This is a genomic window from Cellulosimicrobium marinum (assembly GCF_020551945.1).
GTDB classification, from domain to species: Bacteria; Actinomycetota; Actinomycetes; order Actinomycetales; family Cellulomonadaceae; genus Cellulosimicrobium; species Cellulosimicrobium marinum.
In genome coordinates this window covers 1-57671 of sequence record NZ_JAJBZH010000008.1, presented here as the reverse complement: position 1 = coordinate 57671, position 57671 = coordinate 1, and the positions used below count along the sequence as shown (strand labels likewise).

Annotated in this window: 36 protein-coding genes (1 of these 36 running past the window's edge); 28 read left to right on the top strand and 8 right to left on the bottom strand. The window is 73.3% G+C overall.

The features are described from left to right. A protein-coding gene (glgX, locus tag LGQ04_RS15860) for a glycogen debranching protein GlgX (RefSeq protein ID WP_443654133.1) crosses the window boundary here: on the bottom strand, positions 1-1685 show its 5' portion. The gene continues 652 nt to the left of window position 1, outside the view; only the first 1685 of its 2337 coding nucleotides appear in the window; its start codon is at positions 1683-1685; its stop codon lies off the left edge, out of view. A 127-nt stretch (positions 1686-1812) separates the two neighbouring features. Here glgX and LGQ04_RS15855 point away from each other — a divergent pair, with 127 nt between their 5' ends. The 3 genes from LGQ04_RS15855 to LGQ04_RS15845 all read left to right on the top strand — a co-directional run bounded on the left by LGQ04_RS15855 (position 1813) and on the right by LGQ04_RS15845 (position 5935). Beyond that, on the top strand, positions 1813-2628 hold the full coding sequence (locus LGQ04_RS15855) for an electron transfer flavoprotein subunit beta/FixA family protein (RefSeq protein WP_229244937.1): 816 nt from the start codon (positions 1813-1815) through the stop codon (positions 2626-2628). An 11-nt stretch (positions 2629-2639) separates the two neighbouring features. Beyond that, positions 2640-3674: an electron transfer flavoprotein subunit alpha/FixB family protein gene (locus LGQ04_RS15850; RefSeq protein WP_229244936.1), complete on the top strand. Its 1035-nt coding sequence runs from the start codon at positions 2640-2642 to the stop codon at positions 3672-3674. 131 nt (positions 3675-3805) lie between these two features. Beyond that, on the top strand, positions 3806-5935 hold the full coding sequence (locus LGQ04_RS15845) for a PhoX family protein (RefSeq protein WP_229244935.1): 2130 nt from the start codon (positions 3806-3808) through the stop codon (positions 5933-5935). A 45-nt stretch (positions 5936-5980) separates the two neighbouring features. Here the strand turns inward: LGQ04_RS15845 and LGQ04_RS15840 are convergent, their stop codons facing one another. Continuing rightward, on the bottom strand, positions 5981-7051 hold the full coding sequence (locus tag LGQ04_RS15840; protein WP_229244934.1) for a phosphotransferase: 1071 nt from the start codon (positions 7049-7051) through the stop codon (positions 5981-5983). A gap of 229 nt (positions 7052-7280) precedes the next feature. Here LGQ04_RS15840 and LGQ04_RS15835 point away from each other — a divergent pair, with 229 nt between their 5' ends. Next, positions 7281-8591, top strand: coding sequence for a cysteine desulfurase family protein (locus LGQ04_RS15835; protein WP_229244933.1), 1311 nt, complete (start codon positions 7281-7283; stop codon positions 8589-8591). Beyond that, a complete protein-coding gene (mnmA, locus tag LGQ04_RS15830) occupies positions 8588-9745 on the top strand; it encodes a tRNA 2-thiouridine(34) synthase MnmA (RefSeq protein WP_229244932.1) in 1158 nt (385 codons plus the stop codon). The genes LGQ04_RS15835 and mnmA overlap by 4 nt, the downstream gene beginning before the upstream one ends. On the opposite strand, the gene LGQ04_RS15825 is transcribed toward mnmA, so the two are convergent. Further along, positions 9712-10185, bottom strand: a complete 474-nt coding sequence (locus LGQ04_RS15825) for an ester cyclase (protein WP_229244931.1) — start codon at positions 10183-10185, stop codon at positions 9712-9714. The two genes, mnmA and LGQ04_RS15825, sit on opposite strands and share 34 nt — an antisense overlap. A gap of 143 nt (positions 10186-10328) precedes the next feature. Here LGQ04_RS15825 and LGQ04_RS15820 point away from each other — a divergent pair, with 143 nt between their 5' ends. From LGQ04_RS15820 to LGQ04_RS15810, 3 genes are all read left to right on the top strand, one after another. Beyond that, positions 10329-11366, top strand: coding sequence for a uroporphyrinogen decarboxylase/cobalamine-independent methonine synthase family protein (locus LGQ04_RS15820; RefSeq protein ID WP_308016421.1), 1038 nt, complete (start codon positions 10329-10331; stop codon positions 11364-11366). Positions 11367-11493: 127 nt separating this feature from the next. Next, the gene (locus LGQ04_RS15815; RefSeq protein ID WP_229244929.1) at positions 11494-12237 is read left to right on the top strand and encodes an HAD family hydrolase; all 744 of its coding nucleotides are present in this window, start codon (positions 11494-11496) and stop codon (positions 12235-12237) included. Next, positions 12234-14708: a glycoside hydrolase family 65 protein gene (locus LGQ04_RS15810; RefSeq protein ID WP_229244928.1), complete on the top strand. Its 2475-nt coding sequence runs from the start codon at positions 12234-12236 to the stop codon at positions 14706-14708. The genes LGQ04_RS15815 and LGQ04_RS15810 overlap by 4 nt, the downstream gene beginning before the upstream one ends. Before the next feature lie 639 nt (positions 14709-15347). Here LGQ04_RS15810 and LGQ04_RS15805 read toward each other — a convergent pair. After that, a complete protein-coding gene (locus tag LGQ04_RS15805; protein WP_229244927.1) occupies positions 15348-17543 on the bottom strand; it encodes a prolyl oligopeptidase family serine peptidase in 2196 nt (731 codons plus the stop codon). 195 nt (positions 17544-17738) lie between these two features. Here LGQ04_RS15805 and adhE point away from each other — a divergent pair, with 195 nt between their 5' ends. Beyond that, positions 17739-20444: a bifunctional acetaldehyde-CoA/alcohol dehydrogenase gene (gene adhE, locus LGQ04_RS15800; RefSeq protein WP_229244926.1), complete on the top strand. Its 2706-nt coding sequence runs from the start codon at positions 17739-17741 to the stop codon at positions 20442-20444. Positions 20445-20632: 188 nt separating this feature from the next. After that, complete coding sequence (ligA, locus tag LGQ04_RS15795; RefSeq protein WP_229244995.1) at positions 20633-23161, top strand: NAD-dependent DNA ligase LigA; 2529 nt, start codon at positions 20633-20635, stop codon at positions 23159-23161. A gap of 44 nt (positions 23162-23205) precedes the next feature. On the opposite strand, the gene LGQ04_RS15790 is transcribed toward ligA, so the two are convergent. From LGQ04_RS15790 to LGQ04_RS15780, 3 genes are all read right to left on the bottom strand, one after another. Further along, positions 23206-24144, bottom strand: coding sequence for a dihydrodipicolinate synthase family protein (locus tag LGQ04_RS15790; protein WP_229244925.1), 939 nt, complete (start codon positions 24142-24144; stop codon positions 23206-23208). 8 nt (positions 24145-24152) lie between these two features. Next, complete coding sequence (locus tag LGQ04_RS15785) at positions 24153-24818, bottom strand: ThuA domain-containing protein (RefSeq protein WP_229244924.1); 666 nt, start codon at positions 24816-24818, stop codon at positions 24153-24155. Positions 24819-24891: 73 nt separating this feature from the next. Then, positions 24892-26073 carry an ROK family transcriptional regulator gene (locus LGQ04_RS15780; protein WP_229244923.1) on the bottom strand — a complete coding sequence of 394 codons (1182 nt, stop codon included), beginning with the start codon at positions 26071-26073 and terminating at the stop codon, positions 24892-24894. Between the two features lie 413 nt (positions 26074-26486). Here LGQ04_RS15780 and LGQ04_RS15775 point away from each other — a divergent pair, with 413 nt between their 5' ends. The 15 genes from LGQ04_RS15775 (at position 26487) to LGQ04_RS15705 (ending at position 52959) form a co-directional block, all read left to right on the top strand. After that, complete coding sequence (locus LGQ04_RS15775) at positions 26487-28007, top strand: sugar ABC transporter ATP-binding protein (RefSeq protein WP_229244922.1); 1521 nt, start codon at positions 26487-26489, stop codon at positions 28005-28007. After that, complete coding sequence (locus tag LGQ04_RS15770; protein WP_229244921.1) at positions 28004-29056, top strand: ABC transporter permease; 1053 nt, start codon at positions 28004-28006, stop codon at positions 29054-29056. Before LGQ04_RS15775 ends, LGQ04_RS15770 begins: the two co-directional genes overlap by 4 nt. A gap of 66 nt (positions 29057-29122) precedes the next feature. Beyond that, a complete protein-coding gene (locus LGQ04_RS15765) occupies positions 29123-30187 on the top strand; it encodes a substrate-binding domain-containing protein (RefSeq protein ID WP_229244920.1) in 1065 nt (354 codons plus the stop codon). 105 nt (positions 30188-30292) lie between these two features. Continuing rightward, positions 30293-31465, top strand: a complete 1173-nt coding sequence (locus tag LGQ04_RS15760; protein ID WP_229244919.1) for a Gfo/Idh/MocA family protein — start codon at positions 30293-30295, stop codon at positions 31463-31465. A gap of 219 nt (positions 31466-31684) precedes the next feature. Beyond that, positions 31685-36688 carry a ThuA domain-containing protein gene (locus LGQ04_RS15755; protein ID WP_229244918.1) on the top strand — a complete coding sequence of 1668 codons (5004 nt, stop codon included), beginning with the start codon at positions 31685-31687 and terminating at the stop codon, positions 36686-36688. A gap of 296 nt (positions 36689-36984) precedes the next feature. Beyond that, positions 36985-37620, top strand: coding sequence for a hypothetical protein (locus LGQ04_RS15750; RefSeq protein ID WP_229244917.1), 636 nt, complete (start codon positions 36985-36987; stop codon positions 37618-37620). Positions 37621-37688: 68 nt separating this feature from the next. Continuing rightward, positions 37689-38690 (top strand): sugar phosphate isomerase/epimerase family protein, encoded by a 1002-nt coding sequence (locus tag LGQ04_RS15745; RefSeq protein ID WP_061268734.1) that lies wholly within the window; start codon positions 37689-37691, stop codon positions 38688-38690. Positions 38691-38858: 168 nt separating this feature from the next. Beyond that, positions 38859-40124 (top strand): Gfo/Idh/MocA family protein, encoded by a 1266-nt coding sequence (locus LGQ04_RS15740; RefSeq protein WP_229244916.1) that lies wholly within the window; start codon positions 38859-38861, stop codon positions 40122-40124. Beyond that, positions 40121-41761, top strand: a complete 1641-nt coding sequence (locus tag LGQ04_RS15735; RefSeq protein ID WP_229244915.1) for a sugar ABC transporter ATP-binding protein — start codon at positions 40121-40123, stop codon at positions 41759-41761. Before LGQ04_RS15740 ends, LGQ04_RS15735 begins: the two co-directional genes overlap by 4 nt. Further along, a complete protein-coding gene (locus LGQ04_RS15730) occupies positions 41758-42891 on the top strand; it encodes an ABC transporter permease (RefSeq protein ID WP_229244914.1) in 1134 nt (377 codons plus the stop codon). Before LGQ04_RS15735 ends, LGQ04_RS15730 begins: the two co-directional genes overlap by 4 nt. After that, complete coding sequence (locus LGQ04_RS15725) at positions 42888-43967, top strand: ABC transporter permease (RefSeq protein ID WP_229244913.1); 1080 nt, start codon at positions 42888-42890, stop codon at positions 43965-43967. Before LGQ04_RS15730 ends, LGQ04_RS15725 begins: the two co-directional genes overlap by 4 nt. 112 nt (positions 43968-44079) lie before the next feature. Beyond that, complete coding sequence (locus LGQ04_RS15720) at positions 44080-45309, top strand: substrate-binding domain-containing protein (protein ID WP_229244912.1); 1230 nt, start codon at positions 44080-44082, stop codon at positions 45307-45309. A gap of 100 nt (positions 45310-45409) precedes the next feature. After that, positions 45410-46312: a sugar phosphate isomerase/epimerase family protein gene (locus LGQ04_RS15715; RefSeq protein WP_229244911.1), complete on the top strand. Its 903-nt coding sequence runs from the start codon at positions 45410-45412 to the stop codon at positions 46310-46312. A 104-nt stretch (positions 46313-46416) separates the two neighbouring features. Then, positions 46417-52008: a ThuA domain-containing protein gene (locus LGQ04_RS15710; protein WP_229244910.1), complete on the top strand. Its 5592-nt coding sequence runs from the start codon at positions 46417-46419 to the stop codon at positions 52006-52008. Between the two features lie 243 nt (positions 52009-52251). Further along, on the top strand, positions 52252-52959 hold the full coding sequence (locus tag LGQ04_RS15705; RefSeq protein ID WP_229244909.1) for a hypothetical protein: 708 nt from the start codon (positions 52252-52254) through the stop codon (positions 52957-52959). Between the two features lie 17 nt (positions 52960-52976). Here the strand turns inward: LGQ04_RS15705 and LGQ04_RS15700 are convergent, their stop codons facing one another. Continuing rightward, positions 52977-53549 carry a GNAT family N-acetyltransferase gene (locus LGQ04_RS15700; RefSeq protein ID WP_229244908.1) on the bottom strand — a complete coding sequence of 191 codons (573 nt, stop codon included), beginning with the start codon at positions 53547-53549 and terminating at the stop codon, positions 52977-52979. A 79-nt stretch (positions 53550-53628) separates the two neighbouring features. Between LGQ04_RS15700 and LGQ04_RS15695 the strand changes: the two genes are divergently transcribed. From LGQ04_RS15695 to LGQ04_RS17855, 3 genes are read left to right on the top strand one after another with little or no spacing between them, the layout of a single operon-like run. Further along, positions 53629-54879, top strand: a complete 1251-nt coding sequence (locus tag LGQ04_RS15695) for an acyl-CoA thioesterase/bile acid-CoA:amino acid N-acyltransferase family protein (protein WP_229244907.1) — start codon at positions 53629-53631, stop codon at positions 54877-54879. 28 nt (positions 54880-54907) lie between these two features. After that, positions 54908-55690, top strand: coding sequence for a LamB/YcsF family protein (locus LGQ04_RS15690; RefSeq protein WP_229244906.1), 783 nt, complete (start codon positions 54908-54910; stop codon positions 55688-55690). Next, complete coding sequence (locus tag LGQ04_RS17855; protein ID WP_229244905.1) at positions 55687-57351, top strand: 5-oxoprolinase subunit B/C family protein; 1665 nt, start codon at positions 55687-55689, stop codon at positions 57349-57351. The genes LGQ04_RS15690 and LGQ04_RS17855 overlap by 4 nt, the downstream gene beginning before the upstream one ends. Positions 57352-57671: the final 320 nt, after the last annotated feature.

Below are 57671 nucleotides of genomic sequence, written 5' to 3'. Positions count from 1 at the left end.
GGCCCCAGGGCGCCGGCACCGGGGCCGTCCTCGGGGACGGTGCCCGTCCCGGCGGCTCGTCGCGGGTCGGTGGGGCCGCGTACGGCGTCGGGCGCCGCGACGGGACCTTCGAGGCCGTGGTTCCAGGACCGGTTGTCGTCCGTGCCGTCCCGGTTCCCCTCGCCGTTCGGGAGGTTGTGCTTGTGGTCGTAGGCGACGAGGTCGGCGAGGGTGAAGCCGTCGTGGGCGGTCACGTAGCTCACGGACGCGACGGGTCCGCGCAGGAGCGGCGGGTCGCTGTGCCCGAAGAGGTCGGCGGACCCGGCGAGCCGGGTCGCGAGGTCGCGCACGCCGTGGCCGGGGCGTCCATGGGACGCCTCGCGCGCGTCGGCGAGCCAGAACTGGCGTGCGGCGTCGCGGAACCGGTCGTTCCACTCGGCGAACGGGGGCGGGAACTGGCCGGTGCGCCAGCCCCCCGGACCGACGTCCCACGGCTCGGCGACCAGCTTGAGGCCGCTGAGGACGGGGTCGGTCTGGAGCGCGACGAGGAACGGGTGGTCGGCGTCGAACCCGCTCTCGCCCCGGCCGAGGGTGACGGCGAGGTCGAACCGGAACCCGTCGACGCCGACGACCTCGGCCCAGTACCGCAGCGAGTCGAGCGCGGCCCGCACGACGGCGGGACGCCGGAAGTCGAGCGAGTTGCCCGTCCCGGTGACGTCGGCGAGGCGGGCGGGGGTCGCGCCGTCGTGCAGGTAGTGGACGGCGTTGTCGAGGCCGCGCCAGGACAGGTGGTAGCCGTCGGCGCCGCCCTCGCAGGTGTGGTTGTGCACGACGTCGAGCAGCACCTCGATGCCGGCCTCGTGCAGCAGGTGGACCATGCCGCGGACCTCGTCGAGCACCGCGGCGGGTCCGGCCTCCTGCGCGGCGGCGGTGGCGTACGCGGCGTGCGGGGCGAAGAAGCCGAGCGTGGAGTAGCCCCAGTAGTTCGTGCGGCCGCTCGCGAGGAGGTGCGGCTCGGCGGAGTTGGCGTGGATCGGCAGCAGCTCCAGGGTGGTGACGCCGAGGCTGCGCAGGTGGTCGATCGTCACGGGGTGCGCGAGCCCGGCGTACGTGCCGCGCAGGTGCTCGGGGAGCGCGTCGAGCCGCTGGGTGAGGCCGCGCACGTGCGCCTCGTAGACGACGGTGTCGCGCCAGGGGACGCGCGGGCGCGGGGCGAGCGTGCCGCCCGGCTCGGCGACGACCACGGAGTGCGGGACGAACGGCAGCGAGTCCCGCTCGTCGGCGGGGCCGTCCGGGTCGTCGCCCGCGTGCCCGCGGATCTGCGGCCCGTCGACGAGGTCGCCGACGAGGCCGCGCGCGTACGGGTCGACGAGAAGCTTCGCCGGGTTGTACCGCAGTCCCGCGGCGGGGTCCCACGGTCCGTGCGCGCGGAAGCCGTAGCGCTGCCCGGGTCGCACGCCCGGCACGTGCGCGCGCCACACGCCGAACGCCGGCCCGTCGAGCGCGACGCGCCGCTCGCGCCACCGGGGCGCGCCGTCGGCACCGGTCCCGTCGGCGTCGACGAGGCACAGCTCGACCGCGGTCGCGTGCGAGGCGACGACGGCGACGTCGACGCCGTCGCCCGCGACGTGCACCCCCAGGGGCGGGAGCGGGGCGTGCCGGTCGACGTGGGGGGACGGGGCGGGGGCGCCGGTCGTCCGGGGCAGGGGTGTCGTGCGCACCCGTCCATTGTGGCGGGTGTCACCGACCCCCGTCCGTGCCCGCCGGTACGCTTCCGTTGCGGGGCGGGCGCCTGCCCGCCCGCCGCCCAGCACCTCAGGGAGTGAGCACCCGATGCGGATCGTCGTCGCCGTGAAGTACGTCCCGGACATCCACGCCGAACGCGGGTTCGACGGCGGGCGCGTCGTCCGCCGCGCGGACGAGGGGACGCTCAACGAGCTCGACGAGAACGCGCTGGAGGCCGCCCTGCGCGTCGTGGAGTCGCTGCCGGAGGGCGAGCGCGCGTCGAGCGAGGTCGTCGTCGTCACCGTCGCCGGCCCCGACGCCGACGCGGCCGTGAAGAAGGCGTTCCAGCTCGGCGTGGACCGGGGCGTGCGCGTGAGCGACGACGCGGTCGCCGGCTCCGACTACTTCGGCACGGCGCGCGTCCTCGCGGCGGCCGTGCGGCGTCTCGCCGACGAGGCGCCCGTCGACCTCGTCGTCACGGGGATGGCCGCGCTCGACGGCCTCGGGTCCGTCGTCCCGGCGCTGCTGTCCGCCGAGCTGGGCCTGCCGCAGCTCACGCTCGCCGGGAAGCTCGACCTCGGCGGCGACGCGGGGGCGCGCACCGCACGCGTCACGCGCGAGCTCGACGGGGTGGACGAGGTGCTCGAGGCGCCGCTGCCCGCCGTCGTGAGCGTGACGGACCACGCGAACGACCCGCGCTTCCCCAACTTCCAGCTCATCATGGCGGCCCGCACGAAGCAGGTGGAGGCGTGGAGCCTCGCCGACCTCGGCGTCGACCCGGCGGAGGTCGGCGACGCCGGCGCGCGCACCCGCGTGCTCGACGCGTCGCCGCGACCGCCCCGGCCGGAGGCCGAGATCGTCGTCGACAAGGGGGAGGGCGGCCGCGCGCTCGCCGAGTACCTCATCCGCAACGAGCTGGTCTGAGAGGACGCACCATGACCGAGACCCACACCCCCGCCGGGAACCGCACCGTCCTCGTCCTGCTCGACACCCCCGGCAGCGAGCTGCGCTCGCCCGTCCTCGAGCTGCTCACGCTCGCCCGCGGCGTCGGGCGCGTCGAGGCCGTCGCGCTCGAGTCGCCCAGCGTCGAGGTCCTCGCCCAGCTCGGGTCGTACGGCGTCGAGACCGTCCGCCAGGCCGAGCTCTCCGCCGACGGGCACGGGCTCGGCGGCGACGCCACGCACCTCACGCCGGTCGTCGCCGAGGCGCTCGCGGCCGCGGTGCGCGCGAGCGACGCCGACGCCGTGCTCCTCACGTCGTCCTTCCCGAACAAGGAGGCCGCGGCACGCCTCGCGTTCCTCACGGGCGCGGGCCTCGTGGTCGACGCCTCCGCGCTGTCCGTGGCGGGCGAGGGCGACGACGCCGGGCGCGTCGTCGCGGACAAGCGCGTCTTCGCGGGCGCGTGGGACGTGCGCAGCGTCGTCGCGACGGAGCTCGCCGTGCTCACCGTGCGCGCGAACTCCGTGGTGCCGGAGCCCTCCGCCGAGGCGGTCGCCACCGACGTCGTCGGGTTCGCCGTCCCGCTCACGGCCGCGGCCACCGCGGCGCGCGTCGTCGAGCGGACCGTGCACCCCACGTCGGGCGCGGGCCGCCCCGCGCTCGGCGAGGCGGCCGTCGTCGTCACGGGCGGTCGCGGCACGAACGGCGACTTCGCCCCCGTGGTCGAGCTCGCGGACGCGCTCGGCGCCGCCGTCGGCGCGACGCGCGACGCCGTGTACGAGGGGTGGCACGACCAGTTCGTCGGCCAGACGGGTGTGACCGTCGCGCCCCGCCTCTACATCGGGGCGGGCGTGTCGGGCGCACCGCACCACCGCGGCGGCATGCAGGCGGCGCAGGTGATCGTCGCGGTGAACAACGACCCGGAGTGCCCCCTGTTCGAGATCTCGGACTTCGCGGTCGTGGGCGACCTCGCGGACGTGCTGCCGCAGGCGGCCGAGGTCATCCGGGAGCACCGCGCCGCACAGGGCTGACCCGGGCCGCACCCGGACGGCACCCAGATTTCACCCGGTCGCCACCCGCGGGCACCGTGGTCGTCACGGACCGTTCCTAGCGTCGGGCCGACTCCTCGGCGCGAGGAGGCCCCCCGACCGTGGAGAACCCGATGACGATCACTCCCGCCCCCGAGCAGCGCCCGCTGCTCCCCGTCGCGCAGTACGCACGGGGCAAGCGCAGCCCGGTGACCTGCCGCCTGAAGTGCGCCGACGCCTGCTCGCACGCGGCGCCCAACACGAGCGAGAACGAGTACTTCCGCGACGTCGCGGGCCGGGCGCTGTCGCGCCGCGCCATGCTCGGCGGCCTCGCCGTCGGCGCGGCCGTCGTCGTGGTGGGCGCGCAGACCGCGACCGCGCCCGCCGCCGAGGCCGCCGCCCCCGCGCACGGCGGGTGGGGCGGCTGGGGCGCCCAGGGCAAGGGCCTGTCGTTCGGCCCGATCGCCCCGCAAGCCGCGGCGACGGACGCGTTCGTCGTCCCCGAGGGCTACGCGTGGCGCCCGATCATCCGCTGGGGCGACCCGATCCTGCGCGGCGGTCGCGCGTTCGACCCGGCGAACCAGTCGCCGGAGCAGCAGCTCCTGCAGTTCGGTTACAACAACGACTACCTCGACATCCTCCCGTACGAGCTCGACCGCGGGCTGTGGTGGTGGGGTCGGCGCAAGGACGACGGCCGGGGCACCCGCGGCCTGCTCGTGACGAACCACGAGTACACGAACCCGGGGATCATGTTCGACGCGTCGTACGACGCGCCGACCCGCCGGGCGATCGAGCGGGCCGCGCACGGGATGTCGGTCGTCGAGGTGCGCCGTCGTCGGTCCGGCCAGCCGTGGGAGTACGTGCCGGACAGCCGGTCCAACCGGCGCGTGCACATCGGCACCGAGTTCCGTGTCGACGGCCCGGCCGCGGGGTCGGACCTGCTGCGGACGGTCGCGGACCCGTCCGGGCGGCGCGTGCTCGGCACGCTGAACAACTGCGCGGGCGGCACGACCCCGTGGGGCACGGTGCTGTCCGGCGAGGAGAACTTCCACGGCTACTTCCGTGCCGCGGGCACGGGCCACGACGCGCGCTACGGCCTGCGCGACGCCGCGACGGGCTACGGCTGGGAGCTCGACGACCCGCGGTTCGACGCCCGCAACCCCGGGTACGAGAACGAGCCGAACCGGTTCGGCTGGGTCGTCGAGATCGACCCGTACTCGCCGGGTGAGGCGCCGGTGAAGCACACGGCCCTCGGCCGGTTCAAGCACGAGGGCGCGAACGTCATCCTCTCGCGGCGCGGGCACGCCGTCGCCTACATGGGGGACGACGAGCGCTTCGACTACGTGTACAAGTTCGTGTCCTCGCAGACGATGCGACCCGGCAACAGCAGCTGGGCGCGCCGGCACAACAAGACGCTGCTCGGCGAGGGCTCGCTCTACGTCGCGCGGTTCACGGGCGACTCGCCGGCGCACGAGATCGACGGTTCGGGCGCGCTGCCGTCCGACGGCGCGTTCGACGGCCGCGGCGAGTGGCTGCCGCTGGTCGTGGACGGGCGCAGCAAGGTCCCGGGGATGTCCGTCGAGGAGGTGCTCGTGTACACGCGCGTCGCCGCGGACAAGGTCGGCGCGACGAAGATGGACCGCCCCGAGGACGTCGAGCCGAACCCGGTGACGGGACGCGTCTACGTGGCCTGCACGAACAACACGTCGCGGGGGCCGTCCGGGACCGAGGCCGCGACGGAGCCGAACCCCCGCAACACCAACCGCGACGGCCACGTCGTGGAGATCGTCGAGGACCGGGACGACGCCGCCGCCCGCACCTTCCGCTGGAACCTCCTCCTCGTGGCGGGCGACCCGTCCACCAACGGCTCGACCTACTTCGCCGGGTACCCGAAGGACAAGGTCTCGCCCGTGTCGTGCCCCGACAACCTCGCGTTCGACGCCGAGGGGAACCTGTGGATCTCCACGGACGGGCAGCCCAGCACCATCCAGAAGTGCGACGGCCTGTTCAAGGTGCCGCTGACCGGTCGTGAGCGCGGCCGCGTCCAGCAGTTCCTGTCCGTCCCGGCCGGTGCGGAGACGTGCGGGCCGGTCGTGGACTCCGAGGACCGCATGGTCTACGTCGCGGTGCAGCACCCGGGGGAGGACGGGTCCTTCGCGAGCCCGCAGTCGTACTTCCCCGACTACGTCACCCCCGGTGCCCCCGTGCCGGGTGGGGCGTTCGCGGGTCCGCGCCCGTCGGTCGTGCAGGTCTGGCGCGACTGACGTGGCCCGCGAGTGACGTGACACCCGCCGGCGGCGCCGGTCACCTCAGGGGGCCGGCGCCGCCGTCGTCCGCAGGGGGCACAGCCCGATCTGCTCGAGCCACGCGACCGCGGCGACACCCTGCGCGCGCTGGAACGCGCGCAGGTTCGGGATGTCGGGCGGTGCCGGCTGCCGGGCGGAGTGCAGGAAGTACCCGGCCACGCCCGCGACGACGGCGCGCAGGTCGGCCGGGTGCACGTCGCGCCCGAGCGGGTGGGCGGCGAACGTCGCGGCGGCCCACGCCCCGCCGTGGGCACGCCGCGCGTCGTCGGCGGACGGGGTGACGGGCTCGACGACCCCGGTGACGCCCTGCATGACCACGCTCGGCAGGAACATGGCGAGGTCGAGCCACGGGGCGCCGCGGGACGCGTAGGGCCAGTCCACGAGGTAGGCGCGGTCGGGGGTGAGGAGCACGTTGTCGGCCCGCAGGTCGCCGTGCACGAACGCCTCGCCCTCGCACGCGACGAGCGTGCTGCGCTCGGCCTCGGCGAGCTCGGGCAGGTGGCGCGCCGCCCACGGCACGAGGTCGGCCAGGCCCGGGTCGGGGTCGTCGACGAGCGAGCGCCACCCCGTCGACATGTTCGCGAAGTCGGGTCCCGTGGGCGGGAGCCGGAGGCGGCGTGCGCCCGGCGCGGCGGCGAGCACGGAGAGCAGCGCGAGGACGCGGTCGAGCTCGTCCGGGTCCCAGGGGGTGGCGGGCACGTGGCCGTCCACCACCTCGAAGGCGAGGACGATCCAGTCGCCGTCGCCGTGCCCCCAGGCGAACCGCGGCGCGGGGATCTCGCGGGGGAGCCGCGTGGCGATCCGCGCCTCCGCACGGTGCAGGTCCGCGGCGAACGGGGCGTCGGCGCTGCGCGCAGCCTTGACGAACAGGCGCTGACCGTCGTCGAGCTCGACGACCGACGCGAGCCCCGGGCTGAAGCCGGAGGCCACCGACGTCGACTCGACGACCCGTGCGCCGGCCACCGCCTCGACCTCGCGCCGCAGCTCGACGGGCAGGTCCTCCCAGCGCAGGCGTCCGCCGCCGTAGGCGACCGGGACGTGCGTGTCCGCGGTGGGTGCGACGTCGTCGGGCATCGGTGTGCCACTTCCCCTGTCGTCCGGCTGCTGCGACCCGCGGCACGACGCGGCGCGAGGTCGGGCGGGGGCGCCATGACGTCACGTGTCGCGTGCGTCCCCGGTTCGAGGTCCGACGGCCCCGGCTCGGCCGCCGGGCGCAGACCCCTGCCAACCTAGCGCCTCGTGGGGGATTGTCCAGCGCCTGACCGCACCCTGGTACGGGCAGCCGTCGCGGTTCGTAGACTGGATGACCGTGACCTCCCTTCCCGGACCGCGCGCGCCCCGCGTCGCGTACCTCGACCACGCCGCGACGACACCCCTGTCGCCGCCGGCGCGCGAGGCGTTCGTCGACGAGCTGTCGCGCACCGGGAACCCGTCCTCGCTGCACGCCGCGGGGCGCAGCGCCCGACGCACGGTCGAGGAGGCGCGCGAGGCCGTCGCGGCGGCGCTCGGGGCGCGGCCGAGCGAGGTCGTGCTCACGGCGGGCGGCACCGAGGCCGACAACCTCGCGGTCAAGGGCCTGTTCTGGGGGCGCCGCACCACGGACCCGCGACGACGGCGCATCGTCGTCTCCGCGGTCGAGCACCACGCCGTCCTCGACCCGGCGTTCTGGATGGCCGAGCACGCCGGCGCCGAGATCGTCCTCCTGCCGGTCGACGCGCAGGGCCGCGTCGACCTCGACGCGCTGCGGGCCGAGCTCGACGAGCACGCGCCGGAGATCGCCCTGATCTCCGTCATGTGGGCCAACAACGAGGTGGGCACGCTGCAGCCCGTGCACGAGGTCGTCCAGCTCGCCCGTCCCCACGGCGTGCCCGTGCACTCGGACGCCGTCCAGGCGGTCGGACAGGTCCCGGTCGACTTCGCCGCGAGCGGGCTCGACGCGATGACGGTCTCGGGCCACAAGCTCGGCGGACCCCTCGGCGTCGGCGCGCTCGTCGCCCGCCGGGACGCCCCCCTGACCCCCGTCCTGCACGGCGGCGGGCAGGAGCGCGGCGTGCGCTCGGGCACGCTCGACACCCCGGCGATCCGTGCGTTCGGCGTGGCCGTGGCCGACGCGGTGGCGCGTCGGGACGAGCGCGCCGCGCACCTCGCGTCACTGCGGGACGCCCTCGTCGCAGGGGTGCGCCGCACCGTCCCCGACGCCGTGCTCAGCGGCCCCGACCCCGCCGACGGCGCGGCGGAACGGCTGCCCGGCAACGCCCACTTCACCGTCCCCGGCGCGGAAGGCGACTCGCTGCTCTACCTCCTGGACTCCGCCGGGGTCCAGGCCTCGACCGGGTCCGCGTGCCAGGCGGGCGTGCCGCAGCCGTCGCACGTGCTGCTCGCCATGGGCGTCGACGAGACCGACGCCCGCGGCGCCCTGCGCTTCACGCTCGGGGAGACCTCCACGCCCGACGACGTCGCGCAGCTCCTCGACGCGCTGCCCGCCGCGGTGGACCGTGCCCGGGCCGCGGGGCTCGCGTCCGCCCCCGCCCGTCCGCGCCACACCACGCGCGCGCCACGCCCCGCCGCCACGCCCGCACCCGGGCACCGCACCGCCGCCGAGGGGGTCGCATGAGGGTGCTCGCCGCCATGTCCGGCGGCGTCGACTCCGCGGTCGCCGCGGCGCTCGCGGTCGAGGCCGGGCACGACGTCGTCGGCGTGCACATGGCCCTGTCGCGCGACCGGAACCGGTTCCGCACGGGCTCGCGCGGGTGCTGCTCCATCGAGGACGCGGGCGACGCGCGGCGCGCCGCGGACGTACTCGGCATCCCCTACTACGTGTGGGACCTGTCGGAGCGGTTCGAGGACACGGTCGTCGCCGACTTCCTCGCCGAGTACGAGGCGGGGCGCACGCCCAACCCGTGCGTGCGGTGCAACGAGCACATCAAGTTCGAGGCCCTGCTCGACAAGGCGACCGCGCTGGGGTTCGACGCCGTCGCGACGGGCCACTACGCGCAGGTCGTGACCCGGGACGTCCCGGGCGCCGGCACGACGGTGCGCGAGCTGCACCGGTCGCCGAACACGGCGAAGGACCAGTCCTACGTGCTGGCGGTCATGGGCCCCGAGCGGCTCGCACGCGCGATGTTCCCGCTCGGGGGCTTCGCGTCGAAGGACGAGGTCCGCGCCGAGGCCGCGGCGCGCGGCCTGTCGGTCTCCGCGAAGCCGGACTCGTACGACATCTGCTTCGTCGCCGACGGCGACACGCAGGGGTTCCTGCGCGAGCGGCTCGGGTCGCGCCCGGGCGAGGTCGTGGACACCGAGGGGCGGGTGCTCGGCGAGCACGACGGCGCGTACGCGTACACCGTGGGCCAGCGCAAGGGGCTCGGCATCGACCGCCCTGCCGCCGACGGCCGCCCGCGCTACGTCCTCGACGTCCAGCCCGTCGCGAACCGGGTCGTCGTCGGGCCGGCGGAGCTGCTGAGCGTCGACCGTGTCGAGGCCGGGGGAGCGGTGTGGTTCGACGGCGTCCTCGACGGACCCGGCGCCCTCGCCCGTCCCGGCGACGCGTTCGACGCCGAGGTGCAGGTCCGCGCCCACGGCACCCCGGTGCCCGCGCGGGTCCGCGCGACGGAGCCCGGGGCGGCGGGGTCGGTCGTCGTCGAGCTGGGCGTCCCGCTGCGCGGCGTCGCCGCCGGGCAGTCGCTCGTCGTCTACGCAGGCACGCGCGTGCTCGGGCAGGCGACCGTGGACCGCGCCTACCGGGCGCCCGCCGCGACGGTGGCGCCCTGAGCGAGCGTGCGGGCGAGCGCGTCCTCGTCCCGGACGCACCAGTGGTCCACGACGCGCCCCGCGTCGAACCGCAGCAGGTGCATCTCGCGGACGCGGAACGGGAGGCCGGTCGGCGCGACCCCGCGGAAGAACCCCGTGTGCCGTCCGCTGAGCTCGACGTGCAGGGCCACGAGGTCGCCCTCGGCCACGGCGTGCAGCACGTCGACCCGCTGGTCGGAGAACGCGTCCGAGTAGCGGTGGGTCGCGGCGACGAGCGCCTCGGCGCCCCCCTCCCCGAGCACGGGGTCGTGGTCGTGGAAGCCGGGCGCGAGCAGGGTGGCCAGCGCGTCGGCGTGGTTGCCCGGGATGGCCTGCGTGTGCACGGCGATCGCCGCCGCCTTGTTGGCGCCCACGGCGGGGACGCCGGGCGTGGGCACGGGTGCGAACGGTCGAGCCCTCATGGGAGCGTGTCCTTCCGGCGGGGACCGTCGTGCGCCCCCGGGCCTCGGCGAGGTCACGGCACGGCTGGGTCCGTCCAGTACCCGAAGAGAGGTGGCAGGTCCGTGAATCGTGACGACCAGCAGGTTGGTGCACCGTGCCCGCGGTGAGCGGCCTCGGCCCGTGGCCCGGCGGCCCGGGGGACGTGCTCGACGCGCAGCTCACCGTGCTGGACGACCTCGCCGCGCTGCCGACGGGCGTGCGCGGCGTCCCGTTCCTCGTCCAGCTCACCGGTCGTGGCCCCGGCGCGGACGCGACGGGCCGCACCGCCGCGCTCCTGCCCGGCCTGCCCGCCGAGCTGGGGCCGCACGGGTGGAAGCTGGCCGACCACCCGGGGGCCGACGAGCGCCGCGCCGACGCGCTGCTGCGCGAGGACGTCGAGGCGCTGTCCATCGCCGGCGCCGGGTACACCGGCCCGCTCGCCGTCACCGTGCAGGGCCCGTGGACGCTCGCCGCGGACCTCTACCTCGCCCGGGGCGACCGGGTGCTCTCCGACCGTGGCGCTGTCGCCGACCTCGTCGCGTCCCTCGCGGACGGCGTCGCCGACCACGTGTCCGAGGTGCGGCGGCAGGTGCCGGGGGCGGACGTCGTCGTGCAGCTCGACGAGCCCTTGCTCGCAGCGGTCGGGGCGGGCGCGCTGCCCACCTTCTCCGGGTACGCGCGCCTGCGCGCCGTGCCGGGGCCGGACCTCGTCGACGGGCTGCGGCCCGTGCTCGACGCCGCGCGGTCGGCCGGGGCGCGGACGGTGGTCCACCTGGGGTCCGCCTGGGTGGGGGTGGCGCCCGCGGTGCTGGCCGGCGCGAACGCCGTCGGGCTCGCCCCCGGCGCCTGGGACGAACGGCTGTGGGAGACGGTCGCGCGCGCCGTCGAGCGGGGTGCCGGCCTGTGGGTCGCGCTGCCGCCCGCGCGGGTGTCGCAGTGCGCAGGACCCGCCCTCGGCGAGCTCGCCGACCTCGTGTCCGTCCCCTGGCGGCGCATCGGGCTGCCCGCGCACGCCCTCGACGACGTGACGCTCCTCGGTGCGCCCCGCACCACGGGCCGTGGGCCGGGCCGTGCACCGACGGGGACTCCCGACGAGCACCGCGCGGTGCTCGCGAACCTCGGCCGCGTCGCGGAGGTGCTGGGCGAACGCGCCCACGCGTGAGTCGTCGCGGGGACCTCACGCTGCGTAGGCTTGACCTCGGCCCGTCGGCACCGCACGACGCCGCGGGTCGGCACCCGCGCGCCCGGTCCCGACCGGACGTCCCGCCTCCGACCGCGGAAGGACCCCGATGCCCGTCCTGCGAGCCGTGCTCTTCGACCTCGACGGTGTGCTCACCCCCACCGCCGAGATCCACATGCGCGCCTGGGAGCGGCTGTTCGCGCCGTTCTGCACGGCGCGCGGCCTGGCCCCGTACACGCCCGCCGACTACTTCGCCCACATCGACGGCAAGCCCCGGTACGACGGCGTGGCGACCTTCCTCGCGTCGCGCGGCGTCGAGCTGCCGCGCGGGACGGCCGACGACGCCCCCGGCGAGGGCACGGTCTGCGCGCTCGGCAACCGCAAGGACGAGATCGTCAACCGCATGTTCACGGAGGAGGGCATCGCGCCCTACCCCGGTTCCGTGCAGTTCCTCGACGCCGTGACCGAGGCGGGCGCGGACGTCGCCGTCGTCTCCTCCTCGCGCAACACGCCCACGGTGCTCGCCGCGGCCGGCCTCGCGGACCGGTTCGAGGTCGTCGTCGACGGGAACGTCGCCGCACGCGAGGGCATCGCGGGCAAGCCCGCGCCCGACACCTACCTGCGCGCCGCCGAGCTGCTCGGCGTGCCCGCGGCCCAGGCCGTCGTCGTCGAGGACGCGCTCTCCGGCGTCCAGGCCGGCGCCGCGGGGGCCTTCGGGCTCGTGCTCGGCGTCGACCGGGGGGTCGGCGCGGACGCGCTGCGCACCCACGGCGCCGACGTCGTCGTGGCCGACCTCGGCGAGCTCGACGCCGCCGTGCTCGACACCTCGTACCGGACGGAGGACGACGCGTGATCCGCCGGACCGACGACGAGCAGAACACCGTCGACCGCCTCCGGTTCCCCGCCGACCCCTGGCGACTCGTCGAGCAGCGGTTCTCCGCCGAGGACCTCGGCGTCACCGAGACGCTGTTCGCCGTCGCCAACGGCTACCTCGGCATGCGCGGCAACGTCGAGGAGGGGCGCGAGTCCCACTCGCACGGAACGTTCATCAACGGGTTCCACGAGACGTGGTCCATCCACCACGCCGAGGAGGCGTACGGGTTCGCGAAGGTCGGGCAGACCATCGTCAACGTGCCCGACGCGAAGGTGATCCGGCTCTACGTCGACGACGAGCCGCTGCTCCTGCCCGTCGCCGACCTCATCGACTACGAGCGCTCGCTCGACCTGCGCGACGGCGTGCTCCGTCGCGAGCTGCTGTGGCGCACCCCGTCCGGCAAGCGCGTGCAGATCCGGTCCGAGCGCATGGTGTCGTTCACCGAGCGCCACCTGGCCGTCATGACGTTCGAGGTCACGCTGCTCGACGACTCCGCACCCGTCGCGATCTCCTCCCAGGTGCTCAACCGGCAGGACGGCCAGGACGAGTACCACGTCCGGTCCGCGTCGCTCGGCGAGGGGTTCGACCCGCGCAAGGCGAACCAGTTCGCCGGGCGGGTGCTGCAACCGCAGACGCAGTGGGGCGACGACGAGCGGGTCGTGCTCTCGTACCGCTGCACGAACTCGGGGATGACGCTGGCCGTCGCGGCCGACGACCACCTCGAGACCGAGAACGCGTGGGACGTGCGCACGCAGGTCGACGAGGACCTCGCGAAGCACGTCTTCCGCGTGCACGCCGAGCCCGGCCGCCCGATCCGTCTCACCAAGACCGTCGCGTACCACACGTCGCGTGGCGTGCCGTCGCGCGAGCTCGTGGACCGCTGCCGCCGCACCCTCGACCGTGCCCACGAGGACGGCGTCCCGGCGCTGGTCGCCGCGCAGCGCGCGTGGCTCGACGCGTTCTGGGCGCGCTCCGACGTCGAGATCGCCGGTCGCCCCGAGGTCCAGCAGGCGGTGCGGTGGAACCTGTTCCAGCTCGCGCAGGCGACGGCGCGTGCCGAGGGCAACGGGGTGCCCGCCAAGGGCCTGACCGGCTCCGGCTACAGCGGGCACTACTTCTGGGACACGGAGATCTACGTCCTGCCCTTCCTCACCTATACGAGCCCGCGCTACGCACGCAACGCCCTGCGCGTGCGGTACCAGATGCTCGACGCGGCCCGTCGGCGTGCGCACCAGCTCTCGCAGAAGGGTGCGCTGTTCCCCTGGCGCACCATCAACGGCGAGGAGGCGTCCGCCTACTACGCCGCCGGTACCGCGCAGTACCACATCAACGCGGACGTGAGCTACGCGCTCGTGCAGTACGTCCGCGCGACCGGCGACACCGACTTCCTGCGCCGCGAGGCCGCAGACGTCCTCGTCGAGACGGCCCGCATGTGGGAGGACCTCGGGTTCTGGCGCGCCAACGGCGACGACGCGTTCCACATCCACGGCGTCACCGGCCCCGACGAGTACACCACCGTGGTGAACGACAACCTCTTCACCAACGTCATGGCACGGTTCAACCTCCGGGCCGCCGCCTTCGTCGTGGAGCGGATGCGCGAGGACTTCCCGGAGGACTACGCCCTCCTCGTCGACCGGCTGTACCTGCGGGCGACGGAGACGCGCGAGTGGCAGCGCGCCGCCGACCACATGAACATCCCGTACGACGAGGGCGTGGGCATCCACCCGCAGGACTCCCACTTCCTCGAACGGGAGATCTGGGACCTCGCCCACACCCCCGTCGACAAGCGTCCCCTCCTCCTGCACTACCACCCGCTCGTCATCTACCGCTACCAGGTCCTCAAGCAGGCGGACGTCGTGCTCGCGCTGTTCCTCCAGGGCCAGCTCTTCACGGCCGAGGAGAAGCTCGCCGACTTCGAGTACTACGACCCGCTGACCACCGGTGACTCGACCCTGTCGGGCGTCGTGCAGTCGATCATCGCCGCCGAGGTCGGTTACCACGAGCTCGCCATCGAGTACTTCCTGTCCTCGCTGTTCGTCGACCTCGCGAACCTGCACGCGAACGCGTCCGACGGCGTCCACGTCGCCTCCGCGGGCGGCACCTGGTCGGCCCTCGTGTGCGGGTTCGGCGGCATGCGCGACCACAACGGCGAGCTCACCTTCGACCCGCGGCTCCCGCGGGACTGGGACTCCCTCGCGTTCCGCCTCACGTGGCACGGCTCGCGCCTCAAGGTCACCGTGCTGCCCGACGCCGTCGAGCTCGTCGTCGAGACGGGCGACCCCGTGCAGGTCGGGGTCCGGGGAGAGCAGGTCGACGTCGGCGCCGAGGTCGTGCGCGTCGTCCTCGACGGCCAGGGCCCCGACCGCCCCGGCCGCCCGAGCCTGCGCGCCCTGTCCGGCAACCGCCGCGAGGACGGCACCCTCATCACCGCCACGGTCCCGCACTCGTAGGAGACCTCGAGAACCGCGGTCGGGCGAGGGAGAACCGTGGTCGCGCGAGGTAGTACCGCGGTCCGCCGAGGGAGGACCGTGGTTGCGCGAGGTAGAACTGTGGTCACGTGAGGGAGAACCGTGGTCGGCGGGTCCGGGTCGGCGGGGAGGAGCGCGCGCAGGTCTACCATCCGCCCGCTCGTCCCTCGCGGGCTCCCGTTCTCGCGGTCGGGATCCTCCTACGTTCGCAAGCTCACTCCGGACGCTCCCTCGGACCAGACCCGCCACGACCCGCGCCCGCTCCTCCCCACCGACCCTCGTGCGCCTCTCGCCTCTTACCGCTGCACGCGTACCGAGGACGAGCTCCGACCTGCCGCTGACGTCGACCCAGCCCATCTCGCGCGACCACGGCTCTCCTTCGGCGGACCGCGGTTCTCCTCGTCCCTCGGCGAGGCACCGCCGAGGTGCCGGACCGGTGAGCGGGTGGGGCGACGTCGGGTGCGAAGGGCGTCGAGCCGCGCGCGAGAACCGACGGCCGACGGGCCGGGCGACGGCGCGGCAGCCCGAGCGCCGGTGGCGTCCCACCCGTGGACCCGGGCACCGACTACTGCGCCGCAGCCCGGGCACCGCCGACGGAGCGACGGGCAGAGAACGGGGCCGTCAGGCGAGGCGCTCGGCGAGGAAGCGGTAGTGGATCGCCGCCATGTGCGCGGCTTGCGCGTTGTTCGCGGCGCCGCCGTGGCCGCCCTCGATGTTCTCGTAGTAGGTGACGTCCTTGCCGGCGGAGAGCATGAGCGCGGCGAGCTTGCGGGCGTGGCCGGGGTGGACGCGGTCGTCCTTGGTCGACGTGGTGAACAGGACCGGCGGGTAGGTGCGGTCGGGGTCGAACAGGTGGTAGGGCGAGAACGTGCGGATGAACTCCCACTGGTCGGGGTCGTCGGGGTCGCCGTACTCGGCGGCCCAGGACGCCCCGGCGAGGAGCTTGGTGTAACGCTTCATGTCGAGCAGGGGCACGCCGACGATGACGGCGGCGAACAGGTCGGGGTACTGGGTGAGCATGTTGCCGGCGAGCAGGCCGCCGTTGGAGCGGCCTTCCATGCCGAGGTGCTCGTGGGTCGTGATGCCGCGCGCGACGAGGTCGCGGGCGACGGCGGCGAAGTCCTCGTAGGCGCGGTGCCGGTCGGCCTTGAGCGCGGCCTGGTGCCATGCGGGCCCGTACTCGCCGCCGCCGCGGATGTTCGCGACGACGTGCACGCCGCCGTGGGCGAGCCAGCCGCGCCCGAGCGCGCCGGAGTAGCCGGGCGTGAGGGAGACCTCGAACCCGCCGTACCCGTAGAGCAGGGTGGGTGCCGTGCCGGGGGTCGTGGCGCCGTCGGCCCTGACGAGGTCGGTGCGCCCGACGACGAAGTACGGGACGCGCGTGCCGTCGTCGGAGGTGGCGAAGTGCTGGACGACGCTCATCCCGGACGCGTCGAAGAACGCGGGGTTGGACTTGAGCGGCTCGGGCGCCGCTGCGTCGGCGGGCCGCTCGCCGAGGTGGAGGAGGGACAGCGTGGTGGGCGTGAGGTAGTCGGTGGTGACGACCCACAGGTCGTCGCTCTCGACGGGGTCCACGGCCCGGACGCCGATGGTGCCGAGCGTGGGCAGGCCGGGCACCTCGGAGCGCACCCAGCCGGTGCCCGACGTCGCGCGCTCGCCGGGGTCGTCCGTCTCGCCGGGGGGCGGGGTGAGGACGTGGAGGCGGTTCTTCACGTCGTCGAGCACGTTGACGACGAGGTGGTGGCGGGTCCAGGTCGCGCCGGCGAGCGACGTCGTGGGGGTGGGCTCGAAGAGCACGGTGAAGCCGCGGTCCCCGGCGAGGAAGGCGTCGAACCGGGTGACGAGGAGCGACCCGGCGCGGTAGGTGGCGCCGGCGACGGTCCAGTCGTCGCGGAGCTCGACGAGCATCCACTCGCGGCGCACGCCGACCTCGGCGGAGTCGGGGACGTCGATCTTCGTGAGGACCTGGTCGGGGGTGCCGGTGTGCTCGGCGAGGTAGAGCTCGTCGGAGTAGAACGCCTTGGCGCGGTGCACGAAGTCGCGCTCGAACCCGGGCGTGTGGGTGCGCCACGCGGAGATGTACATGTCCTCGTCGGTGCCCTCGAACACGGTGACGGCGTCGGCGAGCGGGGTGCCGCGCGTCCAGCGCTTGACGACGCGCGGGTAGCCGGACGGCGTGAGCGTGCCGGGTCCGAAGTCGGTGAAGGCGTACACGGTGTCGGCGTCGACCCAGCCGAGCGACCCCTTGGCCTCGGCGCGGTGGAACCCGCCGTCGGCGGGGTCGACGAACTGCCGGGTGACGAGGTCGAACTCGCGGGTGACGTCGGCGTCGGACCCGCCGGGGGAGAGCTCGACGAGGGCGTGGCGCCACGGCTCGCCCGCGGCGAGCTGGGCGGGCGTGGGGCGCAGGACGCTCGCGCCGTGCCACACCCAGCTCTGGCCCTCCTCGGCGGCGAGCGCGTCGAGGTCGAGGACGGTCTCCCAGTCGGGGGAGTCGGTGCGGTAGGAGTCGAGGGTGGTGCGGCGCCACAGGCCGCGCTCGTGCCGGGCGTCGCGCCAGAAGTTGTAGAGGTGGTCGCCGACGAGGGAGACCTCGGGGATCTTGGCGTCGGAGTCGAGGACCTCGCGGATGGAGGTCTCGAGGGTGCCGAAGGCGGAGGGCACCTCGAGGGTGGCGGCGACCTCCGCGTTGCGGGCGCGGACCCAGGCGAGCGCCTCGTCGCCCTCGACGTCCTCGAGCCACAGGTAGGGGTCGGTGGCGTCGACGGGGGAGGGGGTCGCGGGGGTGGTCGCGTCCGTCACGTGCTCGGCAGTCATGCGCCCACCCTACGGGCCGTTCCGGAGGTCGGGACCAAAGACCTGTGTCCGGAGAGACACCGGGGATCCCTTGAGCGCACCCCCCGTCTTGTGAAAGACTTCACAAGTAGAGAGACCGCTGAAGGAGCCGGGGCACCCGGTCCCGGCAGCACCCGCGGCCCGACGCCCGGCCCGGCCGGGCACCGGAGGGGACGCATGAGCGCGAAGGGCGCGAGCACGAAGGTCGTCGGGACCCGTACCGACGAGAACCGTACCGACGAGGTCCGCACCCGCACGACCGAGGAGATCGACGTCCTCGTCGAGCGGGCGCGCAAGGCCCTCGACCAGTACATGAGCCTCACCCAGGAGGACGTGGACCGGATCGTCCTCAAGGCGTCGGTCGCCGGGCTGGGCAAGCACGGGCACCTCGCGCAGATGGCCGTCGCGGAGACCGGGCGGGGCGTGTTCGAGGACAAGGCGACGAAGAACATCTTCGCGTGCGAGCACGTGCCGAACTCCATGGCGAACCTCAAGACCGTGGGCGTGGTCGGCCGGGACGAGCTCACCGGTGTCGTCGAGATCGCCGAGCCGGTCGGCGTGGTGTGCGCCGTGACCCCGGTGACCAACCCGACGTCGACCACGATCTTCAAGTCCCTCATCGCGCTCAAGACGCGCAACCCCGTCGTGTTCGCGTTCCACCCGAGCGCGCAGCGCTCGTCGGTCGAGGCGGCCCGTGTCGTGCGCGACGCCGCGGTCGCGGCAGGTGCGCCGGACGACTGCATCCAGTGGGTCGAGCACCCCTCCATCGACGCGACGAACACGCTCATGCACCACCCGGGCGTCTCGCTCATCCTCGCCACGGGCGGCAACGGCATGGTCCGCGCGGCCTACTCGGCCGGCAAGCCGGCGCTGGGCGTCGGCGCCGGGAACGTGCCCGCCTACGTCGAGAAGAGCGCCGACCTCGGCCGCGCGATCAACGACGTCGTCATGTCGAAGTCGTTCGACAACGGCATGGTCTGCGCGTCGGAGCAGGCTCTCATCCTCGACGACGCGATCTACGACGCGGCGATGCGCGAGCTCGACCGCCTGCACGCCTACCGCGCGACCCCCGCGGAGAAGGCGAAGCTGGAGCGCCTGATCTTCGGCGTCGAGGCGAGCGGCACGAACTGCGCCGGCGCGAAGCTCAACCCGAAGGTCGTCGGCCAGTCTCCCGCCTGGATCGCCCGCGAGGCCGGGTTCGAGGTCCCCGACGACACGTCGATCATCCTCGCGGAGATCGACGACGTCGGCCCCGGCGAGCCGCTGAGCCGCGAGAAGCTGACGCCCGTCCTCGCGGTGCTGCGCGCGCGCGACACCGAGCACGGCGTGACGCTCGCCGAGCGCATGGTCGAGCTCGACGGGCTCGGGCACTCGGCCGCGATCCACACGTCCGACGAGGCGCTCGTCGAGCGGTACGGCTCGCGCGTCAAGGCCGTCCGCGTCCTGTGGAACAGCCCGACGTCGCTCGGCGGCATCGGCGACATCTACAACGCGCTCCTGCCGTCGCTCACGCTCGGGTGCGGCAGCTACGGCGCGAACTCGGTGTCGAACAACGTCTCGGCCGTCAACCTCATCAACGTCAAGCGGATCGGGCGACGCAACAACAACATGCAGTGGTTCAAGGTCCCGGCGAAGACGTACTTCGAGCCGAACTCGCTGCAGTACCTCGCCCAGATGCGCGACGTGCACCGCGTCACGATCGTCACGGACAAGGTGATGAGCCGGATCGGCGTCGTCGACCGCGTGCTCGACGTGCTCGGGCGGCGCGAGGAGAAGGTCGCGATCCAGGTCGTCGACTCGGTCGAGCCGGAGCCGAGCGTCGGCACGGTGAACCGCGGCGCGGAGTCCATGCGCGACTTCGAGCCCGACACGATCGTCGCGATCGGCGGCGGCTCGCCCATGGACGCCGCGAAGGTCATGTGGCTGCGCTACGAGCACCCGGAGATCGAGTTCTCCGACATGCGCGAGAAGTTCTTCGACGTGCGCAAGCGCGCGTACAAGTTCCCCGAGCTGGGCGGCCGGGCCAAGCTCGTGTGCATCCCGACGTCGTCCGGCACCGGCGCGGAGGTGACGCCCTTCGCGGTCATCACCGACGAGGAGACCGGATTCAAGTACCCCCTCGCGGACTACGCGCTCACGCCCACGGTCGCGATCGTCGACCCGGTGCTCACCGAGACCATGCCGGCGACGCTCGCGGCGGACTCCGGCTTCGACGCGCTCACCCACGCGACCGAGGCGTTCGTGTCCGTCTACGCCAACGACTTCACCGACGGGCTGTGCCTCCAGGCGATCCGCATGGTCTTCGAGAGCATCGAGGACTCGGTCACGCTCGGGGCGTCCGCCCCCAAGGCCCGGGAGCGGATGCACAACGCCGCGACCATCGCGGGCATGGCGTTCGGCTCGGCGATGCTCGGCATCGTGCACGCCATGGCGCACACCGTCGGGTCGACGTTCCACCTCGTGCACGGGCGCACCAACGCGGTGCTCCTGCCGCACGTCATCCGCTACAACGGGCAGGTCCCGACCAAGCTCACGAGCTGGCCCAAGTACGAGCGCTACGTCGCCCCCGAGCGCTTCCAGCAGATCGCGCGGCACCTCGGCCTGCCGGCGAGCACCCCCGAGGAGGGTGTCGAGTCGTACGCGAAGGCCGTCGAGGAGCTCCGTGCGAAGGTCGGCATCGAGGCGACGTTCGCCGCGCAGGGCGTCGACGAGACGGCGTTCATGAGCCGCCTCGACGAGCTCGCGCTGCGCTCCTTCGAGGACCAGTGCGCCCCGGCGAACCCGCGGATGCCCGTCCTGGAGGACATGCGCGACATCCTCGCCGCCGCCTACCGCGGCAGCAGCCGCGAGGCCGTCCGGGCGGAGCGGGTCGCCGCCGGCTGACGGCGGCAGCAGGACCACCGGGCCCGACGGCGCGCGTCCCCTCGCGCCGTCGGGCCCGGTCGTGCGCCCGCATGCCCACGGTGCCTGCGCCGACGGCACGTGTCGGCGGTCCGCGGGATGATGTGCGGGTGACCGAGAGCACCGAGGCGACCGCCGACCCGACCGCCGACGCGACCGACGACCGGACCGTGGACCCGACCGGGCCGGGGCCGGACGCCCCCGGGGCCGGTTCCGCGGCCGCGCTCGACGAGGCGGCGGCGCGGCGTCGCTGGTCCGAGCTCGTCGCGCTCGTCGAGGAGGACCAGAGGGCCTACTACGAGGCGGACCAGCCGGTCTCGTCGGACGCCGCGTACGACGCGCGCATGCACGAGCTCCAGGCGCTGGAGGCGGCGCACCCTGCGCTCGTCACGCCCGAGTCCCCGACACAGCGCGTCGGCGGGCGTGCGGCGGCCGGGTTCGCGACCGTCGCGCACCTGGAGCGCATGCTGTCGCTCGACAACGTGTTCAGCACGGACGAGCTGCGCGCCTGGGACGCCCGGGTCGCGCGGGACCTCGGCGTGCCCGACGGCGACGTCGGGTACCTGTCCGAGGTGAAGATCGACGGCCTCGCGATCGCCCTGCTCTACGAGAACGGGCGGCTCGTGCGGGCCGCGACGCGCGGCGACGGCCGCGAGGGCGAGGACATCACGGCCAACGCCCTGCGCATCGCCGACGTCCCGCAGGTGCTGTCCGGCGACGGCCACCCCGACGTGGTCGAGGTCCGCGGAGAGGTGTTCATCCCGGTCGCGGCCTTCGAGCGGCTCAACGCGCTCCAGGGCGAGATGCGGGTCCGGGCCGTGGACGAGGCGCGCGGGCGCCGTACGTTCGACGAGGCCCGGGCCCAGGAGGCCGCGCTGCGCCGGTTCCCCCACTTCGCCAACCCCCGCAACGCCGCGGCGGGCGGCCTGCGCCAGCTGCTGGACAAGAAGTCGGGCCTCGACCTCGAGGTCGGGCTCGCACGCGTCGAGTCGCTGCGCCTCTACGCGCACGGCGTCGGCGCGCTGCAGTGGACGGCGGGCGAGCACACCGAGCTCGCCACCCAGTCCGACGCCTACGCGCTCTTCGCGCAGTGGGGGATCCCCGTCTCCCCGCACAACCGCGTCGTCGAGGGGATCGACGGCGTCCTCGCGATGATCGAGCACTTCGGCGAGCACCGGCACGACATCGAGCACGAGCTCGACGGCATCGTCGTCAAGGTCGACGCGCTCGCCGACCAGCGGCGGCTCGGCGCCACGAGCCGGGCCCCGCGCTGGGCCATCGCGTACAAGTACCCGCCGGAGGAGGTCAACACGCGCCTCCTCGCGATCCAGGTCGGCGTCGGGCGCACCGGCCGCGCCACCCCCTACGCCGTCATGGAGCCGGTGCTCGTCGCCGGGTCCACCGTCCGGCAGGCGACCCTGCACAACCAGGACGTCGTGCGGGCCAAGGGCGTGCGCATCGGCGACATGGTCGTGCTGCGCAAGGCCGGCGACGTCATCCCCGAGATCCTCGGGCCCGTCGACGCGCTCGCGGACGACGGGTACCCGCGCGAGGACTTCGTCATGCCCGCCGACTGCCCCGAGTGCGGCACGCCGCTGCGGCCCATGAAGGAGGCCGACGTCGACCTGCGCTGCCCCAACGCGCGCTCGTGCCCCGCGCAGGTGCGCGGGCGCGTCGAGCACATCGGCTCGCGCGGCGGTCTCGACGTCGAGGCGCTCGGCGAGGTCACCGCCGCGGCCCTCACCCAGCCGCTCGAGCCCGCCGAGCCGCCGCTCGTCACCGAGGCCGGCCTGTTCGACCTCACGGTGGACCTGCTCGCCCCGATCAAGGTCGTGGTCCGCGACCCCGAGACCGGTCTGCCCCGGCCGAGCGACGGCAAGGGCGAGTCGGCCGAGGTCACGATGTCCGACGGCTCGACGACGACGGCGAAGGTCGCGCGCCCCTTCCAGAAGCTCGTCGCGCGGACGTACCCGCCCGGCTACGAGGACGCGACGCCCGCCGAGCGTCGCGCCGCGGGCGTCAAGAAGGACTTCGCGGTCTACGGGCCGTCGACCACCGCGCAGACCCTCGTCGACGAGCTCGAGCGGGCGAGGACGAAGGACCTGTGGCGCATCCTCGTCTCGCTCAACATCCGTCACGTGGGCCCGGTCGCGGCCCGCGCGCTCGCGGACTGGTTCGGGTCACTCGACCGCATCCGCGCCGCCTCGCGCGAGGAGCTCGCCGCCGTCGAGGGCGTCGGCCCGGTGATCGCCGACGAGCTCATCGCCTGGTTCGAGGTCGACTGGCACGTCGAGATCGTCGAGCGCTGGGCCGCGGCCGGCGTGCGGTTCGCGACGCCCGGTCACCCCGGGCCGGAGGCGATGGCGGCGCAGGCGGCCGCCGGGCCCACGGGGCCGCTCGCGGGTCTGACGGTCGTCGTGACGGGTGGGCTCGAGGGTTTCAGCCGTGACGGTGCGAAGGAGGCGATCCTCGCCGCGGGCGGCAAGGCGTCAGGGTCGGTCTCGAAGCGCACCGACTACGTCGTCGTCGGGGAGAACGCCGGCTCGAAGGAGACCAAGGCGCGCGACCTCGGCCTGCCGATCCTCGACGAGGAGGGCTTCGTCGCGCTCCTGGCCGGCGGCCCCGACGCCGTCGCGCACCTCGTCGGCAGCGGGGAGGACGCCGGATCGTCCGACGCCGGCTCGCTCGACGGCGCCTGAGCGCTACGGGTGCCCCAGGCCCGCCGGCACGCGCTCGTCGAAGCTCACCGGACCACGGGCAGGGCGGGCCGCCGGGCGACGAGGTCGCGCAGCGTCGCCTTCTCGGCCGCGGTGACGGGCAGGGACGGGCCGCGCGGGGGAGCGGTCGGCACGCCCAGGGCGTTCGCGAGCGCGTGCAGGGCGCTGACGGGCCGCATCGCCGCCGTCGCGCGCGCGACCTCGAGCAGCCACCGCCGCGAGGCCTCTCCCTCGGGGGTCGGGGTGCCGTCGGCCCGCTCGCGCCGGACGGCGAGGTACTCGACGGGGGCGAGCGCCGCGATCCCGGTGTGCCACGCGTCGGCCGGCGGGGCGTCGTCGAGCAGGGGCACGTCGCCGCTGAGCCCGACGCTCACGCCGGGACCTGCGGCACGCAGCGCGTCGACACGGTCGTGGTCACGCGTGGGGAGGACCGCGGGGTCCTTCACCGCGACCACGGTGGTGTCGTGCACGAGCCGTGCGAAGACCTCGGGAGACAGGTCGTACCCGGTCTGGACAGGCTTGTTGTAGAAGCACACGGGCAGGTCGACGGCGTCCGCCACGGCGCCGAAGAGGGCCACGACCTCCGCGTCGACGAGCGGGACGTAGGAGAACGGAGCGAGGACCAGCCCGTCGGCTCCGGCGCGCTGGGCCGCGCGCGCCCGTGCCACGACCTCGCGCGTCGACGCGCCGCTCACCGCCGCGTGCACCGGGACCCGATCCGAGGCGCGGTCAGCGGAGTCCCGGGGGCCCGCCGAGGCAGCCGCCTCGACCGCGGCACGCACGACGGCGTCGCGCTCGGCGGCGTCGAACGTCACCCCGGCACCCGACGACGCGAGGACGGCGACGCCGTCGACCCCGGCGCGCGCGGCGTCGAGCACGAGGCGGGAGAGGACGCCCAGGTCGGGGGCGCCGTCGGGCCCGAGGGGCGTGACGGGGTACGCGAGGAGCCCGCGGAAGGGGAGCACCCGCGCGGTCAGCGCGCGGCCCAGAGCAGCCCGCGCTCGACGATCGTCCGCACGGCGGGGACCTCCAGGTCGGCAAGCTGGTGACCCATCGTGGAGACGAACACGCGCCCCGCGCCCCACTGCCGTGTCCACACCGCCGGGCAGACCACGGGCTCGCGCCACGGGTCGCCGTCGTGCGGGTGGATCGTCGTCGTCGCGAGGACGTCGTTGTAGGAGTCCGCGAGCACCCAGTACTGCTCGGAGCGCAGGGCGATCGGGCCCACCCCGGCGACGATCTCGTGGTCCGCCCGCTCCGGCACCACGTCGACCGTGTGGTCCACGAGGTCGTGCGCGTGGGCGGCGAACTGTCCGCCGACCATCTGCAGGTAGTCCGTGGCGAGCCGGAACGAGTCGACGATGCCGCCGTGCCACCCCGCGAAGCCGGTGCCGTTCGTGACGGCGGTGCGCAGTCCCCGCATCTCGTCGGGCAGGATCTCGCCCATCGTCCAGCACTGGACGACGAGGTCGAGGTCGCTCATGAAGTCCGTGTCGGCGTACACCTCGAGGGTGTTCTCGAGCGTGACGTCGAAGCCGGACGACTCCAGGAACGGGACGAAGAGCTCCGCCGCCTCCTCCGGTGCATGTCCGGGCCATCCGCCCCGGACGACGAGCGCGCGCCGGTCCCGCTCGGTCATGAGTCCTCCTCGTGCCTCGTCACACAGGTCCCTCGTGCCCGCCGCGCCGCGGCCGGGCGCGTCGGCGCGCCCATCAGCTGACGAGCGCGTCGATCGCTGCGGGAGAGAGTACGTGATCGACCGCCATGGCGCTGGCACCGAGCACGCCCGCCTGACCGCGCGCCTGCGAGGTGACGATCCGCAGGTGCTGGGTCGCGAGCGGGAGGGAGCGCTGGTAGACGATCTCGCGGATACCCGCGATGAGGTGCTCCCCGGCCTCGGCGACGATGCCGCCGATGACGATGAGCGACGGGTTGAGCAGACTGACGCACGCGGCGAGGACCGAGCCGATGTCGCGGCCGGCCTGGCGCACCGACTGGCTCGCCGTGAGGTCGCCGGACCGGACGAGGGTGACGACGTCGGCGCTGGTCCGGGCGTCGAGGCCCGCCGTGGCGAGCGCGGTGGCGACCGCCTGCCCGCTCGCGACGGCCTCGAGGCAGCCGACGTTCCCGCAGCGGCACGGCACGTCCGCGGCGCTCGGCACGACGACGTGCCCGATGTCGCCCGCGGCGCCCTGGGCGCCGCGGCGCAGCTCGCCGTCGGCGATGATGCCGGAGCCGATGCCGGTCGCCACCTTGACGAAGAGCATGTCGGTGACGGTCGGCCACGCGGTCCGGTGCTCGCCGAGCGCCATGATGTTGACGTCGTTGTCGACGAGGACCGCGGCGTCGAAGTGCTTGGCGAGGATCCCGGGGACGTCGACGTCGTCCCACGCGGGCATGATCGGCGGGTTGATCGGCCGACCCGTGGAGTGCTCGACGGGCCCGGGGAGGCCCACGCCGACGCTCACGAGGTCGTCGATGCTCCGGCCGGTCGTCGCGACGAGCTTCTCGCCCGTCTCGGCCACCCAGGAGAGCACGACGTCGGGCCCGTCGGCGATGGCGAGCGCGGCGTCGGTCTCGGCGAGGACGTTCGAGGCGAGGTCGGTGACCGCGAGGCGCGCGTGGGTGGCGCCGAGGTCCACGGCGAGGACGATGCGGGCGCCGGGGTTGAAGGCGAAGGTGACGGGCGGCCGACCGCCGGTGGAGCTCGCCTCACCGGCGGGGGCGATGAGCCCGGCGGTCATGAGGAGGTCGATCCGTGCCGCGATGGTGGAACGTGCCTGGCCGGTGATCGACGCCAGGTCCGCGCGCGTGCGAGGCTGACCGTCCCGGAGCAGCTGGAACATGTCCCCGGCACCGGTCGGGCGTGGCGCGAACTTGAGCAGTTCCTCCATGGGCACAGTGAATCACGGAGCCTCTCGTCGGTCGCCCGCTGGTCACGGACGATTCATCGGCTTTTGCTTGACGATCGCCAAAAGGTACCCTACCGTCGCCTTCCAAGGCGACACCGAGGTCGCCGAAAGTTCCGGAGGTCCGTTCCTCCCGTCCCGGGCTCGCCTCTCGGCCCGCACCCCGCCCCCTGTCCTCCGTGACCTGGAACCACGCGACCCGTCCGGTGACACCGCGGTCATGGTCCGACGTCGGTCGGGTGCGCACCGACGCGTGCCGGAGCGTGACGGTAGCAGACCCTCCCGGGCGGTGGATCCGCGCGCCAGCGCCACTTTTGTCGGTTACAGAGTGGTAACGGGCTCAAAAGAGGGCGGACTTATGATTGACGGCCGTCAGAAGGTTCGCTAGGTTCGCCGACATGGTCACCGCAGACCCACCCCAGCCGTTCCTGCAGATGCAGGGCATCGTCAAGGTCTTCCCCGGAGCGCGGGCGCTCGACGGGGTCGACCTCGAGATCCTCCCCGGAGAGGTCCACTGCCTCCTCGGGCAGAACGGCGCCGGCAAGTCCACGCTCATCAAGGTGCTCGCCGGCGCCCACCAGCCGACCGAGGGCACGATCCTCCTCGACGGCGAGCCCATCAGCATCTCCGACCCCGTCGCCGCGCTGCGGCACGGCGTCGCGACGATGTACCAGGAGCTCGACGTCGTGGACGGTCTCACCGTGGCGGAGAACGTCTACCTCGGCCACGAGCTCGCGACCCTCGGCTTCTCCCAGCGCCGCGAGGCCGTCAAGCGCACGCGCGACATCCTCGAGCGTCTCGGGCACTCCGAGATCTCCCCGACCCGGGAGGTCGGCGAGCTGTCGGCCGCGGGCAAGCAGATCGTGTCGATGGCGCGCGCGCTCTCCCACGACGCCCGGGTCATCGTCATGGACGAGCCGTCCGCGGTGCTCGACTCCGAGGAGGTGGGCAACCTCTTCCGCGTCGTCAAGGAGCTCTCGTCGTCCGGTGTCGCGGTCGTCTACATCTCGCACCGTCTCGAGGAGATCCGCGAGATCGGCGACCGGATCACGGTCCTCAAGGACGGGCGCACCGTCGCGCAGAACCTCTCCGTCGCCGACACGCCGACCTCGCAGCTCATCACCCTCATGACCGGCCGGTCCGTCGAGTTCGTCTTCCCCGACGCCCCGGACCTGCCCGACGACGCCCCGGTCGTCCTCGACGTGCAGGACCTGTCGTTGCGCGGCACGTTCGCCGACGTGAGCATGCAGGTGCGGGCCGGGGAGATCGTCGGCCTCGCGGGGCTCGTCGGCGCAGGCCGCTCCGAGATCCTCGAGACGGTCTACGGCGCACGGCGCGCCACCGGCGGGCGCGTCACCGTCGACGGCCGCCGGCTGCGCGCCGGGTCGGTCGCCGCCGCCGTGGACGCCGGGATCGGGCTCGCTCCCGAGGAGCGCAAGAGCCAGGGCCTCCTGCTCGACGAGCCGGTCTACCGCAACGTCACGCTGTCGACCTTCGCCCGGTTCGCCAAGGCCGGGTTCCTCGACGAGCGTGCCGAGCGCAAGGCGGCGAAGGAGCAGGCCGAGTCCCTCGAGCTGCGTCCCACCGGCGTCGACCGGGCGATCCGCACGCTCTCGGGCGGGAACCAGCAGAAGGCGATGCTCGCCCGCTGGCTCGTGCACGGCTGCCGCGTCCTGCTCCTCGACGAGCCCACGCGCGGTGTCGACGTCGGCGCCCGCGCAGAGATCTACGCCCTGATCCGCCGCCTTGCCGACGAGGGCGCCGCCGTCGTCGTCGTCTCCAGCGAGATCCCCGAAGTCCTGGGTCTGGCCGACCGTGTCCTCGTCATCTCCGAGGGACGCGTCGTGCACCAGGGACCCGCCGCATCGATCGACGAGCACCAGGTGCTCGACATGGTCATGGAAGGAAGTGTCGCGTGAGCGAGCAGAAGGTGTCGGCGTCGACGCCGACCGCGGACGAGTCAGGCCGCGCCGAGAAGCAGGACGCCGGCTCGGCGAGCCGCGGCCGCAACCTCCTGTCGGGAGGGGCCGGCCGCAACCTGGGCCTCGTCGCGGCACTCCTGGCGCTCGTCGTCGTCGGGTACGCGACCGCCGGGTCGAGGTTCGCGAGCCTCGACAATTTCATGGTCATCCTGTCGCTCGCCTCCGTCATCGGCGTCGTCAGCATCGGCATGACGTTCGTCATCACGGCGGGCGGGATCGACCTGTCGGTGGGCTCCGTCCTCGGTCTCGCGTCGGTCTGGGCGACGACGCTCGCGACGCAGACCCTCGCCGACCAGTACGGCTGGATCATCATGGTCGCGTGCGCGCTCGCCGTGGGTCTCGGCGCGGGCTTCGTCAACGGCGTGCTCGTCGCCTACGGACGGGTCGTGGCGTTCATCGCCACGCTCGCGATGCTCGTCGCGGCGCGCGGGCTCGCCGAGCTCATCGCCAACCGGCAGACGCAGATCGTCGAGAACGACTCGTTCCGGGACACGTTCCGCGGCGACCTGCTCGGCATGCCGAAGATCGTCTGGATCTTCATCGTCGTCGCGGTGGCGGGGTGGTTCCTCCTCAACCGCACGACGTTCGGCCGCCGGACGGTCGCCGTCGGCGGGAACCCGGAGGCGGCGCGCCTCGCGGGTATCAAGGTCAAGCGGCACGTGATGTACCTCTACGCGCTCTCCGGTCTCACGGCCGGGATCGCGGGCGCGATGATGCTCGCCCGTACCACGGCCGGGTCGTCGACGAACGGCCTGCTCTACGAGCTCGACGCCATCGCGGCGGTCGTCGTCGGCGGCACGCTCCTCGCGGGCGGTCGCGGCACGATCGTCGGCACCGTCCTCGGCGTGCTCATCTTCGCGACGCTCACCAACCTGTTCATCCAGAACAACCTCGACAGCTCGGTCCAGCAGATCGCCAAGGGCGCGATCATCATCGTCGCCGTGCTGCTCCAGCAGCGCTTCACCCGGTCGTCGTCCAGCGGCTGACGGGCGTCGTCCCCACGAACCCCGCATCACCACCACCCACACCAGGACATCGTCGAAGGAGATCTCATGTCCGTCCGCACCACCATGCGCCGCCGTCTCGCGGTCGCGGCCGTCACGGCCACCTCGCTCGCCCTCATCGCGACGGCGTGCACGTCGAACACCGCGCCCGAGGAGGAGTCCGAGGGCGACGGCGGCGGTGGCGGCAACACCGCCGTCTCCGACAACGACGCGCCGGGCGACGAGGTCGTCATCGGCTTCTCGGCCCCCGCCGCCGACCACGGCTGGATGGGCGCCATCACGTCGGCCGCGCAGGCCGAGGCCGAGAACTACGAGGACGTCGAGCTCCGCGTCGCGGAGGGCACGAACGACGTCAACGTCCAGATCAGCCAGATCCAGGGCTTCATCAACGACGAGGTCGACGCGATCGTCCTGCTGCCGTTCGACGGCGCCGCCCTCACCGAGATCGCCACGGAGGCCATGGAGGCCGGCATCCCGGTCATCAACGTCGACCGCGAGTTCTCCAGCCCGTTCGCCGCCCGCTCGACCGTCCTGGGCGACAACTACGGCATGGGCGTGAGCGCCGGCACGTACATCTGCGAGCAGCTCGGCGACCAGTCCGACGCCGTGATCGCCGAGATCCAGGGCATCGCGTCGCTGCCGCTCACGCAGGACCGCAGCCAGGGCTTCGCCGACGCGCTCTCCGACTGCGGCCTCGAGGTCTCGACGCAGGTCCAGGCCGACTTCACCGTCCAGGGCGGCGAGACGGCGACGTCGAACCTCCTGCAGGCCGAGCCGGAGATCGACGCCATCTGGAACCACGACGACGACCAGGGCGTCGGCGTCCTCGCGGCGATCGAGAACGCGGGCCGTGACGAGTTCTTCATGGTCGGCGGCGCGGGCTCGCGCCAGGTCATGGAGCACATCCAGTCGGGTGACTCGGTCCTCCAGGCCACGGTCATCTACCCGTCGACGCAGGCCGCGGACGGCATCAAGCTCGCCCGTCTCGTCGCGCACGACAAGAACATGAGCGACCTGGCGTCGTCGGGCGTCCCGCGCACCGTCCAGCTCTACGCGCCCGTCGTGACGGCGGACAACGTCGAGCAGTACCTGCCCACCGCGTTCGACTCCTGACCGACGGCGTCACCGGAGTCGTCAGCAGGGAGCACGCGGACCGCGCCCACGGTCCGCCCGGGCAGCAGCCCGGCGGGCCGTGGGCGCGCGCAGGGAAGGAACGTCATGGCAGCACACAACGGCACCGCGCTCGGTGTTGGAATGGTCGGGTACTCGTTCATGGGGGCAGCGCACTCGCAGGCCTGGCGGACCGCCCCCCGCTTCTTCGACCTGCCGCTCGACCCGCGCATGCGGGTGCTCGGCGGACGCAACCCCGAGGCGGTCGCCGCGGCGGCCCAGCGTCTGGGGTGGGAGTCCACGGAGACGAGCTGGCAGGCACTCGTCGCCCGGGACGACGTCGACCTCGTCGACGTCTGCACCCCGGGGGACACGCACGCCGAGATCGCGATCGCCGCGCTCGAGGCGGGCAAGCACGTCCTGTGCGAGAAGCCGCTCGCGAACACGGTGGCGGAGGCCGAGAAGATGGTCGCCGCCGCGGAGGCGGCGGCAGCCCGCGGCCAGGTCGCGATGGTCGGCTTCACGTACCGCCGGGTCCCCGCGATCCAGCTCGCCCGCCAGCTCGTCGCGGACGGCCGGATCGGGACGGTCCGGCACGTGCGCGCGCAGTACCTGCAGGACTGGATCGCGGACGAGGACGCGCCCCTGTCGTGGCGCCTCGACAAGGCGAAGGCCGGCAGCGGTGCGCTCGGCGACATCGGGGCGCACGTCATCGACCTCGCCCAGTTCATCACGGGGGAGCGCATCACGGGCGTCACGGGGATGCTCGAGACGTTCGTCACCGAGCGTCCGATCGCGACGGAGTTCGCGGGCCTGTCCGGGCAGGGCGGGACCGAGAAGGGCCCGGTCACGGTGGACGACGCCGCGGTGTTCCTCGCGCGGCTGTCCGGCGGCGGGATCGGGACGTTCGAGGCGACCCGGTTCGCGTACGGGCGCAAGAACGCGATCCGTCTCGAGGTCAACGGCTCGAAGGGGTCGTTCGCGTTCGACTTCGAGGACATGAACGTCCTGCACTTCTTCGACGCGGCCGACGAGCCGGCGACGGCGGGCTTCCGCCGCATCGTCGTCACGGAGCCGCAGCACGCGTACGTCGGGCACTGGTGGCCGGCCGGTCACGGGCTCGGGTACGAGCACGCGTTCACGCACCAGGTCGTCGACCTGGTGGAGGGCATCGCGGCCGGTACCGCACCGTCGCCGACGTTCGCCGACGGTCTCGCGGTCCAGCGCGTCCTCGACGCGGTCGAGCGCAGCGCGGAGTCCGGGAGCTGGGTCGAACCCTGACCGGACGTGCCGCGTGCGACCGGCGCCCGCCCGACGACCGTGCGGGCGCCGGTCCTCGCGAACGAGAGAGAGGAGGTCCGTGGCGGCCCGCGAGGCGGGCCGGGTGCCGCGGCGGGAGCACCGACACGATCCCGCCGGAACGGTCCGGGGACGGCCGACGGCCGAGGACGCCGACCCTGGCGGAGCGCAGCACAGTTCGCATCTCGATGAGGAGACCTTGTGAGAAACGTGCTAGGAGGATCGCGCGCCCGACGGCGCACGGTCGCGGCGGTCGCCGCGGCCGCGGTCGCTCTGCCCCTGACCCTGGCGACGGCGACGTCCGCGTCCGCCGCGCCCGCCCCCACGACCCCGGTCGCCGCAGCCGCGGACACCGCCCCCTTCGACCTGCTCGTGTTCAGCAAGACCGCCGGGTTCCGGCACGGCTCGATCCCGGCGGGCATCGCCGCGATCCAGCAGCTCGGCGTCGACAACGGGTTCACCGTGACCGCCACGGAGGACGCGGACGACTTCACCGACGAGAACCTCGCGCAGTACGAGGCCGTCCTGTGGTTGTCGACCACGGGCGACGTGCTCGACGAGGACCAGCAGGCCGCGTTCGAGCGCTACATCCAGAACGGCGGCGGCTACGCGGGCGTCCACGCGGCGTCCGACACGGAGTACGACTGGCCGTGGTACGGCGAGCTCGTCGGTGCCTACTTCGCGAGCCACCCCCAGAACCAGGACGCGACCATCAAGGTCGAGGACCACGCCCACGAGTCGACGGCGCACCTGCCGGCGCGCTGGGACCGCTACGACGAGTGGTACAACTTCCGCGAGAACCCCCGCGACACGGTCCACGTGCTCGCGAGCCTCGACGAGACGACCTACACCGCCGGGACGAACGCCATGGGCGCGGACCACCCGATCGCGTGGTGCCACGTCCACGACGGCGGTCGGTCCTGGTACACCGGCGGCGGGCACACGAACGAGTCGTTCGCGGAGCCGGAGTTCCTCCAGCACCTCCTGGGCGGCATCCAGACCGCCGCGGGCGTCGTCGACTCCGACTGCAGCGCGACGCAGTCCGACAGCTTCGAGATGGTGCCGCTCGACGAGAACACGGCCAACCCGATGATGCTGGACGTCGCCCCCGACGGGACGGTGCTGTACGTCGAGCGTGACGGGCGCGTTCGCGTGATCGACCCCGAGACGAACCAGACGACGACGGCCGCGACGCTGTCGGTGACCCAGGCCAACGAGGACGGTCTGACCGGCATCGTGCTCGACCCGGACTTCGCGGAGAACGGCTGGGTCTACCTCTTCTGGTCGCCGCAGGACGTCGGGACCGACGGGCCGCACAACCGCGTCTCCCGTTTCGACTACGACGCCGAGGCGAAGACGCTCTCGCTCGCGTCGGAGGAGAAGGTCCTGGTCATCCCGACGCAGCGCCAGACCTGCTGCCACGCGGGCGGCGACATGCAGTTCGACGCCGACGGGAACCTCTACGTCGTCACCGGCGACAACACCAACCCGTTCGAGTCGGGCGGCTTCACCCCCATCGACGAGCGTGCGGGGCGGCAGAACTACGACGCGCAGCGCACCTCGGCGAACACGAACGACCTGCGCGGCAAGGTCCTGCGCATCCACCCCGAGGACGACGGCACGTACACGATCCCCGACGGCAACATGTTTGAGCCGGGGACCGCGCAGACGAAGCCCGAGGTCTACGCGATGGGCTTCCGCAACCCGTTCCGGATCGGGGTGGACCCCGCTACCGGCAACGTGCTCGTCGGTGACTACGGCCCCGACGCCGGCAGCGCGAGCGCGACGCGCGGCCCCGCCGGGACCGTCGAGTGGAACGTCGTGAGCGAGCCGGGCTTCTACGGCTGGCCGTACTGCACGGGCGCGAACAACGACTACGTCGACTACAACTTCGCGACCGGCCAGTCGGGGGCCTCGTTCGACTGCGCCGCGGGCGTCGTCAACGACTCGCCCAACAACACCGGCCTGCAGGACCTCCCGCCGGCCGTCGAGGCCGAGGTCTGGTACGGCTACCAGACCAACCCGCTGTTCCCCGAGATCGGCGGCGGCGGGGCGCCCATGGGCGGCCCGGTCTACGAGTACGACGCCGAGCTCGACTCGGACGTCAAGTGGCCCGAGTACTGGGACGGCAAGGCGCTGTTCGGCGAGTGGAACCAGGGCAGGGTCTACTCGTTCCAGCTCACGGGCGAGCAGCGGGACGACCTCGTCGACATCAACCGGGTGCTGCCGCAGGTGCTCGACCCGAGCGCGGGCTTCGACCGGCCGATGGACATGGACTTCGGTCCCGACGGCGCGCTGTACGTCATCGACTGGGGTTCCGGCTTCGGCGGGAACAACGACTCCAGCGGCGTGTACAAGGTCAACTACGTCGAGGGCGACCTCGCCCCGATCGCCCGCGCGAGCGCGGACGTGACGAGCGGTGCCGCGCCGCTGACGGTGCAGTTCTCCTCGGAGGGCACCCGTCACCCGGCGGGCGAGCCGTTCACGCTGCAGTGGACCTTCGGTGACGGCTCCGAGCCGTCCACCGAGGCGAACCCGGTCCACACGTACACGGCGAACGGCAGCTACACGGCCCAGCTGACCGTCACGGACGAGAACGGTGCGACCGGGGTCGCGAACGTCTCCGTCGTCGTCGGCAACGAGGCACCGACGGTCTCCATCACGTTCCCGGAGAACGGCGGCTTCTTCGAGTGGGGCGACCAGGTGAAGTACGAGATCGCCGTGGACGACCCGGACGGGGAGGTCACGTGCGAGAACGTCACGATGTTCACCTCGCTGGGCCACGACTCGCACGCCCACCCCATGGAGGAGCTCACGGGCTGCGAGGGCACGATGCAGACCGCGCGCGACGAGGGCCACGGCATCGAGTCGAACATCTTCTGGGTGGTCGAGGCGACGTACACCGACGACGGCGGCGCGGTCGGCGTCCCGCTGACGGCGAACGACCTGCAGATCCTGCAGCCGAAGCTGCTCCAGTCGGAGTTCTTCACGTCGACCGGGCGTCTCGAGGGCTCGACGAGCGGGGGAGACCCGGGCGTCCAGACCCAGGAGACGGGCGACTCGGCAGGTGGCGGCCTCAACATCGGGTACATCGAGCCCGGTGACTGGTGGGCGCACGAGCCGATCTCGCTCGCGAACGTCGACTCGATCGAGCTGCGCGTCGCCTCGGCGAGCGCGGGCGCGACGATCTCGCTCCGGTGGGACGACCCCGAGGGACCGGAGATCGGCAGCGTCCAGTTCCCGGCCACCGGTGACTGGCAGGTCTACACCGACGTCACGGCCGAGCTGACGAACGTGCCGGAGGGTACGGGGACGCTCTACCTCGTCCAGACGGCGGGCGGGTCGAACGTCAACTGGATGGTCGTCAACGGTCGGGGCGTGACGGACAACGTCCGCCCGTCGATCGACACGTTCGACGTCGTCCCGACGTCGGGCACGGCCCCGCTCACGGTCACGGCGAACGTCGCCGCGACCGACCCGGAGGACGACGCGATCACCTTCGCGTGGGACGACGGTCTCGGCGGCGGCTTCGTCGACGGCGGCGACACGTTCGAGGTCACGTACGACGAGCCGGGTACCTACCGGCTCCAGGTGCGGGCCACGGACGCGCGCGGCGCGTACTCGGTGGAGTACACGACGGTGACGGTCGACGAGCCGGACACCGGCCCGGGGCTGTGCTTCGCCGGGCGGTCGGACGACTTCCTCGGCGACGAGCTCGACGAGGACCGGTGGACGGTGCTCAACCGCGACCAGAACCTCGCGGTCGAGGACGGTCACCTCGTCGTCCCGACGACGGCGACCGACTTCTACGGCACCAACAACACGACGGTGCCGAACCTCGTGCTCCAGGACCTCCCGGACGGGCCTTTCACGGCCACGGCCAAGCTCACGCTGCCGGCACGCCAGCAGTACCAGCAGGCGGGTCTGCTCATCTGGGAGGACCAGGACAACTACGCGAAGATGGTGATCCAGGGACGCTCGGCCGCGGCCGACCCGGCGACGCGCATCTTCCAGTTCATCCGTGAGGAGAACGCCGCACCGAACGAGGTCGGCGACTCGAACACGGCGGCGCTCGGCGCGGACTACCCGGACACGGTCTACGTGCGGTTCGTCAGCAACGGGCAGAACCTCCAGGCGGCATACTCGGCCGACGGCACCGACTTCACGACGATGCCGCAGACCAAGTCGATCGCCGACCTGGAGAACGCGCAGATCGGGCTCGTGTCGCTCAAGGGGAACGGCACAGCGTCGCCGATCCTCGACGCGCAGTTCGACTGGTTCCACATCACGCCCGACGACACGGCGCCGGCCCCCGGGCCCGACGACGAGTTCGACGGCGACGCGCTCGACACGTGCCGGTGGTCGGTCGTCAACGAGGACCCGGACGGGTACCGCGTGACGGACGGCTCCCTGCAGATCGACACGACCCCGACGGACATCTACGGGACGGACAACCGCCCGGTGCCGAACATCGTGCTGCAGGACCAGCCGGGCGACGAGTGGACCGTCGAGACCGTGGTCGACGGGTCGGCGTTCGACCGCCAGTACCAGCAGGGCGGCCTGATCGTCTACGGAGGCGACGACGACTACGTCAAGCTCGACTTCGTCGTCGACAACCAGGCCGGCCAGGCCGTGGTGCGGCGGATCGAGCTGCGCAGCGAGGTCGGCGGGGTCGTGCAGAACCCGCAGCCGCAGATCGGGAACCTGACCGAGGACGTCTGGCACCTTCGCCTGACGCGCTCGGGTGACACGTTCACCGGTGCCTACAGCGCGGACGGGGAGACCTGGACGACGTTCGACCAGGCCGTGACCAACGCGCCCGCCGCGGACGCCCCGGTCGGTCTGTTCGCCCTGGGCGCGTCGGCCGACACGGGTGCGCCCGCGTCGTTCGACTACTTCCGGGTGGTCGACGACGAGCCCGAGCCGCCGGCGGTGACCGTGACGGCCCAGACGCGGTGCATGGGCGGCAAGGTGTTCGTCGCGGTCCGTGCGCTGAACGACGACGAGGTGCCGCTCGCGGTGACCCTCGAGACCCCGTACGGGTCGAAGTCGTTCGCGGACGTCGCCCCGGGCGCGTCGGCGTACCAGGCGTTCGCGTCCCGCGCGGCCGCCGTCGACGCCGGTTCGGTGACGGTCACGGCCTCCGACGCCGAGGGGAGGGAGTTCACCGAGACGGTGGAGTACGCCGCTCAGAGCTGCTCCTGACAGGTTCCGGTGGGTCGGCGCGCGAGCGCCGGCCCACCGGGCACCCCGCTCGTCGGGCGGGCGCACAGGGGTTCGGGCGGTCCATCGGCCGGAACGCCTGAACCCTGCCCGCACGACGAGCACGACGGGGACCGCGAGCGGTCTCCGGCCCCGGCGCCCGGGCACCGGGCGCTCCGGCCCGGCGCCGGGGCACCTCGGGACCCGGTGGTCCCGACCCGCACGACCGCACAGCACGACCACAGAGCGCGACCAGCACGACCGACCCGCACGACCGACACGACTGAGGTGGAGCCCTGATGTCTCCTCGTTCTGACCGCCCCGAGCCCCGCCGGACCACGCTCCCGGCCGTGCGCGCGGTCCGCGCCGTCCTGGCGTCCGCGCTCGGCGCGGTCCTGTGCCTCGTGGGTCTGGTGGCTCCGGCGTCCGCGCACGGGGGCGACATCGTCATCTCGGTCGGCACGGACGGCGCCGGCGGCATCTCCGCGTACCTCTCCTACAAGAATGACGGTCACCCCGTCGAGGCCGCGGCGACCGTCGCGGTCACGGCCGAGTCCGACGCCGGCGAGACCGTCGGGCCGCTCGACCTGCGGTCCGCGTCCGAGGGCGTGGGCTGGTACGTCTCGGACGCCGGCGTGCTGCCCGAGGGGCACTGGGTGCTCACCGCGACGATGACGGAGCCGGAGGAGGTCACCGCGTCCGCGGAGGTCGATGTCGTCGCCGCCGCACCGGGGGAGGGGGACACCGGCACCGACGACCAGGCCGGCGACACCGCCGAGGGCGAGGACGCGTCGTCGGGCCCGGGCGCGCTGTGGTGGGTCGCCGTCGTCGTGGCCGTGCTCGCCCTTGGCGCCCTGGGGCTGTGGCTGGCGCGCCGCCGGTCGGCGACCGCCGCCCCCGTCCCCGCGTCCGGCAAGGGCCGGACGCGCTCCTGACCCGCGCACCCGCACCGGACTTCCCGCATCCGTACCGACCCGACCGAGATCCACGAAGGAGCACGACCATGGCACGACCGATCACCCTCTTCACCGGGCAGTGGGCCGACCTGCCGTTCGAGGAGGTGGCCCGGCTGGCGTCCGGGTGGGGATACGACGGGCTGGAGATCGCCTGCTGGGGCGACCACCTCGACCCGTGGCGCTGGGACGACGACGAGTACGTCCAGGGCAAGCTGGACCTGCTCGCCAAGTACGACCTCGAGGTCTACGCGATCTCGAACCACCTCAAGGGCCAGGCGGTCTGCGACGACCCGATCGACCAGCGGCACCGCGACATCCTGCCGGACGTGGTGTGGGGCGACGGCGACCCCGAGGGGGTGCGCCAGCGCGCGGCGGAGGAGATGAAGCACACGGCGCGGCTCGCGGCGAAGCTCGGCGTGAAGACGGTCGTGGGCTTCACGGGGTCCGCGATCTGGAAGTACGTCGCGATGTTCCCGCCGGTCTCGCAGGAGGCGATCGACGCCGGCTACCAGGACTTCGCCGACCGCTGGAACCCGATCCTCGACGTGTTCGACGAGGTGGGCGTGCGGTTCGCGCACGAGGTGCACCCGAGCGAGATCGCGTACGACTACTGGACGACGGTGCGCACCCTCGAGGCGATCGGGCACCGCGAGGCGTTCGGCCTCAACTGGGACCCGAGCCACATGGTGTGGCAGGACCTCGACCCGGTGAGCTTCCTGTGGGACTTCAAGGACCGCATCTATCACGTGGACTGCAAGGACACGAAGAAGCGGATGCACAACGGCCGCAACGGCCGCATGGGGTCGCACCTGGCGTGGGCGGACCCGCGACGCGGCTGGGACTTCATCTCCACCGGTCACGGTGACGTGCCGTGGGAGGACGCCTTCCGCATGCTCAACACGATCGGCTACGAGGGGCCCATCTCTGTCGAGTGGGAGGACGCCGGCATGGACCGCCTCGTGGGCGCCCCGGAGGCCCTGGAGTTCGTCAAGAAGTACGCGTTCGACGCCCCGGACGCCGCGTTCGACGCGGCGTTCTCGACGAAGTAGCGCGGAGCTCGCACGACCAGTCCGATGCGCCACCGCCCCCGGCCGTCCACGGCCGGGGGCGGTGGCGTGTTCGTTTCTGATTTGTTTTGCGGATGGTTTATCTAACTGAGACACCGAGTTCTCGGCTTTTGCTTGACCCGCGACAGAAGTCCCCCTAGGTTCTCTGCCATGCGAGCCGACGACGTCGCGCAGGACCTGCGTGCCCCGGTGCTGGAGCCGGGAGCCAAGGTCGCGGGAGCGACCATCACAGACACCGAGGCACCGACCGCCGACCCGGCGGCCGACACCCTCACCACCACGCCGACACCGGCACCCGCGGGCCTGCCCGCCGCGGGCTACCGCGCCGGCATCATCGGCGTCGGCTTCATGGGAGGCGTGCACGCCCGGGCCGTCCGCACCGGCGGCGGGACCGTCGAGCTCGTCGCCGCGGCCGACGTCGACCTGGCCCGCGAGGCCGTCGGCCCCCTCGGAGCGCGCGCCGCCGCGGCGAGCGTCGAGGAGCTCCTCGACTCGCCCGACGTCGACGTCGTCCACGTCTGCACCCCCAACCACCTGCACGTGCCCCTCGCACGGGCCGCGCTGGCCGCCGGCAAGCACGTCGTGTGCGAGAAGCCCCTCGCGACGGACGTCGCGGGCGCCGAGGAGCTCGCGGGGCTCGCCGCCGCGGCCCGCGAGGCCGACGGGCGGGTCGCCGTCGTGCCCTTCGCCTACCGGTTCCACGCGATGGTCCGCGAGGCGCGCGAGCGCGTGCGCAGCGGGCGGATCGGCAGCGTCACGCTCGCCCACGGCTCGTACCTGCAGGACTGGCTCCTGCGCGACACCGACGACAACTGGCGCGTCGACCCCGCGCTCGGCGGCGCGAGCCGCGCGTTCGGCGACATCGGCTCGCACTTCTGCGACCTGCTCGAGTTCACCACGGGCCACCGCATCGTGCGCCTCGTCGCCCAGTCGGCCACCGTCAACCCGAACCGCCGCGCGGCGGACGGCTCGGCGCACACCGTCACCACCGAGGACGTCGTCACGCTCCAGTACGCGACCGACGGCGGGGCGCTCGGCAGCGCCGTCGTCTCCCAGGTCTCGGCCGGCCGCAAGAACCGCCTCCACCTGGAGATCTCCGGCACCTCCTCGACGCTCGCGTTCGACCAGGAGCAGCCCGAGACGCTCTGGGAGGGCCGCCGGGAGGGGTCGCTGCTCCACGTGCGCGACCCCGAGACCCTGTCCACGGCCGCCGCGCGCTACTCACGCGTGCCGGCCGGTCACCCCCAGGGGTACCAGGACTGCTTCGACGCCCTCGTCGCCGACACCGCCGCCGCCGTGCGCGGCGAGCTGCCCGACGGTCTGCCCACGTTCGCCGACGGCCTGCGTGCCGCGCGGCTCGCGGACGCCGTCGCGACGTCGGTGCGCACCGGCGCCTGGGTCGAGGTGCCCGCATGACCGCGACGACGACGCGCGAGCCCGGCCCGTCCGCGCCCGGCGACCCCGGCTCCCAGCCGCTCCTGCGCCTGCGCGGCATCGGCAAGGAGTTCTTCGGCAACTCCGTCCTGCGCGGCATCGACCTCGACGTGCGCGCGGGTGAGGTGCACGCGCTCGTCGGCGAGAACGGCGCCGGCAAGTCGACCCTCATGAAGATCATCGCGGGCGTCCACCGCCCGGACGGCGGGACCATGGAGCTCGACGGCGCTCCCGCGAGCTTCCCGACGCCGCTCGCCGCGCAGCACGCCGGCGTCTCGACCGTCTTCCAGGAGTTCAACCTCCTGCCCGAGCGGTCCGTCGCCGAGAACGTCTACCTCGGCCGCGAGCCGCGGCGCGCCGGGCTCGTCGACCGTCGCCGGATGCTCGACGACACCACCGCGCTCCTCGAGGACCTCGGTCTCGGGAGCATCACGGCGTGGATGCGCGTCGGGTCGCTGTCGGTCGCGCAGCAGCAGATCGTCGAGATCGTCAAGGCCGTGTCCTACGACGCGCGCATCATCTCGATGGACGAGCCCACGGCCGCGCTGGCCGACCAGGAGGTCGAGCTCCTCTACGAGCTCGTCCACCGGCTCAAGGAGCGCGGCGTCGCGATCCTCTACGTCTCGCACCGGCTCAAGGAGATCTTCGACCTCTGCGACACGATCACGGTCCTCAAGGACGGCAACCACGTCCTGACCACCCCGACCGCGGACATCGACCCGGACGGTCTCGTGCGCACGATGGTCGGGCGCGAGTTCTCGGGGTACTTCCCCGACAAGGACCCGGCGATCGTGCCCGGCGACGTGCGCCTCTCCCTCGAGGGCGTCGGCAACGCCCAGGTCGACGACGTCACCATCGAGGTGCGCGCCGGCGAGATCGTCGCCCTCGCGGGCCTCCAAGGGTCCGGCCGCACCGAGATCGCCCACGGGATCTTCGGCATCGCGGGCTTCACGCGCGGGCGGGTCCTCGTCGAGGGGCGGCAGGTCGACGTGCGCTCGCCGCGCCAGGCGGTCCGCGCCGGCCTCGCGCTCGTCACCGAGGACCGCAAGGCCGAGGGCCTCGCGCTCGGGCAGTCGATCCTCGCCAACGCGCGGCTCGTGCTCGACGCGGTGCTGCCCGGCTCGTCCGACCGGCGGGCCCGCCGCATCCCCGGCATCCTCTCGTCGCTCGAGCTCGTCGCGGCGTCGCAGGAGACCGAGGTCCAGTTCCTCTCGGGCGGCAACCAGCAGAAGGTCGTCCTCGCCAAGTGGCTCGTCACCGACCCCAAGGTCATCGTGCTCGACGAGCCGACGCGCGGGATCGACGTCGGCGCCAAGCGCGCCGTGTACGACCTCATGCGCGACCTCACCCGCGAGGGCGTGGCCGTGCTGTTCATCTCGTCCGAGCTGCCCGAGGTCATCGCGATGGCCGACCGCATCCTCGTGATGCGCGACGGCCGGCTCGCGGGCGAGCTGCCCACCGGCAGCGACGAGGAGACCGTCATGGCGCTCGCCACGGGTGCCGGCGAGGAGTCCGCCGAGCACGTCCACGTCGACCTCGCGGCGCTCGCCGAGCACTCCGAGCACGCCGACCACCCGACCACACCGTCCCGCTCCCACGGCCCGAAGGAGGACCGATGAGCACCGCGGTCGCCACCGCCGCCCCGACCGCGCGCCGCGCGTCCACGCGCCGCCGCCGGCTGGGGTCGACGGAGATCGTCTACCTCGCCCTCGTCGGCATCCTCGTCATCGCCGGCGTGCTGGTCGCGATGGGCGGGGGGAACCTGTTCTCCACCGCCAACACCGCGTACATGCTCACCCAGACGAGCCTGCTCGGCTTCGTCGCGATCGGGCAGACGTTCGTCATCCTGTGCCGCTCGCTCGACCTGTCGGTCGGGTACGTCGTGGCGCTGTGCTCGATCATGGGCGCCACGACGATGGCGGGCGACCCGTCGCGCGTGTGGCTCGGCGTGCTCGTCGCGCTGGTCGTGGCCGCGGGCGTCGGTCTCGTCAACGGGCTCGTCGTGACGAAGCTGCGGGTCAACCCCTTCATCGCGACGCTCGGTGTCGGCCTCATCATCAAGGGCTACCTCGACACGCAGTTCAAGGGCCCGGCGGGCGACGTGCCGGCCTCGTTCCAGATGTTCGGGTACACCCGGGTCGGTCCCGTGCCGGTCTCGACGATCGTCATGCTCGCCGTCGCGGCGGCGGGCGTCGTGCTCCTGGCGCGCACGCGGACCGGGTACCACATGTTCGCGGTCGGCGGGAACGTCGACGTCGCCCGCCTCTCGGGCATCCGCAGCGACCGCACCCTCCTCGTCGCGCACGTGCTGTGCTCGGTGTGCGCGGGTGTCGCCGGCCTCCTCATCGCGGCGCGCTTCGGCACCGGGAACGCCCTCGTCTACTCCTACGGGCTCGACCTCGACTCGATCGCGGCCGTCGTGCTCGGCGGGACGCTGCTGCTCGGCGGGCGCGGGTCCGTCGTCGGGACCGTCGGCGGCGTGCTCATCCTCGCGGTGCTCGACACGGTGTTCAACGTCCTCGACGTCGACCCGTTCTTCAAGGACGTCCTGCGCGGCACCATCATCATCGCCGCCGTCGCCCTCTACGCCCGGCGGCAGATCGACCCGGCGAGCAGCCGAGCCCGGTTCCGGTCCACCGGGAAGGGCGCGCCACCACCGGGACCGCCGGCATCCTCGGCACCGACACCGTCCGCACCGTCCGCACCGGCCGCCGCGCCGACGAGCACCGCCGGAGGTGCGTCCGCATGACCACCGACACCGCACGCCGGACCATCCCGGCCAAGGCTCCGCGGGCCGGGTTCCTCGAGCGCCTCACCGCGGGCGGGAGCTGGACGGTCTTCGCCCTGCTCGTCCTCGTCTTCGTGGGCATCCTCGTGATGAACCCGTCGTTCGGCGAGCCGATGTCCCTCATGGCGTTCGTCAAGAAGGCCGCCCCGCTGGTCATCCTCGCGATCGGCCAGTACTTCGTCATCGTCTCCGGCGAGTTCGACCTCTCGGTCGGGTCGCTCGTGGGCGCACAGGTCGTCATCGCGGCCAAGCTCATGGACGGCGAGGACTCGATGACCTGGCCCGTCATGGCGCTCATGGTCCTGTTCGGGCTCGCCGTCGGTCTCGTCAACGGGCTCGTGACGACGATCCTCAAGGTGCCGTCGTTCATCGCGACGCTCGGCATGATGCTGGTGCTGTACGGCGCGATCCGGCTGTGGACCGGCGGCGCCCCCACCGGTGCGCTGACGGAGGGCTTCCGGCAGTGGGGCCGCGGCGGGATCCCGGGGGAGACCGGCCAGTTCCAGGTCCCGTTCGCCCTGATGATCGTCGTGACGCTCGGCGTGCTCGCCGTGCTGCTCATGCGCCGGCCGTTCGGTCGGACGCTCGTCGCGACGGGGGACAACGACGTCGCGGCCGCCTACGCGGGGTCGCCCGTGTGGTGGGTGCGCACGCGCGCCTTCCTCCTGTCGGGCTTCATGGCGACCGTGGCCGCGATCCTCATCGGCGGCTACGCGGGCGTCACGGCCCAGGTCGGCCAGGGCCTGGAGTTCATGGCGATCACCGCGGTCGTGCTCGGCGGCGTCGTGCTCGGTGGCGGGCGCGGGAGCGTCGTCGCCGCGATGGCCGGCGCGCTGACCCTGGAGGCGCTGTTCACGCTCTTCAACCAGCTCGGTCTCCCCTCGACCATCCGCCCGGCGGTCCAGGGCGTGATCATCATCGCGGCGGTCGCCTACGCGGCTCTCCCGCGCCGCACGCGCCGACGCCGTGCGTCCGACGCCCCGCCTGCGGCGGGCCCGACCCCCGCACCGAAGGAGCCCGCCCCCGCCAACGCCTGACACCCCGGCGCCGCACGGCGGCCCGGTCACCCAGCCCTGCCCTGCCCGGGCAGCACCACCCCCTTCCCCCGCTGCCAGCGGGACGACGACGTCTCACCAAGGAGAGAAGGACATGCGACGTACACGAGCACTCCTGGCCGGCGCGGCGGTGGCGACACTGTTCGCCACGGCCGCCTGCACCACCGACACCCCGACCGACACCGGCGAGGGCGGTGAGACGTCGGCCGAGGAGACCCAGGACAGCGAGGAGACCGGCGGCGCCGACTCCGAGTGGTTCGTCCAGGCGGACTACGACCGCCAGCTCGCGCAGCGCGACATCGAGCCCGAGGGCCCGGCCGACCAGCCGTGGCTCCAGGCGATCGAGCCCGAGTACGTGGACACCGCCGAGTTCGCGAGCGACGGCGGCGACAACACCCTCTGCTTCTCGAACGCCTCGGTCTCCAACCCGTGGCGCGTGACCGGCTGGATCACGATGCAGCAGCAGGTCGACGTCCTCACGGAGGAGGGCGTGATCGGCGAGTTCCGCGTCTCCGACGCCGCGGACGACGACAACAAGCAGATCTCCGACATCCAGGCCTTCGTCGAGGCCGGCGACTGCGACGCGATCATCATCTCGCCGTCCACGACGGCGACGCTCACGCCCGCGGTCGAGGCGGCGTGCGAGTCGGGCAAGCCGGTCATCGTGTTCGACCGCGGCGTCAACACCGACTGCATGGTGACGTTCATCCACCCGATCGGCGGCTACGCCTACGGTGCGGACGGCGCCGAGTTCCTCGTCGACAACCTCGACGAGGGGTCGACGGTCCTCGCGCTGCGCATCCTCCCGGGCGTCGACGTCCTGGAGAACCGCTGGGCCGCGGCCGACAAGATCTTCTCCGAGTCGGGCCTCGAGGTCGTCGGGCAGGAGTTCACGGGCGGTGACGCCGCGCAGATCAAGGACATCGTCACGCAGTACCTGCAGCGCGGCGACGTCGACGGCATCTGGATGGACGCGGGCGACGGCGCGGTCGCGGCCGTCGAGGCGTTCGAGGACGCCGGCAAGCCCTACCCGGTGTTCATGGGCGAGGACGAGATGAGCTTCCTGCGCAAGTGGCAGGACACGGACATGACCGCCATCGGCGCCGTGTACTCGAACTTCCAGTGGCGCACGCCGATCCTCGCCGCGCAGATGATCTGGGCCGGCGAGGAGGTCCCCTCGGAGTGGGTCCTGCCGCAGGAGCCGATCGAGGCCGACGAGCTGGACGCGTACCTCGAGGCGAACTCGGAGATGCCGTCGCTGCACTACGCGAAGTTCGGCGGTGAGGACCTCCCGGGCTTCCCGGAGGCCTGGACCGACCGCTGACCCCGCACCGCCGCGCCCCGGGCTCGCCCGCTCGGGGCGCGGCAGCGCCCGGCCGGAGGCCGACCGGCCGGGCGCCCCGTCGAGAGAGAGATCGAGCAGAGTGGCTCCTTCCCCCGCCCCGTCCCTGCGTCCGAGGCGCCTCGGCGTCAACACCTGGGTGTGGACGTCCCCGCTGACCGACTCCGCGCTGCAGGAGATCGCCCCGCGCGTCGCCGCGTGGGGGTTCGACGTGCTCGAGCTGCCCGTGGAGCAGCCCGGCGACTGGGACCCGGCCCTCGCGGCGCGGGTCCTCGCCGACCACGGCCTCGGGGCGAGCGTCTCCCTCGTCATGGGGGAGGGGCGCGAGCTCGTCGCGACCGACGCGGCGACGGTGCGCACCACCCAGGACTACCTGCGCCACGTCGTCGACGTGGCACGCACGGTGGGCGCCCCCGTCGTCGGGGGCCCGGCCTACGCGTCCGTCGGGCGCACGTGGCGCCTCGGGGCCGCCGAGCGCGAGGCGGCGTACGACGAGCTGGCGAGCCACCTCGCGCCCGTCGTCGACCACGCGGTCGGCGCGGGCGTCGTCGTCGGTCTCGAGCCGCTCAACCGGTACGAGACGTCCCTGGTCAACACGGTCGACCAGGGACTCGAGGTCGTGCGGAGGCTGCCCGCCGAGGGCATCGGCCTCATGCTCGACGTCTACCACATGAACATCGAGGAGACGGACCTGCCCGCCGCGGTCGCGCGCGCGGGCGAGCGCATCGCGCACGTCCAGGTGTGCGCCAACGACCGCGGCGCGCCGGGTACCGACCACCTCGACTGGCCCGCGTTCCTGGCGGCGCTCGACGCGGCGGGCTACGACGGCCCGCTCGTCATCGAGTCGTTCACGGCCGAGAACGCGACCATCGCCACGGCCGCCTCGATCTGGCGGCCGCTGGCACCGACCCAGGACGCCATCGCCGTCGATGGCCTGACCCACCTGAAGGGACTGATGCCCGCGCCGGAGCTCACCCAGCCGTAGTCGTTGCACGACCGCCGGCGCCGGCACGCCGCGGGATGACGCGACCGCCCTGCCCGGGCGACGAGGCCCGGGCCCCGCACGTCATGCCCTGGAGGCACCACACGATGACCGCACGACGACACCCCCGCCGGGGGAGGTCCGTCGCGGCCCTGACCATCGGAGCGCTGGCGTTCACGCTCGCGCCCGCCACGATGGCCACGGCCGACGTCGTACCGACCGCAGAGGACGAACCGAAGGTCCTCATCTTCACCAAGACGACCCAGTTCCGGCACACCGAGGCGATCACGCAGGGCACCCCGGTGCTCGAGGCGGCGTTCGCCGACGCCGGGATCGCGTCCGACCACACCGAGGACTCGACGGTCTTCAACGACACCGACCTCGCGCAGTACGACGCCCTGGTGATGTTCCAGGCGTCCGGCGACCCGTGGAACGCGGACGAGAAGGCCGCGCTCGAGCGCTACCAGCAGGCGGGCGGTGGCATCGTCGCCATCCACAACGCCACGGACATGCGCGGCAACTACCAGTGGTGGGACGACATGATCGGGGCGCTCATGCCCGGTCACGCCGCCACCGGGTCGAGCCCGGGCCTGCCCGGCACGGTCCGGGTCGAGGACACCACGCACCCGTCGACCGAGCACCTGCCGCAGCGCTGGAACCGCGCCGACGAGTGGTACAACTTCTCCGCGAACGTCCGCGGCGACGCCCACGTGCTCGCCACGATGGACGAGTCGACGTACGCCCCGGGCGGGAACGCCATGGGCTACGACCACCCGATCTCGTGGTGCAAGGCGTACGACGGCGGCCGTGCCTGGATGACGGGCATGGGCCACTTCGGCGCGCACTACACCCAGGAGCCCGACTTCGTCCGGCACATCGTCGGCGGCGTCGAGTGGGCCGCGGGCCTGGCCGAGGGCGACTGCGGCGGCACGGACTGGAGCCAGTTCGAGAAGGTCGCGCTCGACACGAACACGAGCGCGCCGTTCGGCATCGACATCGCGCCCGACGGCCGCGTGTTCTACACCGAGCTCGTGCGCGGTCAGATCCGCGTCTACGACCCGCAGACGCAGACCACGTCGACCGCGCTCACCATCCCCGTGTACTCGGGTGGTGAGGACGGCCTGCTCGGGCTCGCGCTCGACAAGGACTTCGCGACGAACGGGTACCTCTACCAGTACTACTCGCCCGTGAGCGACGACGACTCCGACCCGGCCAACTTCGTGAGCCGCGTCTCGCGGTTCACGGTGACGTCCAACGGCCCCGGTGCGACGGTCATCGACCCCGCGTCCGAGGTCGTGGTCATCGAGTTCCCGGCCGGGCGCCTGCCCGACGAGCCGGGTCACACGGGCGGCGGACTCATCGTCGACCCGGTGAGCGGTGACCTGTACATCGGGATCGGCGACGACGTGAACCCGCACTCCGAGCCGTCGGGCGGCTACGCACCGATCTCGGAGCGTCCGGGTCGTCTGCACGACGCGCGCGCGACGTCCGCGAACACGAACGACCTGCGCGGCAAGGTCCTGCGGATCCACCCCGAGGCGGACGGCACGTACTCGATCCCCGAGGGCAACCTCTTCGACGAGGCGGCCGACACGGACGACAAGACGCTGCCCGAGATCTATGCGATGGGCTTCCGCAACCCGTTCCGGTTTACGATCGACCCCGCGACGGGTTACCTCGGTGTGGCCGACTACTCGCCGGACAACGGGTCGGACAACCCGGCGAACCGCGGTCCGGCGGGCATCGCGGAGTGGAACCTCGTCAAGGAGGCGGGCAACTTCGGCTGGCCGCTGTGCATGGGGAACAACGAGCCGTTCCGTGACGTCGACTACCGCACCAGCCCGGTGACGGTCGGGGACTTCTTCGACTGCGACGCCCCGGTCAACGACTCGATCCTCAACACGGGCCTCACGGAGCTCCCCCCGGCGCAGCCGGCGGACCTCTGGTACGGCTACCAGCGCTCGTCGGTGCCCGGCGTGATCAACGCCGGCGGCGGCCTCGCGCCCATGGGCGGCCCGTTCTACCAGTTCGACCCCGAGCTGGAGTCCGACACGAAGTTCCCCGAGTACTACGACGGCAAGCCCTTCTTCTACGAGTGGGCGCGCAACAAGATGTACTCGATCGACCTGAAGGACCCGGAGGCCGCAGCCGGCGTCACGGACGTCGAGAAGGTCAACCCGTTCCTGCCGGACGAGCAGTTCCTCGCGCCGATCGACTCGAAGTTCGGGCCGGACGGTTCGATGTACGTCCTCGACTGGGGCGGCGGCTTCGGCCGTGACAACCCCAACTCGGGCCTGCACCGCATCGACTACGTCTCGGGGTCGCGCTCCCCGTCGGCGACGCCCACGGCGACGCCCGACTCGGGCATCGCGCCGCTCGAGGTGTCGTTCGACGGCTCGGGCAGCTCCGACCCGGAGAACGAGGAGCTCACGTACGCGTGGGACTTCGACGGTGACGGCGAGGTCGACTCGACCGAGGTCGCGCCGACCCACACGTTCACGGAGAACGGCGTCTTCGACGCCCGCCTCACGGTGACCGACCCCGCGGGCAAGACCGGCACCGCGACCGTGCCGATCACCGTGGGCAACACGCGGCCCGAGGTCGACTTCGGCCTGCCGCCGACGGGTGCGTTCTTCAACTTCGGCGACGCGATCACGTGGGACGTCGACGTGACGGACGCCGAGGACTCGCCCGAGGGCGACGCGATCGACGACGAGCAGGTCATCATCCAGCCGGCGCTCGGTCACGACGAGCACGCGCACCCGGCCGAGCCGTTGCGCGGCCGCACCGGCACCGTGCAGACGAGCCTGGGCGGCGGTCACAGCGAGGACATGAACGTCTTCTACGTGATCGACGCGCGGTACACCGACAACGGTGGCGAGGGCGACGTGCCCGCGCTCACCGGCTCGGACACCACGCTCATCTTCCCGAAGAAGCGCGAGGCCGAGTTCCACGCGGCCTCCGAGGGCACGACGACGATCCCGAGCCGTGACGTCGAGGGTGGCGGTTCCGTCGTCACCGGCGCCGACGGTGCGTGGGCGTCGTACGACCCGGTGAGCCTGTACGGCGTGGAGGCGCTCAACCTGCGCGTCGCGTCGGCGGAGGAGGGCACGATCGAGCTGCGCCGCGGCGCGGTCGACGGCGAGCTGCTCGGCACTGCCGAGGTCCCCGAGACGGGCCTGGGCACGTTCACCGACGTGCGCGTCGAGATGACCGACCCGATGGAGTCGTTCACGCTCTTCGTGGTGTTCCCCGGTGCGGGCGAGCGCCGCCTCAACTTCATCGAGGCGGACGGCAAGGCCGTGTCCGACACCACCCGTCCGAAGGTGCGGATCACCGCTCCCGAGGCGGGCGTCCGGCTCGAGCAGGGTGAGATCGCCGTGACGGCCGAGGCCGAGGACACGGAGAACACGGTGACCGAGGTCGAGTTCTTCGTCGACGGCGAGTCCATCGGGACGGACACCGAGGCCCCGTACGAGGCGACGTGGGAGGTGACCGAGGACAACAACTACGAGCTGACCGCGGTCGCCACCAACGACAAGGGCCTGTACACGCGGTCACGCATCGTGGTCGCGCAGGTCGGTGACCTGTTCGCCGGCATGCAGACCTTCACCAACGCCAACGGGACGTTCGAGCAGCTCGCCGAGGGCCGGTACCTCGTCACGTCGGGCGGCGCGAACATGTGGCAGGGCACCAACGAGTACTCGACCATCTACCGCGAGCAGGACGCCGACGAGAACTGGTCGGCGACGGTGAAGATCAACAGCCAGGGCAACTCGAACGGGTCGGCGAAGGCGGGCATCATCGTCCGCAACGACGTCACGCAGACGGGCAGCTCGCAGGGCTACGCCGCTCTCGGCATCCGCCCGTCGAACGGGTTCGAGTGGCTGCGCGGCAACGCGAGCGGGCAGCTCGCGACGTCGACGGGTGCCAGCACGACGAGCTACCCCGCATGGGTGCGGATCGTGCGTGACGGCGACCTGTACACGGCGTACTGGAGCAAGGACGGCGAGAACTTCACGCAGATCGGGGAGCCGCAGGCCCTCCCGGGTGCGGCGTCCGTCCAGGACGTCGGCATGTTCGTCACGGCGCACAGCAGCACCGCGAGGAGCGCCGTGGAGTTCCAGGACTTCGTGTTCGACGACGACCCGGTCACGCCGGAGGAGCCGGGCGACGACGTCCCGCCGCAGTGCCTCGCACACTCGTCGGACGAGTTCGACGGCGACGAGCTCGACGCCCGGTGGACGGTCGTCCGCCAGGCCGAGGGCGCGGCGATCTCCGTCACCGACGGCCACGCCGTCCTGCCGGTCGTGCAGGGCGACATCAACGAGGCGGCGACCGGTCCGATCAGCTACCTCGGTCAGCCGGCTCCTGCCGGCGACTGGACGATCGAGACCAAGATCGAGACCGGGCTCGCACGCGAGTGGCAGCACGCCGGCCTCCTGGTCCACGTGGACGACGACGAGTACACCAAGCTCGCGTTCACGAAGAACCAGAACGGCAACCGCTTCCTCGAGTTCCAGACCGAGACCGGCGGGACCCGTACGTGGCACGGCCAGGCGACCGTCACCGAGGACTTCCCCTCGACGGTCTTCCTGCGCCTGGTCTCCGACGGGTCGCAGATCACCGGCGCGTACTCGGCGGACGGCGAGACGTGGACCGACCTGGACGGGGCCGCCCCGGTCAAGGACGGTGCCACGTTCGGCGTCATGGCCGGCGGGGACACGGCGACGGCAGACACGGTCGCGAAGGTCGACTACGTCCGCGTCAGCGGTGCCGAGCCCGACGACGGCGTGCGTGAGCCGAGCGACGAGTTCGACGGCGACGCCCTCGACGGCTGCCGCTGGGACGCGGTCGTGCGCTACGACTCGTCGAAGGTCGCCATGGCCGGCGGCGAGCTGCGCATCACCACGCAGCCCGGCGACATCAACGGCGTCAACAACGACGACCCGCGCAACGTCGTCCTCCAGACGGCACCGGAGGGTGACTGGGTCGCCGAGACGCGGCTCAAGGCTCCGCTCCTGCACCAGTGGCAGCTCGCGGGCCTGATCGCGTACGCCGACGACGACAACTACGTCAAGGCGGACGTCGTCGCGAAGAACGCACCGGGTGCAGCGCTCAACCTCGGCGCCGAGCTCGTGTCCGAGAAGGGCGCGCAGTTCGGGAACGGCGGCAACCGCCAGCTCGAGATCGCGGACTCCACGGAGTCGGGCTACTGGTACCTGCGCCTCGAGAAGACCGGGGACACGTACCAGGGCTGGGTCAGCGACGGCGGGGTGAACTGGACGTCGCTCGGCGCCCCGGTCACCAACGACGTGCCGCTGACGTCGATCGGCGTCATGGCGATCGGCCCGGAGCAGCAGACGCCCGTCACCGTGGCGTTCGACTGGTTCCGGCTGACCACGGCTGACGAGGAGCCCGAGGTCGCGGTCGAGGTCGAGACCTCGGTCCGCTGCCTGGCAGGCAAGGCGTACGTCGCGGTCCGCGCGACGAACGCCGACGAGGCGGCGGCCGCGATCACCCTGGCGACGCCGTTCGGCACCAAGGAGTTCGCCGAGGTCGCGGTCGGCAAGGCCGCGTACCAGTCGTTCGCGGTGCGTGCCGCGGACGTCGAGGCGGGCACCGTCACCGTCACCGCGACGATCGGGGAGCGGACGGCCACCGTCGAGGTGCCGTACGACGCCCACAGCTGCGGCTGACCCCCGCCGGTGCCGGGCCCGCGCGGCCCGTCACCGGCACCCGGCCTCCCCGGCCGGGCGGGACCCTCAGGACACAGGACGGGAACAGGAATGGCACAGCGAACCTCCTCGAAGCGCTCGACCCCCGCCGGAGCACGTCCGGCGCAGGGTCGACAGGCCGGGTCGGCGCGCACCGCGCCGTCCACGCCCCGTTCCCGTCCTGCCGACCGGGGTGGTGCCGGCCATCCCGAGCCCCGGCCACCGGTGCACGTCCGCGTGCGCCGGTGGTTGCGGGGTGCCGGACCCCGCGGCTGGGCGCTGCTGGGCGCAGGCGTCCTCGCCCTCGCCGCCGTGGTCGTCGTCCTCGTCCTCGCGCTGACGCGGGGCGGCGACGACGGCGCGGACGGTGCGTTCGCCGTCGACCCGGCCCGTGTGGCCGAGCTCGAGGCCGCGGAGGTGGCACGGGACGCCGAGAACCTCACGGCCTCGATCGAGCACGCCCGGCACGTCCAGGCCGAGCTCGTGCCCGTGCTGCACGGCATGCACGCCGTCCTCCCGGTCGACGGCTCGGAGCCGGTCGACGCCTCGTCCGCGGATCTCGCCGCGTGGCATGCGACGGTCGACGGCCTGGTCGACGAGACCGACTCCCTGGCGAGCGGGTCGTCCGAGCACAACATCGTCCGCAACGGGATGCTCACGTCGCTGGAGACGCTCGGCGACTCGGTCGAGGCCCTCGAGCTCGCGGCGACCGCCGACGCGGCGACCGTGGAGGGCCTGCACGCCCTCGCGGGCGACCTGCGCACGCGCGCCGTCGACACGTGGGGCCTCGCCGCGGTCCAGCTCGACCTGCGCGCCACCACCGCGGGCCAGGGGCACGTGCACGTGTTCCTCCCGGTCCACCCCGACGACGCGCTCGACGGCGGTCTCGACACCGGGCACGGCGGCGGTGCCGAGGACGGCCACGACCACTGAGCCTGGGGGCGACCTGCTCAGGCGCCCCGCACCATGACGACGTCCTCGTGGCGCTCGCCGCCCACGACGTAGGCCCGCTCGCCCACGAGCGCGAACCCGTACTTGCGGTAGAACGCCTGGGCGCGGGCGTTGAGGCCGTTCGTGCCGAGCCACACGGTGAGGCCGGGCCCCAGCTCCGCGGCGACCGCGAGCGCCGCCTCCATGAGCGCGCCCGCGGCTCCGGTCCCCTGCGCGTCCGGGTGGACGTAGATCTTCGACAGCTCCACCGTCTCGTCGTGCCCGACGACGGCCGCGACGTCCTCGGCGTCGAGCACCCCGCGGACCAGCAGCGCGTAGCCCGACGGCGCGACCTCGCCCGGGCCGTCCGGCTCCACGAGGAGGAGCGCGTGCGCGGCGCTCGCGGCCCAGCCGCGGAAGCGCTCGGGGGAGAGGTGGGTCGCGACGTGCTCGGCCATGGCCTCGGGCGTGGCGTCGGGCGGGCACGCGAGCGGGAAGGTCAGGGCGGCGAGGGCCACGAGGGCGGGGACGTCGTCGGGCGTCGCGCGCCGCACGCGCACCGCGCGGTCGTGGTGGTCGGTGGAGGTGGTCACGTCGGCCAACCTACCCGTGCCCTCCGCCGTCCTCGGGGACGACGTGGCACGCCCGTGAGGAGCCCTGCCATACTTCGTCATGGCCTTCGGACGACGGACCCGTGACCTGATCCCTGCCCTGATGCTCGGGGTGGCCGTGCTGGGGTCGTGCACCGTCCCACCGGAGCCCACGATCGAGGTCACCGAGGTGGACGGGCCCTTCGCCCCGCTCGACGTCGCGCTCGACGATCTCGCGCCCGGCGCTCCGGTCACGCTCACGGCGACGGCCGTGGTCGACGACGCGCGGTTCCGCTCGCAGGCGACGTTCGAGGTGCCCGACGACGGCCGGATCGACCTCGCGGCGACGGCGCCCACGAGCGGGGACTGGGACGTCGCCGACCCGATGGCGCCCCTCTGGGCGATGCGGGCCGGTTCCCGCCCCGACCCCGCGGCGTGGGACGGGCCGGTCGACGTCGAGCTCGCGGTGACCGACGCCGACGGCGAGCCGCTGGCGACGACGACCGTCGCACGCCCGGGGTCCGCACCCGGCGTCGTGACGCGCGAGGTCACCGACGGCGGGCTCGTCGCCGAGTACGCGGTCCCGGCCGATCTGGACGACGGCGAGCGCCGGCCCGCCGTGCTCGCGTTCGGCGGGTCGGAGGGAGGGCTGGGCAGCGGCGCCGCGTTCGCGCGCTGGCTCGCCGGCCTGGGGTACCCGGCGCTGGGCATCTCGTACTTCCGCGGCCCGGGGCAGCCCGCGGACCTCGAGGAGGTGCCGGTCGAACCGTTCCTCGACGCGCTCGCGTGGTTGCACGCGCAGCCCGAGGTGGACCCGGAGGCCGTCGTGACCTTCGGCGCGTCGCGCGGCGGCGAGATGGCACTGTGGCTCGCGGCCGAGCACCCGGACCTCGTGGGCGGGGCGGTCGCGCCGACGGGGTCCGGGTACGTCGTCTGCGGGTACCCCGACGCGAGCGTCGCCGCGTGGACGCTCGACGGCGCACCGCTCACCGACACGTGCCCGTTCGACGGACCGGACGATCTGGGCCGGGCCGAGATCGACGTCGCGGCGGTCGACGGCCCTGTCGTCCTGGCGTGCGGCACGGCGGACCCCCTCTGGGACGCCTGCGCCTACGCGCGCGACGTCGTGGAGCGCCGCGGACCCGGCACGCCGACGGCGTTCGTGGAGGTCGAGCGCGCGGGCCACTTCGTCGCGTGGGCGCCGTACGTCCCGTACTCCCTCGGAGCGCCCGGCGAGCCCGAGGACGGGGATCCGGGCGCGACGCACGCGGCGCGCGTCGCGCTCTGGGAGGAGGTCGTCGACCTGCTCACGGACCTCGAGGACACGGCATGACCCCGGCGCGGCGCGGCATGATGGGGGAGTGACGCGCATCGACCTCAACGCCGACCTCGGGGAGGGCTTCGGCCGGTGGATCCTCGCCGACGACGCCGCCCTCCTCGGCCTCGTGACCAGCGCGAACGTCGCGTGCGGCTTCCACGCCGGCGATCCGGGCACGATGCGCACGGTCACGCGCGACGCCGTCGCGGCGGGGGTGAGCGTCGGGGCGCACGTCGCCTACCGCGACCTCGCGGGCTTCGGCCGCCGCTTCCTCGACGTGGCACCCTCCGAGCTCGCGGACGACGTCGTCTACCAGCTCGCCGCGCTCGACGGGTTCGCGCGCCTCGCGGGCGACCGGGTCCGCTACGTCAAGCCGCACGGCGCGCTGTACACCGCGATCGTCCGGCACGAGGCGCAGGCCCGCGCCGTCGTCGACGCGGTCCGCGCCTACGACGCCACCCTGCCGCTCGTCGGCCTGCCCGGCTCCGCGGTGCTGCGCGTCGCGGAGGACGCCGGGCTGCCGGTCGTGCGCGAGGCGTTCGCCGACCGCGGCTACCTCCCCTCGGGCGAGCTCGTCCCGCGGGGGCGACCGGGCGCCGTCGTGCACGACCCGGCCGCCGCGGCCGCCCGCGCCCTCGCGATCGTCACCACGGGGACCGTGGAGGCCGTCGACGGCACCACGGTCGCCGTCGCGGCGGACTCGCTGTGCGTCCACTCGGACACCCCGGGCGCGGTCGACCTGCTCGGCGCGGTCCGCGCCGCCCTGGGGGACGCGGGCGTGGTCGTGCGGCCGTTCGCGGACGGCGCGGGGGACCCGCCGTCGTGACGTCCCCGCCGTCGGACCGTCCCAGGGCCGCGGTCCACCCGGCCGCGGTCCACCCCTACGGAGAGGCCGCGTTCCTCGTCGACCTGCCCGACCTGCCCGCCGTCCACGCCCTGCACCGCGCGCTCGCCGACCACCGCCCCGCGGGGGTGCTCGACGTGGTCCCCGCCGCGCGCACCGTGCTCGTCCGGTTCACCGGCCCGGACCGCGCCCGCGCGGTCCACGACTGGCGCCTCGCCGCCGCCGACCGGGCCGCCACCTCCGCGACCGACCCGGCCGGCGTCGCGACGACCCTGGAGATCCCCACCACCTACGACGGCGCGGACCTGGCCGACGTCGCGGCGTGGGCGGGCGTGACCGTCGAGGAGGTCGTCGCCCGGCACACGGCACGGACCTACGACGCCGCGTTCGGCGGGTTCGCACCCGGGTTCACCTACCTCACCGGCGTCGACCCGGTGATCGCCGCACCGCGGCTCGACTCGCCGCGCACGAGCGTGCCCGCCGGGTCCGTGGCGCTCGCGGGCGAGCTCACCGCGGTGTACCCCGCGGCGTCCCCGGGCGGCTGGCGGCTCCTGGGCCGCACGGCCGCGCGGATGTTCGACGTCGACCGCGACCCCCCGGCGCTCGTCGCCCCCGGGACGCGGGTGCGCTTCGTCCCGGTGCGGGCGACCGCCGAGGGTGCGCAGGCCTCGGCAGGGCGCGCACCCGTCGGCGCGGCGGCACGACCGGAGGACCGTGGGCGGGGCGCGAGCCGCGACGGACGGACGCTCACGGTGCTGGCGCCGGGACCGCTCACCCTCGTCGAGGACGCCGGACGCCCGGGGTACGGGGCCGTCGGGGTCGGGGCGTCGGGCGCGGCGGACCGCGGGGCCGCGGGGCTCGCCAACCGGCTCGTCGGGAACGCCCCGGGGGCCGCGCTGCTCGAGGTGACGCTCGGGGGGCTGAGCGTCCGGTGCGACCGGGAGGCCGTCGTCGCGCTCGCCGGTGCGGTCGTGCCGGCACGGGTCGACGGGACCCCCGTCGGGGCGCACACGGCGCTGACGCTCCCCGCGGGAGCCGTGCTACGGCTGGGGACGCCGGCGCAGGGCCTGCGGACCTACGTCGCGGTGCGCGGCGGGATCGACGTGCCGCTGGTCCTCGGTTCCCGAGCGCACGACGTCCTCTCCGGACTCGGCCCCCGCCCGCTGGCCGCGGGCGACGTGGTGCGGGTCGGGCACGACGTCGCCGGCTGGCCGGTCGACGGCCCGGTCGGGGTGCGGTCCGAGGGCGGTGCGCTCCGGCCGGGGGAGCGGTCCGTGCAGCTCGCCGTCCTGCCGGGTCCGCACGACGGCCTGTTCGACGCCGGTGCGTGGCGCGCCCTCGGTGCCCTGCGGTCGGTGCGGGCCGAGAGCAACCGGGTCGCCCTGCGGCTCGACGGGCAGGCGGTCCCGCGGGGCTCCGCCGACGTGCCGTCGGAGGGGCTGGTGCGGGGTGCGGTCCAGGTGCCGCCCGACGGGCGGCCCGTCGTGTTCCTGGCCGACCGCCCGGCGACCGGTGGCTACCCGGTGATCGGCGTCCTGACGCGGGACTCCGCGGACCGCGCGGCGCAGCTCCGACCCGGCGACACGGTGCGCCTGCGCCCGGTGCGGCCACGCTGTGGGCCGGGTCACGGAGGACCGGCTTGACCCTGTCGTTCAGAGCCGCGTAATGTTCTGGACGTCGGCCCGACAGGGAGGAACAGACACCGAGACGGTGGCTGGTCCCGGGGCCGGACCCTCCTCCGCACTACTCAGTCGGCATGACTGTGCGCGCGGAGCGCTCGGACGTCGGTCCCCTCTCGCTCACAGCGAGGTTGAGACGCCTCCGAGGGTCTGGTAGGGTTGAGAAGTTGCCCCAAGCGAGGTTGGGCCCGGGTGGGTCTGGCTGAGTTGGTGTGTGTCGGTTGTTTGAGAACTCAACAGTGTGCTTGTTAGTCAATGCCAAATTTTTGTCCTCGTGGGCATGG

Excerpts from the sequence above, each read along its gene's own strand:
- LGQ04_RS15785 (WP_229244924.1), bottom strand. The coding sequence starts at position 24,818 with ATGACCGAGCGGGACCGGCGCGCGCTCGTCGTCCGGGGCGGATGGCCC.
- LGQ04_RS15825 (WP_229244931.1), bottom strand. The coding sequence starts at position 10,185 with ATGAGGGCTCGACCGTTCGCACCCGTGCCCACGCCCGGCGTCCCCGCC.
- LGQ04_RS15725 (WP_229244913.1), top strand. The coding sequence starts at position 42,888 with ATGACCACCGACACCGCACGCCGGACCATCCCGGCCAAGGCTCCGCGG.
- LGQ04_RS15775 (WP_229244922.1), top strand. The coding sequence starts at position 26,487 with ATGGTCACCGCAGACCCACCCCAGCCGTTCCTGCAGATGCAGGGCATC.
- LGQ04_RS15760 (WP_229244919.1), top strand. The coding sequence starts at position 30,293 with ATGGCAGCACACAACGGCACCGCGCTCGGTGTTGGAATGGTCGGGTAC.
- LGQ04_RS15815 (WP_229244929.1), top strand. The coding sequence starts at position 11,494 with ATGCCCGTCCTGCGAGCCGTGCTCTTCGACCTCGACGGTGTGCTCACC.
- LGQ04_RS15850 (WP_229244936.1), top strand. The coding sequence starts at position 2,640 with ATGACCGAGACCCACACCCCCGCCGGGAACCGCACCGTCCTCGTCCTG.
- LGQ04_RS15745 (WP_061268734.1), top strand. The coding sequence starts at position 37,689 with ATGGCACGACCGATCACCCTCTTCACCGGGCAGTGGGCCGACCTGCCG.
- LGQ04_RS15845 (WP_229244935.1), top strand. The coding sequence starts at position 3,806 with ATGACGATCACTCCCGCCCCCGAGCAGCGCCCGCTGCTCCCCGTCGCG.
- mnmA (WP_229244932.1), top strand. The coding sequence starts at position 8,588 with ATGAGGGTGCTCGCCGCCATGTCCGGCGGCGTCGACTCCGCGGTCGCC.
- LGQ04_RS15735 (WP_229244915.1), top strand. The coding sequence starts at position 40,121 with ATGACCGCGACGACGACGCGCGAGCCCGGCCCGTCCGCGCCCGGCGAC.
- LGQ04_RS15720 (WP_229244912.1), top strand. The coding sequence starts at position 44,080 with ATGCGACGTACACGAGCACTCCTGGCCGGCGCGGCGGTGGCGACACTG.
- LGQ04_RS15780 (WP_229244923.1), bottom strand. The coding sequence starts at position 26,073 with ATGGAGGAACTGCTCAAGTTCGCGCCACGCCCGACCGGTGCCGGGGAC.
- adhE (WP_229244926.1), top strand. The coding sequence starts at position 17,739 with ATGAGCGCGAAGGGCGCGAGCACGAAGGTCGTCGGGACCCGTACCGAC.
- LGQ04_RS15740 (WP_229244916.1), top strand. The coding sequence starts at position 38,859 with ATGCGAGCCGACGACGTCGCGCAGGACCTGCGTGCCCCGGTGCTGGAG.
- LGQ04_RS15855 (WP_229244937.1), top strand. The coding sequence starts at position 1,813 with ATGCGGATCGTCGTCGCCGTGAAGTACGTCCCGGACATCCACGCCGAA.
- LGQ04_RS15750 (WP_229244917.1), top strand. The coding sequence starts at position 36,985 with ATGTCTCCTCGTTCTGACCGCCCCGAGCCCCGCCGGACCACGCTCCCG.
- LGQ04_RS15695 (WP_229244907.1), top strand. The coding sequence starts at position 53,629 with ATGGCCTTCGGACGACGGACCCGTGACCTGATCCCTGCCCTGATGCTC.
- LGQ04_RS15840 (WP_229244934.1), bottom strand. The coding sequence starts at position 7,051 with ATGCCCGACGACGTCGCACCCACCGCGGACACGCACGTCCCGGTCGCC.
- LGQ04_RS15765 (WP_229244920.1), top strand. The coding sequence starts at position 29,123 with ATGTCCGTCCGCACCACCATGCGCCGCCGTCTCGCGGTCGCGGCCGTC.
- LGQ04_RS15835 (WP_229244933.1), top strand. The coding sequence starts at position 7,281 with ATGACCGTGACCTCCCTTCCCGGACCGCGCGCGCCCCGCGTCGCGTAC.
- LGQ04_RS15805 (WP_229244927.1), bottom strand. The coding sequence starts at position 17,543 with ATGACTGCCGAGCACGTGACGGACGCGACCACCCCCGCGACCCCCTCC.
- LGQ04_RS15730 (WP_229244914.1), top strand. The coding sequence starts at position 41,758 with ATGAGCACCGCGGTCGCCACCGCCGCCCCGACCGCGCGCCGCGCGTCC.
- LGQ04_RS15710 (WP_229244910.1), top strand. The coding sequence starts at position 46,417 with ATGACCGCACGACGACACCCCCGCCGGGGGAGGTCCGTCGCGGCCCTG.